48 protein-coding genes, 2 pseudogenes and 1 riboswitch are annotated in these 49,181 nt (G+C 35.5%); of the genes and pseudogenes, 31 read left to right on the forward strand and 19 right to left on the reverse strand.

Annotated features, from left to right (window positions below; genetic code table 11):
• Positions 1–401 precede the first annotated feature (401 nt).
• Positions 402–1,169, forward strand: a complete 768-nt coding sequence (locus ACQKMD_RS15895) for a GNAT family N-acetyltransferase (protein ID WP_427753123.1) — start codon at positions 402–404, stop codon at positions 1,167–1,169.
• 479 nt (positions 1,170–1,648) lie between these two features.
• Here the strand turns inward: ACQKMD_RS15895 and brnQ are convergent, their stop codons facing one another.
• The gene (gene brnQ / locus ACQKMD_RS15900; RefSeq protein WP_427753125.1) at positions 1,649–3,001 is read right to left on the reverse strand and encodes a branched-chain amino acid transport system II carrier protein; all 1,353 of its coding nucleotides are present in this window, start codon (positions 2,999–3,001) and stop codon (positions 1,649–1,651) included.
• A gap of 88 nt (positions 3,002–3,089) precedes the next feature.
• Here brnQ and ACQKMD_RS15905 point away from each other — a divergent pair.
• A pseudogene (locus ACQKMD_RS15905) lies at positions 3,090–3,251 on the forward strand (methylated-DNA--[protein]-cysteine S-methyltransferase); the annotation flags it as partial.
• Positions 3,252–3,418: 167 nt separating this feature from the next.
• Here ACQKMD_RS15905 and ACQKMD_RS15910 read toward each other — a convergent pair.
• From ACQKMD_RS15910 to ACQKMD_RS15920, 3 genes are all read right to left on the reverse strand, one after another.
• Complete coding sequence (locus ACQKMD_RS15910) at positions 3,419–4,051, reverse strand: hypothetical protein (RefSeq protein WP_427753127.1); 633 nt, start codon at positions 4,049–4,051, stop codon at positions 3,419–3,421.
• Positions 4,052–4,196: 145 nt separating this feature from the next.
• Positions 4,197–5,627, reverse strand: coding sequence for a sensor histidine kinase (locus ACQKMD_RS15915; protein ID WP_427753129.1), 1,431 nt, complete (start codon positions 5,625–5,627; stop codon positions 4,197–4,199).
• 7 nt (positions 5,628–5,634) lie between these two features.
• Positions 5,635–6,333: a response regulator transcription factor gene (locus ACQKMD_RS15920; protein WP_427753131.1), complete on the reverse strand. Its 699-nt coding sequence runs from the start codon at positions 6,331–6,333 to the stop codon at positions 5,635–5,637.
• A 149-nt stretch (positions 6,334–6,482) separates the two neighbouring features.
• On the opposite strand from ACQKMD_RS15920, the gene ACQKMD_RS15925 reads away from it, so the two are divergent.
• Together ACQKMD_RS15925 and ACQKMD_RS15930 are read left to right on the forward strand one after the other, a co-directional pair.
• Entirely contained in the window at positions 6,483–7,727 is a 1,245-nt protein-coding gene (locus ACQKMD_RS15925; RefSeq protein ID WP_427753133.1) for an RtcB family protein, read from the forward strand.
• Between the two features lie 232 nt (positions 7,728–7,959).
• Positions 7,960–8,481, forward strand: a complete 522-nt coding sequence (locus tag ACQKMD_RS15930; RefSeq protein WP_427753196.1) for an HPP family protein — start codon at positions 7,960–7,962, stop codon at positions 8,479–8,481.
• A gap of 348 nt (positions 8,482–8,829) precedes the next feature.
• On the opposite strand, the gene ACQKMD_RS15935 is transcribed toward ACQKMD_RS15930, so the two are convergent.
• Both ACQKMD_RS15935 and ACQKMD_RS15940 read right to left on the reverse strand, forming a co-directional pair.
• Positions 8,830–9,312 carry a hypothetical protein gene (locus ACQKMD_RS15935; protein WP_427753135.1) on the reverse strand — a complete coding sequence of 161 codons (483 nt, stop codon included), beginning with the start codon at positions 9,310–9,312 and terminating at the stop codon, positions 8,830–8,832.
• A gap of 887 nt (positions 9,313–10,199) precedes the next feature.
• Entirely contained in the window at positions 10,200–10,496 is a 297-nt protein-coding gene (locus ACQKMD_RS15940; protein ID WP_427753137.1) for a hypothetical protein, read from the reverse strand.
• Positions 10,497–10,705: 209 nt separating this feature from the next.
• Between ACQKMD_RS15940 and ACQKMD_RS15945 the strand changes: the two genes are divergently transcribed.
• Genes ACQKMD_RS15945 through ACQKMD_RS15960 form a run of 4 tightly spaced genes read left to right on the forward strand, consistent with a single transcriptional unit; the run spans position 10,706 to position 13,068 of the window.
• Positions 10,706–11,119 (forward strand): BlaI/MecI/CopY family transcriptional regulator, encoded by a 414-nt coding sequence (locus ACQKMD_RS15945; protein ID WP_427753139.1) that lies wholly within the window; start codon positions 10,706–10,708, stop codon positions 11,117–11,119.
• 3 nt (positions 11,120–11,122) lie between these two features.
• Positions 11,123–11,971 carry a M56 family metallopeptidase gene (locus ACQKMD_RS15950; protein WP_427753140.1) on the forward strand — a complete coding sequence of 283 codons (849 nt, stop codon included), beginning with the start codon at positions 11,123–11,125 and terminating at the stop codon, positions 11,969–11,971.
• 52 nt (positions 11,972–12,023) lie between these two features.
• A complete protein-coding gene (locus ACQKMD_RS15955) occupies positions 12,024–12,674 on the forward strand; it encodes a DsbA family protein (RefSeq protein ID WP_427753142.1) in 651 nt (216 codons plus the stop codon).
• Positions 12,664–13,068, forward strand: a complete 405-nt coding sequence (locus ACQKMD_RS15960) for a disulfide oxidoreductase (protein WP_427753144.1) — start codon at positions 12,664–12,666, stop codon at positions 13,066–13,068. Before ACQKMD_RS15955 ends, ACQKMD_RS15960 begins: the two co-directional genes overlap by 11 nt.
• A 69-nt stretch (positions 13,069–13,137) precedes the next feature.
• On the opposite strand, the pseudogene ACQKMD_RS15965 reads toward ACQKMD_RS15960, so the two are convergent.
• From ACQKMD_RS15965 to ACQKMD_RS15990, 6 genes and pseudogenes are all read right to left on the reverse strand, one after another.
• Positions 13,138–13,348 (reverse strand): annotated as a pseudogene (locus ACQKMD_RS15965) (IS5/IS1182 family transposase); the annotation flags it as partial.
• Positions 13,349–13,595: 247 nt separating this feature from the next.
• The gene (locus ACQKMD_RS15970; RefSeq protein ID WP_427753145.1) at positions 13,596–14,351 is read right to left on the reverse strand and encodes an amino acid ABC transporter ATP-binding protein; all 756 of its coding nucleotides are present in this window, start codon (positions 14,349–14,351) and stop codon (positions 13,596–13,598) included.
• Positions 14,352–14,368: 17 nt separating this feature from the next.
• Positions 14,369–15,082, reverse strand: a complete 714-nt coding sequence (locus ACQKMD_RS15975) for an amino acid ABC transporter permease (RefSeq protein WP_427753147.1) — start codon at positions 15,080–15,082, stop codon at positions 14,369–14,371.
• A gap of 12 nt (positions 15,083–15,094) precedes the next feature.
• Entirely contained in the window at positions 15,095–15,802 is a 708-nt protein-coding gene (locus ACQKMD_RS15980) for an amino acid ABC transporter permease (protein ID WP_427753148.1), read from the reverse strand.
• Between the two features lie 84 nt (positions 15,803–15,886).
• The gene (locus tag ACQKMD_RS15985) at positions 15,887–16,753 is read right to left on the reverse strand and encodes a transporter substrate-binding domain-containing protein (RefSeq protein ID WP_427753149.1); all 867 of its coding nucleotides are present in this window, start codon (positions 16,751–16,753) and stop codon (positions 15,887–15,889) included.
• Between the two features lie 45 nt (positions 16,754–16,798).
• Positions 16,799–17,962 (reverse strand): acyl-CoA dehydrogenase family protein, encoded by a 1,164-nt coding sequence (locus ACQKMD_RS15990; protein WP_427753151.1) that lies wholly within the window; start codon positions 17,960–17,962, stop codon positions 16,799–16,801.
• 112 nt (positions 17,963–18,074) lie between these two features.
• Positions 18,075–18,177: riboswitch (SAM riboswitch) on the reverse strand.
• Positions 18,178–18,430: 253 nt separating this feature from the next.
• Here ACQKMD_RS15990 and ACQKMD_RS15995 point away from each other — a divergent pair.
• The 4 genes from ACQKMD_RS15995 to ACQKMD_RS16010 are packed head-to-tail and all read left to right on the forward strand — an operon-like array spanning position 18,431 to position 21,910.
• A complete protein-coding gene (locus ACQKMD_RS15995; RefSeq protein WP_427753153.1) occupies positions 18,431–19,585 on the forward strand; it encodes a betaine/proline/choline family ABC transporter ATP-binding protein in 1,155 nt (384 codons plus the stop codon).
• A 53-nt stretch (positions 19,586–19,638) separates the two neighbouring features.
• Complete coding sequence (locus ACQKMD_RS16000; RefSeq protein WP_427753154.1) at positions 19,639–20,274, forward strand: ABC transporter permease; 636 nt, start codon at positions 19,639–19,641, stop codon at positions 20,272–20,274.
• Positions 20,275–20,289: 15 nt separating this feature from the next.
• Complete coding sequence (locus tag ACQKMD_RS16005) at positions 20,290–21,222, forward strand: osmoprotectant ABC transporter substrate-binding protein (RefSeq protein ID WP_427753156.1); 933 nt, start codon at positions 20,290–20,292, stop codon at positions 21,220–21,222.
• On the forward strand, positions 21,215–21,910 hold the full coding sequence (locus ACQKMD_RS16010; protein WP_427753157.1) for an ABC transporter permease: 696 nt from the start codon (positions 21,215–21,217) through the stop codon (positions 21,908–21,910). Before ACQKMD_RS16005 ends, ACQKMD_RS16010 begins: the two co-directional genes overlap by 8 nt.
• Positions 21,911–21,957: 47 nt before the next feature.
• Here ACQKMD_RS16010 and ACQKMD_RS16015 read toward each other — a convergent pair whose 3' ends face one another.
• The 4 genes from ACQKMD_RS16015 to ACQKMD_RS16030 all read right to left on the reverse strand — a co-directional run bounded on the left by ACQKMD_RS16015 (position 21,958) and on the right by ACQKMD_RS16030 (position 25,092).
• Positions 21,958–22,686: a hypothetical protein gene (locus tag ACQKMD_RS16015; protein WP_427753159.1), complete on the reverse strand. Its 729-nt coding sequence runs from the start codon at positions 22,684–22,686 to the stop codon at positions 21,958–21,960.
• On the reverse strand, positions 22,679–24,016 hold the full coding sequence (locus ACQKMD_RS16020) for an AAA family ATPase (protein ID WP_427753161.1): 1,338 nt from the start codon (positions 24,014–24,016) through the stop codon (positions 22,679–22,681). Before ACQKMD_RS16020 ends, ACQKMD_RS16015 begins: the two co-directional genes overlap by 8 nt.
• Positions 24,017–24,208: 192 nt before the next feature.
• A complete protein-coding gene (locus tag ACQKMD_RS16025; protein ID WP_427753163.1) occupies positions 24,209–24,724 on the reverse strand; it encodes a winged helix-turn-helix domain-containing protein in 516 nt (171 codons plus the stop codon).
• Between the two features lie 32 nt (positions 24,725–24,756).
• The gene (locus tag ACQKMD_RS16030) at positions 24,757–25,092 is read right to left on the reverse strand and encodes a winged helix-turn-helix domain-containing protein (RefSeq protein ID WP_427753164.1); all 336 of its coding nucleotides are present in this window, start codon (positions 25,090–25,092) and stop codon (positions 24,757–24,759) included.
• Positions 25,093–25,297: 205 nt separating this feature from the next.
• On the opposite strand from ACQKMD_RS16030, the gene ACQKMD_RS16035 reads away from it, so the two are divergent.
• Both ACQKMD_RS16035 and bioB read left to right on the forward strand, forming a co-directional pair.
• Entirely contained in the window at positions 25,298–25,894 is a 597-nt protein-coding gene (locus ACQKMD_RS16035) for a biotin transporter BioY (RefSeq protein ID WP_427753166.1), read from the forward strand.
• Positions 25,891–26,892, forward strand: coding sequence for a biotin synthase BioB (bioB, locus tag ACQKMD_RS16040; protein ID WP_427753168.1), 1,002 nt, complete (start codon positions 25,891–25,893; stop codon positions 26,890–26,892). Before ACQKMD_RS16035 ends, bioB begins: the two co-directional genes overlap by 4 nt.
• A 73-nt stretch (positions 26,893–26,965) precedes the next feature.
• Here the strand turns inward: bioB and ACQKMD_RS16045 are convergent, their stop codons facing one another.
• Positions 26,966–28,051 (reverse strand): metallophosphoesterase, encoded by a 1,086-nt coding sequence (locus ACQKMD_RS16045; RefSeq protein WP_427753170.1) that lies wholly within the window; start codon positions 28,049–28,051, stop codon positions 26,966–26,968.
• 370 nt (positions 28,052–28,421) lie between these two features.
• Between ACQKMD_RS16045 and ACQKMD_RS16050 the strand changes: the two genes are divergently transcribed.
• From ACQKMD_RS16050 to ACQKMD_RS16120, 15 genes are all read left to right on the forward strand, one after another.
• Entirely contained in the window at positions 28,422–29,381 is a 960-nt protein-coding gene (locus ACQKMD_RS16050; RefSeq protein WP_427753171.1) for an ABC transporter substrate-binding protein, read from the forward strand.
• Between the two features lie 23 nt (positions 29,382–29,404).
• Positions 29,405–30,412, forward strand: a complete 1,008-nt coding sequence (locus ACQKMD_RS16055; RefSeq protein WP_427753173.1) for a FecCD family ABC transporter permease — start codon at positions 29,405–29,407, stop codon at positions 30,410–30,412.
• Between the two features lie 19 nt (positions 30,413–30,431).
• Positions 30,432–31,436, forward strand: coding sequence for a FecCD family ABC transporter permease (locus ACQKMD_RS16060; protein WP_427753197.1), 1,005 nt, complete (start codon positions 30,432–30,434; stop codon positions 31,434–31,436).
• Positions 31,437–31,451: 15 nt separating this feature from the next.
• Positions 31,452–32,252 (forward strand): ABC transporter ATP-binding protein, encoded by an 801-nt coding sequence (locus ACQKMD_RS16065; RefSeq protein WP_427753175.1) that lies wholly within the window; start codon positions 31,452–31,454, stop codon positions 32,250–32,252.
• 11 nt (positions 32,253–32,263) lie between these two features.
• On the forward strand, positions 32,264–33,067 hold the full coding sequence (locus ACQKMD_RS16070) for an alpha/beta hydrolase (RefSeq protein WP_427753176.1): 804 nt from the start codon (positions 32,264–32,266) through the stop codon (positions 33,065–33,067).
• 484 nt (positions 33,068–33,551) lie between these two features.
• The gene (locus ACQKMD_RS16075; protein WP_427753177.1) at positions 33,552–33,773 is read left to right on the forward strand and encodes a YdbC family protein; all 222 of its coding nucleotides are present in this window, start codon (positions 33,552–33,554) and stop codon (positions 33,771–33,773) included.
• Positions 33,774–33,975: 202 nt separating this feature from the next.
• The gene (locus tag ACQKMD_RS16080) at positions 33,976–34,995 is read left to right on the forward strand and encodes a serine hydrolase domain-containing protein (RefSeq protein ID WP_427753179.1); all 1,020 of its coding nucleotides are present in this window, start codon (positions 33,976–33,978) and stop codon (positions 34,993–34,995) included.
• Positions 34,996–35,016: 21 nt separating this feature from the next.
• Positions 35,017–36,303 carry an ABC transporter substrate-binding protein gene (locus tag ACQKMD_RS16085; protein ID WP_427753180.1) on the forward strand — a complete coding sequence of 429 codons (1,287 nt, stop codon included), beginning with the start codon at positions 35,017–35,019 and terminating at the stop codon, positions 36,301–36,303.
• A gap of 70 nt (positions 36,304–36,373) precedes the next feature.
• The gene (locus ACQKMD_RS16090) at positions 36,374–37,318 is read left to right on the forward strand and encodes a carbohydrate ABC transporter permease (RefSeq protein ID WP_427753181.1); all 945 of its coding nucleotides are present in this window, start codon (positions 36,374–36,376) and stop codon (positions 37,316–37,318) included.
• Positions 37,319–37,329: 11 nt separating this feature from the next.
• Entirely contained in the window at positions 37,330–38,157 is an 828-nt protein-coding gene (locus ACQKMD_RS16095) for a carbohydrate ABC transporter permease (protein ID WP_427753183.1), read from the forward strand.
• Entirely contained in the window at positions 38,144–39,142 is a 999-nt protein-coding gene (locus ACQKMD_RS16100; protein ID WP_427753185.1) for an N-acetylglucosamine kinase, read from the forward strand. Before ACQKMD_RS16095 ends, ACQKMD_RS16100 begins: the two co-directional genes overlap by 14 nt.
• A 22-nt stretch (positions 39,143–39,164) precedes the next feature.
• Positions 39,165–40,070 carry an N-acetylmuramic acid 6-phosphate etherase gene (gene murQ, locus ACQKMD_RS16105; RefSeq protein WP_427753187.1) on the forward strand — a complete coding sequence of 302 codons (906 nt, stop codon included), beginning with the start codon at positions 39,165–39,167 and terminating at the stop codon, positions 40,068–40,070.
• Between the two features lie 58 nt (positions 40,071–40,128).
• Positions 40,129–41,010 (forward strand): MurR/RpiR family transcriptional regulator, encoded by an 882-nt coding sequence (locus tag ACQKMD_RS16110; RefSeq protein ID WP_427753198.1) that lies wholly within the window; start codon positions 40,129–40,131, stop codon positions 41,008–41,010.
• A 139-nt stretch (positions 41,011–41,149) separates the two neighbouring features.
• Positions 41,150–41,311, forward strand: coding sequence for a hypothetical protein (locus ACQKMD_RS16115; protein WP_427753188.1), 162 nt, complete (start codon positions 41,150–41,152; stop codon positions 41,309–41,311).
• A 222-nt stretch (positions 41,312–41,533) separates the two neighbouring features.
• Positions 41,534–43,282, forward strand: coding sequence for a methyl-accepting chemotaxis protein (locus ACQKMD_RS16120; protein WP_427753189.1), 1,749 nt, complete (start codon positions 41,534–41,536; stop codon positions 43,280–43,282).
• Positions 43,283–43,917: 635 nt separating this feature from the next.
• Here the strand turns inward: ACQKMD_RS16120 and ACQKMD_RS16125 are convergent.
• Positions 43,918–45,117 (reverse strand): class I SAM-dependent rRNA methyltransferase, encoded by a 1,200-nt coding sequence (locus tag ACQKMD_RS16125; protein ID WP_427753191.1) that lies wholly within the window; start codon positions 45,115–45,117, stop codon positions 43,918–43,920.
• Positions 45,118–45,302: 185 nt separating this feature from the next.
• On the opposite strand from ACQKMD_RS16125, the gene solA reads away from it, so the two are divergent.
• Entirely contained in the window at positions 45,303–46,448 is a 1,146-nt protein-coding gene (gene solA, locus ACQKMD_RS16130; protein WP_427753192.1) for an N-methyl-L-tryptophan oxidase, read from the forward strand.
• 1,027 nt (positions 46,449–47,475) lie between these two features.
• Positions 47,476–48,483 (forward strand): NlpC/P60 family protein, encoded by a 1,008-nt coding sequence (locus ACQKMD_RS16135; protein ID WP_427753194.1) that lies wholly within the window; start codon positions 47,476–47,478, stop codon positions 48,481–48,483.
• A gap of 73 nt (positions 48,484–48,556) precedes the next feature.
• On the opposite strand, the gene ACQKMD_RS16140 is transcribed toward ACQKMD_RS16135, so the two are convergent.
• On the reverse strand, positions 48,557–48,892 hold the full coding sequence (locus tag ACQKMD_RS16140; protein ID WP_427733801.1) for a heme oxygenase: 336 nt from the start codon (positions 48,890–48,892) through the stop codon (positions 48,557–48,559).
• Positions 48,893–49,181 lie beyond the last annotated feature (289 nt).

Here is a 49,181-nt window from a genome sequence, read left to right on the forward strand (position 1 = left end):
TACAGAGATAAGCATTTATTTAGAGGTAAGTATTATGACCACTACTCTTTTTCTTTGTTAAAAAGAGACTGGAATCAATTCTAAGGTTAATTCAATGATTCGACTAACGATCCCTTTAGTATGTGAATGATTGAACTTAAACTAATGGGGGCTTTAGTTCAATAAGAATTAAACAACTGTACAGTGACAAAAAAGGTGTTTAATTTACAATAGAGTTGTTGAAAGAATGACTCGCATTCTTTCAACAATCGGCCAGATTGTGGAGTAAATAAACAAGTGTGCTTTAAGTTTTCTGAAAATTATGGGAGGATATAAAAACTGTGAACATTGTTTTATTATATTTGAATTGCTCCTATAATAAAAAAGAGCGCGCGCTATATTTAATTGGGAGGAGCAAAGAAATGATTGCAAATCAACAATTAGTTATAAACAATCTTGAAGAAAAAATAAGAATATTCACTCATGCGGTTAATGGAAAGCTTATCAAAGAAGAAGATTTCGTTTTGGCGAATACAGAAATACCCACTGATACATTCAATGTACTTTTGCCGAAATCTTCACATATAAAAAATGCATTTAATATTAGAAGTAGCATCGAAAATATGTCTCTTAAAGAATATCCCTTTAGTACTTGGATTGACTCACGGTATTTGAACGCTGGTTGGCAAGACCTGATGCAAGAATACGACCTAAAAGAAGTAGAACGTAATGTAATGATGAAACTTGAAAATACACTTAATGTCGGTCAAAGAAAGTCCCATCAGCTTATGATTACTCATGTGAGAAATTTTGAAGAACTTAAGGAATATAAAGAGGTTTTTATAAGTCTATTTGAAGGTACACCAGAAAAAGATGCGTTAGTTAATTATTTTAATAAGTTTTCTGAAGTAAATTTAGGTTCAGAAATTCAAATGTTTATTGGACGCGTCGGTGAAATAACTGTATCTACTGGTTTACTAATAGATAGCAAAGAAAGTTATGGTATTTATGATGTTATGACAAAAGAAACATTTAGAGGTAAAGGATATGGCAGTGAAATGTTTCAATACCTTCTTACTCAAACAAAAGATAAACAAAAACCCGTTGTCTTACAAGCATCAGAGGATGGGGAAAATATCTATAAGCGCTTTGGATTTATAGATGTCGGAGAAATGGTTGTATTTGAATAAGGAGATTTCTTATTAAGCTAACGGGGCAGCATTCCTGTTTGAAAGATGTTCGGGGTCTTGAAAGAAAAAGAGCCCTCTAGTATGATGCATGAGTGTCAACGAGCATTGACCCATCATCAAACAAGGAGGACTCCCTTATGCATTCTAAATGGAATGACAAAATTAATCAAGTTACTGAAAATACACTCGTTGTCGGTATGGACATTGCTAAGCATGTTCATTACGCCTGCTTTGTCGATGAACGAGGGCGTGTGTAGGATCAACTTGGTCTTTATTTTTTTGAGCAACAATCTATACGCAAACATCCTTGTATCATTTATCAATAGAGATAGACGTACGAGGGAAAATAATCAATACAAGTTAACATTAATTTCGGTGAACCGTATCTAGTAAGTGAGGTTATTTTACAATAGGAATTATAATACGGAGAATAGAAGGAACCAGCATAGAAGCTATTCTAAGCTGGTTCCTAACTAGGGTTATTGAACAGCGGTTTTTTTAGCGCTCGTTGGCCATAAAAAACCGATAAACGCACCAACTAGAGCTGGTAAAATCCATCCAAGCCCAATATCGTAAAATGGTAAATAATCCATGTAGAATAATTTGATAGATTCGAATAAGGAGAAAGACGCGCCTGGTAAACTGTCGACTAACGCACTGTAACCGTCGAAGAAGCTTACACAAAAAGTAAAGAACATTGAGGTCGCGTAAACACTCTGCTTATGGCCGGATAACGATGAACAAAGGGCTAATACGATCAGAACGATGGCTAAAGGATACAGTAACATTAATACGGGGACCGCATATTGAATGATATTGTTTAGACCGAAGTTAGCAATGAAAAATGACATAAGACATAGTATTAGAACGTACAATTTATAGCTTATTTTCGGAAATGTTTGATTAAAAAACTCGCTGCAAGCCGTAATAAGTCCGATGCTCGTTTTTAAACAAGCTAGTACGATAATAATTGCTAATAAAATGGAACCGAATGATCCGAAATAATACTGAGCCACTGCTGCAAAGATTAAACCGCCATTATCATATGTCCCGATGGCCGACACGCTCGATGCCCCCATATAGGTAATGAGTCCGTAAATCAGCATCATCAGTACCATGGCGAAAATGCCTGATTTCCAAGTGGTTTTCGCGATCTCTTTCGGATTGGTAATGCCTTGTCCCTTAATCGCCTGGATGACAACAATCCCGAATGCGAGTGACGCAAGAGCATCCATCGTGTTATACCCTTCTTTAAAGCCTGTTATAAAGGCTAAGCCGCTATAGTTACCAGTTGGCTTACCGAAGTGACCCATCGGTTTGACGATGGCAATGACAATTAAGATGAATAAAAACACTAAAAACGCAGGAGTTAAATATTTGCCGATATAGTCGATAATTTTTGCTGGATTCAAAGAGAAAAAATAGACAATGGCAAAAAACACAAAGCTAAAGAGCCCGAGATATAAACTGCTATATGCTGGATTGATATACGGTTCAAAACCGACTACGAAAGGTACCGTTGCTGTCCGTGGAATCGCAAAAAACGGTCCAATGGTTAAGTAAAGTACCACTGCGAAGACGACTCCAAATAGTGGATGGACTCGACCTGCTAAATTACGCAATCCATTACTCCCAGATAAACCAAATGCTAAAATCCCCAAAAAAGGCAGTCCGATTGCAGTTATGAGGAAGCCAATTAATGCCGGCCAAAAATTCGTGCCAGCGAGTTGCCCCATTTGAATAGGAAAAATTAAATTTCCCGCACCAAAGAACATGCCGAATAGCATCGTACCAATGATGGCATAGGTAGAAAATGATATTTTTTGTTGCATACTTGTGCTCCTTTTAGAGAATTTCATCAATTTTAACACCTTTTTTAGGAGTTAGCCATAGCAATAAGAGAACGTACTATCCATTAGAGCAGTATGGAAAGCAAAAGCTGTAAGAACTGTAGGGAGTAAATGGTCAAAATAAGTTAAGTATCATCATCCCATGTCACAGAGTAATCAGTTCAAATGGGAAAATAAGAGTTATGTAGGAGGTTTGTGGATAATAGTTGCTTCAACATGTGAAATCCTCTAAAAAGGAACAAAAGAAATAATATGATTTTAAAAAAACTCATTTAAGTGGACAAGTTTTAAAAATAAAAAATAGCCTCATGAAACATGAGGCTATACCGATTCAAAAGATGTATAAAGTTAATGTTTCTTCAGAAGGCGAAAACTAACAGTGCTGGCCAAGCTAAAGGATCAATCACATCTATATTTAAATTTAGGTTCTGTCTGAATGTAAAAGGCATTTCTTACTTGCGCACACCAATTGGCAAAGGCGGATCTCCATTCGGGCGTTTTAAAGAATTGTTCAACAGTTTGTGTTTCAGAATGCCACACAATAAATAGATTGAGTGGGGCAATTCCTCCTGCCCAAATTCCATTATTTGCGTCGGTATCCTCTTCCCTAACTAATAATAAGGGTAGTCCAAATTGATATGCCATTGAGGGTTCTACTTGTGAATAAACGGATCCTTCCCAGACAGGAGTGGGTGGTGGGAGGGGGCCCGTATTGACCTCGACTGTTTCAACTTTAAACCGACGAAGGTTGACTGCCAACATTCCATAACTTGATGAAACTAACCGACGAATATCCGTTAAAATCGATTCGGGATAACTTTCGCTTAGAGGCAATGTACGCGGAAAAAGCAAAGCGTTCTCAATCTCCAAAATTAGACGGTTTAGAAACAGTTGTTGGTTGTCATTTAAATGCGTTGTTGTACTTAAAAATATGGGAATACGATAAGCGCGGTCAATGCACGCTTGATGTGCTGAATCTATATTTTCTTTATCTCTATCTCTGCGTGAAGCGTTATGTCCATCATGACTCATTTTCTCACCTGCTTTTTTTCTTAGCATATGAAAGAGGAATAAGGTGGATTGGACATAATAACCTAAATCTATTTAGACTCTTAACTCCATCTCCATCATTTCGTAGTCTGCGTAAGCAGGAAGCACAAACCAACATACACTGGTTCTAAAGTAATATTATAATTGTTGTGCCTTTATCTACTACACTAGATAAGTGAAGATCACCTTTATGAGCGAAAATAGTATCACGAGCAATTGCCATTCCGAGTCCAGTACCAAGTGTGTTTTTCGTATTTGATCCACGATAATAGCGTTCAAATACTTGTGCGATATCTTCAGGTGGAATGCCTCGACCATTATCAGAAATTGTTATGCGTGTTTTATAATATGAAGATTGTCCACTTTCAACTTGTTCACATTGTGGATAAGCGCTATCAATTTTTATTGTTACACACACTTTTTCATCGTTATGCACAAGTGCGTTGTAGATAAAGTTCAAAATTGCCCTTTTCAATAATTTTTGATCCACTTTATGCACGGTTTTATTCACATTATTAACAAACTCGACACGACGTTCACCAAATTGAGGATCATTCAATAATTCAATCGTTAGTTCACGAATAAAGCTCACGATATTAATATCTTCAAAATGCATAGGTAGTTGATGGTTACGTAAACGAGTAGTTAAGTTTAAGTCATCGAGTAAATCTTTCATATAGATAGATTTTTTCTCAATAATTGTTGTATATTCTTGTACTTCGTTAGTTGTGAGATTTTCAGCATCATCTTTCATCAATTCAGCATATCCTTGAATTGACGCAAGAGGAGTTTTCATATCATGGGATACATTACTAATCCATTCTTCACGCATTTGATCTAAGCGATTTTGTTCTTTTTCATGTTCACTTAATTTATTGGCAAGCTCATTTACATTAAGAAAAACGTCTTTATAAACACCTTTTGGTACGTTTATATTATTGAATTGTCGGTTACGTAGCTGCCCGATGAAATCGATCAAAGTGTAAAGTGGTTTTGTCAAATAGCGAGAAAATAATAACCCAATGATCAAAGCGATTAGTACATCTACAATTAAAAATGCTATTAAAAGTAGGTTAATAAATTTAAAAAATTGCGTATAATCATAGGTCAAAACATAACGTCCAACACCGTAATTTTTCATACCTATAAAATAATCCAAATCATCCATTGTACTAATATAAACAGTAGTATCTCCATCAACTTCTTTAAATTTATACATTTGCACTATTTCCATAGGGGAGTAGCTCGTAGCTAGATTATCTGGTGTTTCAAAAGCAGCAACTTGATGCCCATTAGAATCTAAAAATTGTACCCATGCATGCTTGTCCTTTAAAGCCTTTACACCTTCGTCATTCACAACAGGTAAGCCATTTTTTATCTCCACATATTGAGTGAAGGAACGTGTGAATTCTTCAGCAGATGTATCAGAAGGGCTTATAGCAGGATAGTTAGCTCGATTAAAGAGTAGTCCTACTAATAGCACAGTATTGATAATGCCAACAATAATGACAATCATTACAACTGACCATAAAAAACGCCCAGTTATTCTCCATTTCACTTTAGCATCACCCTTTACTATTTAATTTATAGCCAAGACCTTTAATGGTGATCAAGAATGTTGGATTCGAGGGGATATCCTCAATTTTTTCGCGTAATCGGCGTATATGCACCATAACTGTATTATCCGAACCGAAAAAATCTTCTCCCCAAACACGTTCAAATAACGTTTCCTTACTTAAAATTTGATTTGGATTATGGATAAAACAATTCATCAAGCCAATTTCCTTAGCCGTTAACTCAATTATTGTTCCATTTTTCTTTAATTCAGTACCATCAGTATTCATTTCAAAAGGTCCCACAATAATAGTTTTTGAAACTGGTTTCTCCTCAGAAAAACTTGCTCGTCTTAGTTGCGCCTTCACCCGATATGCTACTTCCTTAGGGCTAAATGGTTTTGTAATATAGTCATCCCCACCAATTGCAAGTCCTAAGAGCTTATCAATCTCTTCATCCTTCGCAGACATAAATAAAATGGGAACATTTGATACCTCACGAATTTGTTTGCACAAATCATAGCCTTCACCATCAGGGAGCATAATATCTAGTAGCACTAAATCAGGTTTTACTTCCTGGAATTTGACCCAACCATCGTGAATAGTTCCAGCTGTTATAACATTTGAGAAACCTTCTTTATGTAACACTGTTTGTAGCAAATTTGCCAAATCCTCTTCATCATCTATTAATAAAATACATTGTGTGTTCATTACAAAACCTCCTCGGCATAAAATTTTAATAATGTAAGTATAGTATACACATCCATTTTTCACTGCATATCATAATTCCAATCATTCACCTTCTATGTTAAAATAGCCCAAACTACACCGGCGGAAAAAATTACAAGGAGATGACCCAATTGATTGAAGTACAGGGACTGCATACAAATGCGAAAATATTCTCTCATATTAAGCAGGATAAAGCAGTAGAACAAGTTCAAGAATTATGTGACCAACCATTTTTACACGGTGCTAAAATCCGCATTATGCCGGATTATCATGCTGGAAAGGGTTGTGTTATTGGTACAACTATTGTGCTGAAAGATAAGGTTGTACCAAATTTAGTAGGAGTCGACGTGGGATGTGGTGTACACGTTACAAAAATCGCACCTATCGACATTGATTTCCAAAAGCTTGATGATACCATAAAACAATACGTTCCATCCGGTACTAATTTACATGACAACGGCAGTATTCGATACGTCACAAATAATTTTCCAAAGGCAAAGCAATTTGTAGCTTCTCATATTCTAAATGATGAAAGAAGTAAGCTTAGCCTCGGTACATTAGGCGGTGGCAATCATTTTATAGAAGTGTCTCAAGATGAGGACGGTTATCTTTATCTATGTATTCACACTGGGAGCCGCTCAGTAGGTGCTAAAATCGCAACATACTATCAAAAGTTAGCATATGAAAAAATACAGCTCCGTGACGTATCAGAAATAGTCGTTACTTTGAAAGAACAAGGGCGCTTTCAAGAAATTCAACAAGCCCTTAAGCAATATCAAAAAGAAACAACAATTATTCCGAAGGATCTTGCGTATGTACAAGGTGAGGATTTCCAAAATTACATCCATGATATGAAACTTGCACAGCAATTTGCGAAAGAGAATCGTCGTCAAATCGCGCTATCTATTATCGAGCATTTAGATTTTGAAAAACATATCGTTGAAGAATTTGATTCCATTCACAACTATATCGATACCGATAACATGATTTTACGAAAAGGAGCTATTTCTGCGCAAAAAGGGGAACAACTCATTATCCCGATTAATATGCGTGATGGTTCCATTATTGCCTATGGAAAAGGAAATGAAGATTGGAACAATTCCGCCCCACATGGAGCAGGGCGCATTATGAGTCGTACTCAAGCAAATAAAAACTTAAATCTTGAGGATTATCAAAAAACAATGACTGGTATTTGGACATCATCAGTTAATAGGGAAACACTGGATGAAGCACCAATGGCTTATAAACCGATGGAAGAAATTCTTGAAAATGTCCAACATACTGTAGATATTAAAACGATTATCAAACCGGTTTATAACTTTAAAGCAAGTGAAAGTGAGTGGCCATCATATCGTCGTAAGAAACGTTCTAAGTAAATTTCAATAAGAAATGGAACCTGTGCTAATGTTACTTCGTATAATATGTTAAAGAAGATTTCAGAGAAGTATTTGAATTATATATTAATCACTAATAAAGAAGAAGATATCCCTTGTGGATATCTTTTTTTAGATTAAACAGATGATAAGATTATTAATATGAGTAAAAATAAATTCTAATATACCATTCACGCTAGTAAAGAACGTTCTAGCAATATAAATAAAAATATTAATACTCCTTTATTATTCAGCTAGCTGTAGTAAAGTGATTAATGCGAGAGGGAAACAACTTGACACAAATTGGAAAGATATAATGATGGCATTAATTGGTTGCTATATCACAATCTTTGTACTCCTTGAACTAACTCAAATGACTAATACACTTTGGTTCATGGCACCATTTGGCTCGAGCTGCATACTAGCCTTTGCACTTTGGAATGGACCACTATCACAGCCACGTAATATTATTGGTAGTCATGTATTATCAAGTGCAGTTGGTATCATCATGCTGAATCTTTTTGGTAACGAACCATGGGCCATTGCTCTTGCAGTAGCTATCGCTATAGCACTTGTCATGATTACTAAAACAACACATCCACCAGCAGGAGCAGATCCCGGTATTATTATATTGGGAAACTACAGTTGGCATTATATTATTACTCCCGTATTAATAGGTTCACTAATAATTGTTATTTTTGCACTTATAATAAATAACATGCGAAGCACAAGAGAATATCCAACTTTTTGGTGGTGATAAATTCTACCTGAAGAGGGTTGATAATCTCCGGAGTAAAATTTTTAGTAGGAAGTAATTATAGAATAAATAATAATAGAAAATTCATAGCAAATCCGACATTGCTGATTGATTGGCAAAATGTCGGATTTTTTTTAAAAATAATCAAAAAAAGAGCAGCTAACCGAGTGTTAGAAGCTCAAAAACAAGTTTATACTCACATGAAGTTCGAAATCTACCGAACAAAAAAATCGATATAATTACCGAACGATTGAAATATTATCAAATTTTAGTGGTTGAGTCAACCCTTGGAAAGGTTGCTTTTTACAAAAAATAAAGGAGCTTCTATGAAAGAAGCTCCTACTACATTCAATCATTTTTATTAGATGGCTCTGATTTTTCATAACTAAAAACGGCCACAATAATATATAAAAGTACAAATAAAATAATAGAACCCGTCCATGTTACATCAATACGACTAAAGCTCATTACTAATAAACTTTTAAAGAGGATAGCACAAACAGCAGTTTGTACGATATAACTAATCATTGCCACCGGTTTAGACCAAAGTAGATTGAAGCTCGCAACGACAAATAAATTTATGAAGTCCACTAAGAACATCATTGCGGCAATCAGTAATAAAAACCAACCGAAATAGAAACCATTTCTATACCAATGCTCGAAGATTTGTATAGATGCTAAATCATACTTAGCAAACAAATTATACAAACCATAAAATCCAAATAGCGGCACAGTCGCTACTAAAAAAAGTGCAAGCAATAATATCATTATCAAAATTAGAAGTGCTGACCATCCAGATACACGGATTTTTATTTTCCTATTTTTAAACATAAAACCCTTTTTCACCTACTCATGACGCAAAATATGCGCCTCTCTTTAACCCGAAACTTATATTCTCTATTCATTTCTTATCTTTTATTATAAATCAGGAATGCTCACATTGCACCTGAATGCTTTATAAGAAGTATTAGAGGATAATAGAGTGCCCATGAATGATGGTAGAACAATGAGGTAATGTACTATTAAAAAGATTCTTGTGTGGTGGCGGAAATAGTTGTCTTTGCAGTTGCTTATAATTACAAGCTACAGCTTCTTTTTTTTAAGTTAAATCCTTAAAATATCTAGGCTCTCTCAGCTTTCCAAAAGCATAATCAATAAACGTTATTTCAGGTTTTCCGAAGCTTACCGCTCGCTTTCCGCGGGCGAGCGCCGAGCCGCTTCGTCACTACGCTCCTGCAGGGTCTCGTCTGTCTCGCTAATCCCGCAGGAGTCGAGCGGACGCTTCTTCAAACCAATAAAATGCTACCTTCTATATTTTTATCAACTCATTCATTGAAAGTAAGAATAACCTTGGGGTGAGGGAAAATGATGACTAGAAACCAAAATCATGAGCGCGACCAATTAGAGCTAATTACAAATGAGCAACTTGTTCCATAAGACCATTTAGTTCGCACATTGGGTGCTGCATATAATACACCTTCAATCACAATGAAAGAAGGATATCGCTAATATAAATCTAATCCTTTAAAGTGTAAAAGTTGGTACTTGTAGTGTACTACTCTAAATAATAATAAAGATCTATTTAGGAAAAATAAGGGGGATTTTAAAAGCAGTTGGAATGAGCTCACTCACTGTCTTTTGTCTTCAATCTAGAGCAAAAGGCTGCTCCTCCGTATTTAATTATGGAAGCAGCCAGTATCTATAATAGAAAAGAATTTTCAGCTACGTATTTTTTTATACGTTTGAATAAAATGAGTAGGGTCCACTTCGATTTCAAACATAAATACACCTTGGTTCGTATGCAAATAAAATAAACCAGAGCCACTAGAGAAAGGTTTATATGACATGTCATGAATATGTTCTAATTTAAATATGTTTTTAGCAGTTGAAACTGAATCGGCGTATAAATGTATGTGATGAGTAGTTCGTTTTGTTGTTTGTTCAAACCAACCTGTAATACGTTCTACTATATGATATGTGATTGCGCAGATAGATGAGTTATTTGGTTCAATCATGACGATACCTCCAATCTTATGCTGCCCATGATAGAAAATCCATACGCATATCTTAACAGTTTTTTTCTAAAAAATACTCTCTGAACTCGGAAATGTAATAAATTTTCAATATGTTTTTATAACTTTAAGATGATATATGATTTTCGGAGGACAATTCTTGACTGGATATGAACGTAACACTACAATGGGTAATGTGAGGTGATTACATCGTGAGGATTCGAAAATTTAAAATGAACGAAAGTGGGTTGAATCGCTTTTTTGGCCCGTTAGAAGCAAAGATTATGGATATCCTATGGAACGATGTAGAAATGACTATCAAAGATGTACAACAAATACTCGATCAAGAAAAATTGACGAATTTCAACACAGTCATGACAGTGATGAATCGATTAGTTGACAAGGGAATTCTCCAAAAAAAAACAAAAGGTAGATCTTCTTTGTATAAGCCAGTTCTCTCAAGAAAAGACTTTTTGAATACACAATCAAAGGAAATGACCAATGAGTTAATGGACGAGTTTGGTAATGTAGTAGTTAGCCATATGTTGAATGCATTAGAAGATGTCGATGATGATCTTGTAGCTATGCTCGAGGAAAAAATCAAAGAACTGAAAAAGGATATGTAAAGTATGCATAAACGTCATTCGTCTACCATGCTCATAGCTTCACTGGTTATTTCGGGAACAATTTTTTTACAAATGGTTTTGTATTTCGTCGCAAAGCTTGCTGGTTGGAACGTTCAATATAATATCGTTGTAACTTGTCATAGCTGGTTGAAAATAATTGGATTATCCTCACTCGACTATATACTTGATATGCTCGTCATCTATACGTTAATTTTGATATTGTGGAAAATAGGATCTCAATTCTATCATGCTATTCGTATGAAGAGGAGATTTAAGCAATATAAAGACTACATGCTTACAATTGATATGAATCGTACTTATTGCAAAGGAAAAGATGTATTTATCGTCATATCGCATCCCACACCAATAGCAATTACGATGGGATTCATACATCCTAAGATCATTCTTTCAACAGGATTGATGAAGCTATTAACTGAAGATGAATTAACTGCTGTCATTTCACATGAGATGTATCATAAAGAACACCGTGATCCTCTTAAAATTTTTTTAATGGCACTTTGTTCGTCCACGATGTGGTATATTCCGATATTAGACTGGTGTAATCAGAACTATAAAATCGTGAAGGAATTACTAGCGGATGAATATGCGATTGAAGAACAACAGACTTCTGTAAACCTAGGGAGCGCCTTGTTGAAGATGCTAAAAGTTAGCAAACCTGACAAAATGCCGTTTACTTATGCATCATTTGCAGATACTTCTGTCAATTATAGGATTGGCCATATAATAGACCCGTTAAGGGAAATCCATTGGAACCTTCCAGTGAAGATGTTACTCATATCTTTAACAATATTTAGTTGCATCTGTGCATTATTTATTTACGCCTTGGCGTAAATTTTTTACCCCATTACACTACGTTACGTAGTATGAATTAGGAGTGTTTTAATTGTCTAAGAAAATATTTTGGTTTGTAGGTGTCATAGCAGTTTGTATCGTAGGTATCGTTTTTTTAACGAAATCATCAGAAAAGTCGGCGGAAATCGATTATAAAGGGCAGCCGTTTTTAGGTAAAGAATCAGCACCAGTTAGTATTGTTGAATTCGGTGATTATAAATGTCCGAACTGTAAAGATTTTAATGATCAAATGGTCCCTGTTATTTATAAAGACTTTGTTGAAACAGGGAAAGCTAAGTTTTACTTTATGAATTATTCTTTTATTAATATCGATTCAAATCGATCTGCTCAATTTGCAGAAACGGTCTATAAAGAACTAGGAAATGAGAAGTTTTGGTCTTTCCATGATCTACTTTTCAGTAAACAACCAGAGGATTTAAAGTATGAAAAAGTAGACTTATATACAGAGGATTTCTTAAAAAAAGCGTTAGCTGAAGTGGCTACTGAAAAAGAAACGAAAAAAGTAGTGAAAGCTTTTGAAGAAAATAAGGGACAAGAAGCATGGGATAAGGATATGAGTATAGCAAAGAAACTTGGTGTTCAATCAACTCCGAGCATCTATGTTAATGGCAAGCAATTCACTGGTAAAACATATGATGATTTTGCGAAAATGGTGGAAAAGGAGGCCGCTAATGGTAAATAAATCACTTCTCTTTGCTTGGGTAACCTCAATTATAGCTATGATGGGAAGTTTGTTTTTTAGCGAAAAAATGGGCTTTATACCGTGTACGCTTTGTTGGTATCAGCGTATATTAATGTATCCACTTGTCTTTTTCTTAGGGATGGCATTTTACCGAAATGATAAAGAGATTTATAAGTATGTACTTCCGATGTCAATCATTGGGATGTTGCTTTCTGGATATCATTATACGTTACAAAAAATACCTGCAATGCAGGAATTCAGTACATGCACAAATGGCGTACCTTGCTCAGGGCAATATATTAACTGGCTAGGATTTATAACGATTCCGTTTTTAGCATTTATAGGTTTTACATTTATCACAATTTCGATGTTAGTATTATGGAAACGTAAATAAATGAAATAAATTACGCCCGCCTCCAAATAGAGATGGGCGCAGACTGTAGTCAAAGAAATTCGAGTTTATCTACGGTCTTTTTATTTTAAATAGCTTCAAAATAGGTTTCAAATTCACCGCAAATATTGTTGTAGCTCCTTGGACTTCCAGGTCAAATGTATCCATGCGTATTTTTCAACTCTCTATTTTTCGCTAAGTCTTTGAATCTTTTCGTTTCTTGAAAAGCTCCTTCCTCTTTATGTTGGGATGATTTTTTGGAAATTGAATCCCGTTTTGCTTTTGGCATATAGTTGATTGGAGTGCAGGCGGGGACTCCTTGGGGAACTAGCGAACATCTTGAGACCCCGCAGGAGTGTTAGCGACGAGGAGGCTCAAGGTTCGTCCCCAGTAAAGCGTCCACCGGAACGGAAATTAATGGCATTAAAGAAAAAATGGCAGAAACAATTAATCGTTTCCGCCATGGCTAAAATTCATTTTAGGGACTTTTTCAGTGCTCTCCAAGTAGAGGTGGGCGTTTTTTTGATGTATTAAATATAGAAAGTATAATCCTCAGGCAGAACACGTTTTAAAAACTTCTTCGTGCGCTCTTCTTTTGGTTTGACGAAAATTTCGTGAGGGTTACCTTCCTCAACGACAACACCCCCATCCATGAAGATGACGCGATTAGCTACATCCTTAGCAAAGGACATTTCGTGGGTTACTACAAGCATAGTTGTGCCTTCATTGGCGATATTCTTCATAACAGTTAGTACTTCACCAACAAGCTCTGGATCTAGGGCGGATGTAGGCTCATCAAAAAGAATGATATCAGGATTCAAAGCAACTGCACGTGCAATACCAACACGTTGTTGCTGACCACCCGACAGTTCGCTTGGGTACGCATCATATTTGTCGGTAAGGCCCACTTTACTTAAAGCTTTTTTACCGATTTCAATGGCTTCGTTTTTTGGCACTTTACGTCCAATAATAAGACCCTCTATGACATTTTCAAGCGCCGTTTTATTGTTAAATAGATTGTAGTTTTGGAAGACGAAAGCAATTTTTTTGCGAATAGCATGAATATCTTTTTTCTTTGCATCATGTAAATCGACATCAATTTCTCCAAAAGTGGCATGACCTTGATCCGCTTTTTCTAAAAAGTTAAGGCAACGTAGCAATGTTGTTTTACCAGATCCACTAGGGCCCAAAATAACTACAACATCGCCTTTATCAATGGATAAATCGACACCTTTTAATATTGCATTTTCACCAAACGATTTATGTACATTTTTAATACTTAACATATCATTACACCCCAGTTTTAAGCATTTGCTATTTTATATTTGCGTAAATGTTTTTCATATAATTTGAAGCCGTATTCAACAGCACTACATAAGATTAAGTACACGATGAATATATCTAAGTAGGCTTCAACATAGTTATAGCCTACGTTTGCAGCGACCTTAGCTTTCAATGTGATTTCTTGTAAAGACATTGCATAGCCAAGGGAAGTAGCCTTGATGAGGTTGACGGTTGCTGTACAAATATTTGGTAGTGCTACCACAAGTGCTTGTGGAATGATGATGCGTCGATATGCTTGAAAAGTCGTTAAACCTACCGAGTGTGCAGCTTCTAATTGACCTTTGTTGACCGTACTAAGTGCAGAACGGAAAACTTCAATTAAAATTGCGGTAGTACTAAATGAAAAAACGATAAAAGCGTACCAAATCGGATGGATTTTATAAACATCAATAGCAATATCATATTTTTTAAATAGTGCTGTTAAAATCAATGGAACACTACTATAAACTATGAATATTTGAATGATAATAGGTGTTCCTCGCACAAAAGATACATAGACCTGAGCTAGACGTTGTATAAAAGGTATTCGATAAATTCGTGTTAAAGCGAGTGAAAATGCTAGTGGTATAGCAACCAGTAAAGAAACAATAGTCACAAGTAGCGCAACAGGTACACCAGACAATGCGACGAAAAATGTATCTATCAAAAATTTATAATTTAATCCTTCAGACATGTGCGTACCTCCTTATGTTGTTTCTAATGTTTTTTTACCTTTACTAAAGAATTTTTCAAGTATCGAGAAGATTTTCTCAATGATTAATGACAATACCCAATAAATGATTGCTAAAGCGATAAAAATTTCTAGAGCATGTGCATTTATATTGCTGGCGATAATGAGATTGGCTTTTCCAACGACATCGATTAGCCCAATTGTATACGCAAGTGCACCTTCTTGTAGTAAGGCGATTATTCCGTTACCGAGATTTGGTAGTGCTACAACCAAAGCTTGTGGAAAAATAATACGACGATACGCTTGAAAAGGCGTTAGACCAACACTCACAGCAGCTTCGTATTGTCCCTTATCAATTGATCCATAAGATGAACGAATTACTTCAGATATAATTGCTGCAAATTGTAGTGTGAAAGTTACAATAACGAATATTGCTGTATCAATATCATGCAGATTAATGCCGAAATTTTCAGCTAGGGCAGGTACACCATAGTAAACGAGAAATAGTAACACAATTGAAGGTGTACAACGCATGATAGTTGTATAAACGTTTGCGAGTTTCTGAGCAATTTTACTATTACTCAGCTTGGCTATCGTAAGCAATAAACCAAAAAAAGAACCTAGTAAAATGGACAGACCTGCTATCATAAATGTCACCTTTAGAAAAGGGAGTAAAATAGGGAGTGACTCCCAAATATAAGATGCATCAAAATATTTTTCCATATGCTCACCATCTTCATTTTGTATTGGAAAGGCTGTTGAGTTTAATGACTCAACAGCCTAAGGAAGTTACGTATGCATAAACAATTAACGTTCCACTTGCTCAAGTACTTCAAATAAATCACGATCGTAGAATTTTTTGCTCAGTTCATTTGTTTTTTGTTTTTCTTTAATTTGTTTTATAGCTTTGTCATATGCGTCTGCAAATTTCTGTTCTTTTTTATTGTACAGTGGCCATGTTTTAATAACAGCAAATTCGTTATACACAATGTCATCTGCTAATTTGTGATAAGCACCTTCTTTTGCAGAAACTTGTTGATCGAACATACCTTCAATCATTACACCGCCATCTACTCGGCCTTCATTGACCCATTGAACAATATCGATAGTGAAAGCATCTCCAGCTTTTAGTTTCACTTTGTTATCTGGATTTTTTTGATTGTATTCATCAATGACTGTATATTGAGCATTATTTGCAGCAATTGGTGCTAGAGAGAATCCTGCTGATGCAAAGTCTTTTAGAGATTTAATATTTTCATCCTCTTTACGTAATACCAAGCCCGCACTACTTAAGCCAAGGAACTCTTTAGGATAGATGAATTTTTCTGTACGCTCTTCAGTGAAAAAGGCATTTTTGACACCGACTTGGTATTTACCTTGTTCGACACCAATTAATAAGTCGTCACTAGTTGTGCCTACATATTCAAATTTATAATCTGGTAATAATTCATCCACTAGTTTCATTACTTCTACATCGTATCCAGTTGGATTACCCTGGTCATCAATATATGAGATGGGCTTACTAGCTTGATCAAAGGCAACTTTCACCGTACGTACTTTTGATGAATCTTCCTTGCCTTTGGAATCAGATGCCTCACTTGTTGAGCAACCAGCTAAAATTGCTATTGAAGTAATACCGACTGCTGCAAATTTTAATAATTTTTTACTGAACATATCTTAAATCTCCTTTTTAATTTTTTTTAATTATTAATAGACAATCTAATTCTGTTGTTTCTGTTCTTCAATAGCTGTTAATGCCAATTTTGTAATGGTCATATCATCCATTGGAGGATTGTGTAGCCCAGCACGTACATTGCGATAATATCGTTGCAATGGATTAGAGTTTTGTAAACTTTTTGCACCTACTACGCGCATTGCTTTGTCAACGATATCAATGGCTGCATTAGTCACTGTATGTTTGGCAACAGCAATTTCATGTGTCAATGAATCTCTTCGCTGTGGATCATCGTAAGCTTCAGCTGTACCATATAGGACAAATCTAGATTGCTGTAGCTTTAACTCAATTTCACCTAATAGATGCTGTACATTCGGTAATGAACATATAGGTGAATTTAAGCTATTTGGTTGATGGTGATTTGCGAAGTGAACTGCATAATCACGGGCTGCTTGTGCTATGCCTAAATATGTTGCAGGAATATGCAATAACCAGCCATTGATTTTACCACCGCTCGGATGGTTTGGTAATTCGACTAAATCCGAGTCACTTACTTTAACATTTTGTAAGATTAAGTCATGACTAGAAGTGCCACGCATCGACATTACATCCCATGTTTCTTCAATAGATAGTCCAGTGGTATCTTTGTGAATTAAGAAGAACCCAACTTGTTGTTTATCTTCAATCCAAGCAGAGGTTAAAAAATAATCTAAAACAGGGGAAGCCGTTGTGAAGGTTTTGCGTCCGTTTATAAGCCATCCATTGTCAGATCGAACTGCATTTGTTCCAGGACGTCCGCCACGAGTGGGGCTCCCGGTGCGCGCTTCACTTACAGAACGATTCACAATAGCACCATTTTGTACTTCATTTGCAAAGAAATTAAGCTGGTCAGCTGTCCATAATTTCTGCTCATACAATTCACCTATAACACCTAGAGTCCAGCCCATTGAAAGTGAAGTGTTTTCATCGTAGCTAGCAAGTGTTTCTTGCAAAAGAACCATATCGTAAACTGAAAACCCTTCGCCACCAAATTCTTTTGGTAAAGTAATTGCGGAATAGCCAATTTCACGAAGTTGGCTAAAACTCTCTTTTGGGAATATAGATAATTCATCTACAGTCGCAGCACTTTTTGCGATTTGAACTTTTAGTAACGCCAATTTATTTAACCATTGACGTTGTAGCTCTGTTCTTATAAATATCTCTTTCATAATAAATCAACCTCATATCCTCTAAGTTTATAATTCTTATAGAATTACTATGTATTGAAGCTATAAAAAATCTCCCATTTATAAAAGAGGGAGCTTTAACGTTGTATATGCACCCTTATCGGCCAAGATTTCTCTTGCTGGAAGTAGCACCATTCTGTTAGACAGTGGTTGCTGAAGCTTCATCGGACCAGTCCCTTAGCTTCTCGTGATAAGTAATATTTTATTGTTTCAATTATTTTACTTTTTATAAAAGTGAAAGTCAATATGAAAAACAAAGTATTTTTGTAGGGATTAAGAATCGTAGTATGTGCCTAATATTACAATTAAAAATCATATAGAACTTCTAGTTAGATTTTTAATGATTATACATTTTAGTGAATATTTTTTAACTTATTATACTTTTTAGGTTTATCACTTATCAAAAGAGGGTAAACTAATCTTAGGTTATAAATTTGAGGGGGAATACTTATGCTAAAGATAGAGAATTTATCGAAAGTGTATAGGGGGGGAAAGAAAGCCGTTGACGATATGAATATTGAAATTGAACGCGGTGAATTTGTCGCCTTTATCGGTACGAGTGGCAGTGGGAAAACGACTGCCATGCGTATGATTAATAGAATGATAGAACCGACCAAAGGTACCATCTATTTGGAAGGGGAAGATTTATCGAAGAAGAATCCAGTAGCATTACGTAGGAGTATAGGATATGTTATTCAACAAATTGGTCTCATGCCACATATGACCATTCGTGAAAATATCACACTTGTACCTAAATTGTTAAAATGGTCAAAGGAAAAGAAAGATCAAACAGCAGAACGCCTCATAGAACTCGTTAATTTACCCCAAAGCTATCTTAATCTATATCCCGCGCAATTATCTGGTGGTCAACAACAGCGTATCGGCGTGCTCCGAGCATTAGCCGCAGACCAAGACATCATCTTAATGGACGAACCATTCGGTGCATTAGATCCTATTACGCGTGACACGTTACAAGACTTGATGAAAGATTTACAGCAACGTCTTGGCAAAACTGTTATTTTCGTCACGCACGATATGGATGAAGCAATTAAGTTGGCAGACCGTATTTGTATTATGCATAGTGGCCAAGTTATCCAATTTGATACTCCTGACAATATCCTATCTAACCCAGCTAATGAATTTGTTCGTGAATTTATCGGCTCTCACCGTTTAATACAAGAAAAACCAAGTGCGAAAATTGTTGATGATGTAATGATTAAACCAATCTCTATTACATTAGAGAAAAGTATTAATGATGCTTTTCGTTTAATGGTGACAAAACGTGTCGACACATTGTTTGTCGTTGATGGACAAAATCATCTAAAAGGCTATATCGATGTTGAAGGTTTAACCACAGCACGACATACTACTTCTAGCATTTCTGAAGCAGTAGAAAAAGACGTTTTTTATGTACGGAATGGTACAAAATTACAAGATTCAGTACGTCGCATTTTAAAACGAAATTTAAAACATATTCCCGTTGTAGATGAAGAGCACCGTTTAATCGGCCTTGTTACACGTGCCAATATTGTGGACATGGTCTATGACACTATTTGGGGTGATGAAGAAATAGAAGGGGATACAAATGTTATTAATCTAGAATAACAAAGAGAAACTCATACTCAACAAAACTAACTAATTAGAAAGGACGTGAGTAAATGATTGATTTTATAACACAAAACGGCGGGGATATTTTGAAAAAAACATGGGAACATTTTTATATATCTGCTATAGCATTATTTTTAGGTATTGTCGTGGCAGTTCCCTTAGGCATTTTATTATCAAAACTGAAAAGAACCGCTAAAATCGTTTTAGGTATTACGAGTGTTTTACAAACGCTACCTTCATTAGCTATTTTAGCAATTATGATTCCATTTTTGGGAGTTGGGAAAGTACCTGCAATTATTGCTCTATTTATCTACACGCTATTACCTATTTTAAATAATACGTATATTGGTATGAAATCTGTTAATCAAGGACTTAAAGCAGCAGGAATGAGTATGGGAATGACAAAAATACAATCCATCGGGATGGTTGAACTTCCATTGGCAATACCTGTTATTATGTCAGGTATTCGATTATCTGCAGTCTATGCTATTTCATGGGCAACTTTAGCATCTTACATAGGAGCAGGTGGTTTAGGTGATTTTATTTTTAATGGACTGAACCTTTACCAACCCGAATTTATTATTGGCGGCGCCGCATTAGTAACTATTTTGGCTTTAATTACTGACTTTATATTATTTAAAGTAGAAAAGTGGGCTACACCAAGAGGTTTAAAAATTGAGCGTTAGGAGGGGAACATGCTTATGAAATATAAACAAATAATTACCATAGGCTTGATTATGACAGTGTTAATTTTATCTGCTTGTTCGCTAACTGGTTCAAGTGATGATAATGACGTGAAAATTGCTTCAATGACAACAACAGAAAGTAAGATCATGGCTAATATGCTGAAATTAATGATTGAACATGAAACGGATGAAAAAGTAGAACTGATTAATAATCTAGGATCAAGTGTCGTACTGCATCAAGCAATGATTAACGGCGATGCAAATATTTCTTCAACGCGTTATACAGGAACAGACCTTACCGGGGCTTTAAAAGAAGGTCCTGTTAAAGATCCTAAAAAAGCGATGGATACTGTACAAAAAATATTCCAAGAGCGCTATGATCAAACATTTTTCGACACATATGGTTTTGCAAATACTTATGCATTCATGGTCACACGTGAAATGGCTGAAAAGCATCATTTGAAAAAAGTGAGTGACCTTAAAAACATCGCAAAAGACTTACAAGCAGGTGTCGATAACTCATGGATCAATCGGGTAGGAGACGGCTATAAAGACTTTGTGAAAATGTATGGATTTGATTTTAAAGACGTTTATCCAATGCAGATTGGGCTTGTCTATGATGCGGTAGAAGCTGGTAAAATGGACGTAATTCTTGGTTATACAACAGATGGCCGTATTGCAAGTTATGATCTCATTGTATTAGAGGATGATCGACAATTCTTCCCACCATATGATGCTAGTCCTCTTGCAAAAAATGAATTACTAGAAGCAAAACCAAAAGTAAAAGCGGCAATTGAAAAATTAATCGGTAAAATTTCAACAGAGCAGATACAAAAGCTCAATTACGAAGCTGACAATAATCTGGTTGAACCAGCTATCGTAGCCGAAAAATTTCTAGAAGAGCATTATTATTTTAAAGTTGAAGAAGGAGGGGAAAAGAGTGACTGATTTAAATACGTTTCAACAATTCTTTTACTACTTCTCTCAAAATGGTTCGTATGTATTTGAGCAGTTTATCACACATTTTCTTATCTCTATTTACGGTGTGATTTTAGCTGCCATCGTCGGGATTCCTCTGGGTATACTTATTTCAAAATACGCTAAATTATCAGGATTTATCATTACGATAGCTAATATTATACAAACTATACCGGCGCTAGCATTACTAGCGATTCTTATGTTAGGAATGGGACTTGGAAAAACAACGGTCATTATTACGGTGTTCTTGTATTCACTACTACCGATTATTAAAAACACATATACGGGTATTAATAATATTAATAAGGATCTTACCGATTCTGGTAGAGGTATGGGCATGACGCGAATTCAAGTGTTGTATATGATTGAGTTACCACTATCACTATCCGTTATTATAGCGGGTATTCGTATTGCACTTGTTGTTGCAATTGGTATTACAGCAATCGGAGCTTTCGTCGGAGCCGGAGGACTGGGTGATATTATCATCCGCGGTACAAATGCTACCGATGGTACAGCGATTATTCTAGCAGGTGCTATTCCTACAGCACTTATGGCTATCATTACAGATGTGATACTTGGTTTTGTTGAGCGCAGATTGGACCCTGTAAAACGTCATAAAAATTTAACGACACCGACAGTGCAAAGCTTGAATGAATAAAGTAAAAGCCTTGAAATCGAAAAGACTTGGTTTCGAGGCTTCTATTATTAATCGTTAATCATCTTCAAATAATCGAACATTAGAGAAACATTTGTATATCTCTCCAAAGAGGCAAGTTCAGCAGAAATGTTCTGCCAACTTTCCGTATACTTTTCATCTAAAGTAATACCAGTAGAAATGGGTAAGAAATTAGAAAGAAACTCTTCTATAGGTTTTTGCTCATTATCTAGAAAGTCCTCAACCTCACGTACTTTATAACGTGTTTCTGGATTGGCTTCGTTAAACAGAACATGTTCAAGTGCTCTTGAAAAATAATAAATTTGATAATGTACTTTGCCAGATATAATGGTATTAAGCGTTCGCATAGTATGAATGTTTTTGCTTTTTAATTTGTTTCTTTCAATAATTTTACTTTGTTGATTACTACTGGGAACACTTATATTTAGGGAATTATAGAGTGTTAGTCTATCCTGCTTTTCATTAATAATAACCGCAGATTCGTCGACGAAGCAGCCATCTGTATCGGCAATTTGAATAATGGCTAATAAATCAGAAGTACCTAATTTCATTTTGTTAATATAATTTTTTACTCGACCACCAACTAAATTTTTTATATTAGTATTTTTCTGATTTAAATCGCCTAAAATATCCCCTTTAATAATATCGAATCTGATTTCATTATTAGTAAATAATGTTCGTATTCGATCGTATAATAATGCTTCTTCACAGGCACCTTCTACAAGCAACAGGACAACTTTTTTTGCTTGTTTACTCATTTATAATACCCGCTTTTCTAAATGCTCTTTTCATGTCATAGGCATTCGTTTCTTTATAAATTGCTTCATCTTGACCGCCTAACTGAATCGCTCGCAAATAGACATCTCGTGGATTATTAAGCTTTTTAACACCCTTCAACTGCATGTAACGATTCTCTTCATTTGCAGTAGTGAACCATAAATCATGAATAGGGAGCACCTCTAGAATGCGTAAGTTATGAGAAGTGAAAATCAATTGGCCAGCTCCATTGCCATGGATAATTTCGAGTAGTTCACCTAATAAGTACTCAAATACTCCAGCGTCTAATTCATCAATAACAACGCATGCATTTGGATTGTTATAAACAGCAATGAGTGTACTTAAGATAGAAATTATCTTCAATGTACCCTCGGATTCACATTTCAAAGGTAGCTCAATGTCGCCTTTTCGCGATAGAAACTCAACAAGCACACCATCTGATCCATTGGTCATTTTCTGGGTATGAAGAACGTGAATTTTAATTTGTAAACCAGGAATAAGCATTTTGAGGACAATATTCGTTTGTTCTATTAATTCCTTCATTGCATCGAACATGTCTTTTGGTAGCAAGGTGGTATCTTCTAATTTAGAAGGAATAACGCCACGTTTATTTTCGAGATGAACATTAAAAGGCATTGTAATATTGGAGATTAAGTTACCAAATTGCGTATTATCAATAATATGCAAATCTCTCTTGAAGTCATAAATAATATTCTGAATGAGTGCCATTTCTACCTCATTTAAATAATTAGGAAGAATATTTCTAACTTCTTTTCTAAAAATGAAAGAAGAATGATTTTCTTTAGAAAGGTGATTTGCTACTAATACTTTAACTCGGCCATTTTCGTTTAAGGAGGTGAGGTTAGTAGTCCGGATAGTAACTTCCTCTTCGTTTTTTGAGAGTATATTTTTAAAGCGTTTACCACGTTTATTTTCTCGATAACTTAAACTTTCCGCCAGTACATTTAATCTTTGATCACCATTTATGAGAGAAACATCATATTTTAAGAAAAACTCACCAAACTCATTTTTGATGATAAATTGGAAATTTAGTTGTAAAGACGATTCTCCGTAGTAAATATGCAGATGATGAACATGAGGAAGTTTTTTATATTTTCCTCCATCTAAAAGTGCCGATAAAATTTGAAATGCCTGTACAACGGCAGTTTTACCTGAACCATTTTGACCATAGAATCCAATAACATTAGCCTCTTCTAATTTGTTGAAATTGGTATCGATATGAAATTTTCCGTTTTTGACGTTTTTTAGGTTGTTTAATGTGACATCTAGAACTTTTATAATCGGTTTCATGTATTTCCTCCTAAAAACGGACTGTCTATATTATTTAGATAAAAGATAAAAAATATACTAATTTTAATTATAAATTAGAAAATATACGATGTCATTTTTGCGTGTGAAAGAATATACAGTTATTGACTTACTGCAAGTACTTGAATCTGCTGAAATTAATATTTTTATAAAAAAAGAGGTGCTCATAGCCAACTATATTGGCTTATGAGCAACCTCTTTTTGCATGGTGATGTTGTATTTAGCTTTTTCGTAATATACTTTTCCATCTTCAGAGATTTCCCAATAACCATACTGAGAATCTTTGCGGATAAAGTTTTTAATATTCAGCTGTTGACTAGCCCAATGAACATTGTTTTTCCATTGAGGTTCTTGACCATCACGTACAGTAATACGTGCTTCATCCTCAGTAATTTCGAACAACTCACGCATTTCCTCATAAGCATCGCTAATTGCTACAGGTTCGTTGCAATTGTATAAATAAGCTAGTAAATTTGGCTCTATGTCTGTAGAGGTAGGAAGGATAGGACGTTTGTTTTTAATCTCCAAAGACAAATCCTTATACCCGTTTCTCTGTATCTCTTGCTCGATCAAGAACCGTATAGAATCTCCGATTTCAGATTGAGCACCGGCCCATCTCATAATGCCCTCATCACTTTTTCTTAATCTTAAAGTTAATGAGTTTCCGGCATGATATTGCTCCTTTGACATATGTTATCCCCCTGGAAGCCGATTATATCGATTTATTGATTGAATTTTTTTAGACGAGAATGGAGATAAACTTTTTTACCTTTTTCGCTAATGCTCCAAAATCCTCGTTTTGCATTACTAGCAGTATATTCTTTTTTCTTTAAATCCGTATGTGCACTTCTTACTTCATTTTCGAAAAGGCTTGCCCCGCTTTTTAGGGTTAATTTTTGTTGTTCAATAGTCAGTTGAAAAACATTGGCCATGGCTTTATAAACATCTTGAATAGGTACCTGTCTTTCTTTTAAATAAAGAAATTCAAAAAGGCGATTTGTAATAATTTTGCGCTCCGGTAAGCCGACCTCTGGAGTTACAACGTTGACATTTGACATAATGTAAAGCCCCCTTAGTTAGTAGAAGCAATTGTAAGTAGCTGCTAATATATCCATTGTAACACAACGGAATACATTAGTCGACAATGCAATGCATTGTAATATGTTTCTACACGAACTGTGTTAACCTTAACTAAAAATAAGGTTGACACAACTTGCATATTTTTTTACTATATTTATAAATACATAAATACAGGGGTGTAATATGACAACGAGTACAGTGAACTCTAAAAGTAGATTGAGAACAGTCGATTTAGTATATTGTGCATTATTTGCAACACTAATGATGATTGGAACGAATATTACTTCTTTCGCACCGTTTATGGTAGTTGGTGGCGTACCAATTACATTGCAAGCATTCTTTGCTATATTGGCTGGTCTTGTATTAGGAAGTAGATTAGGTGCAATATCGATCACAGTGTATATGTTAATTGGTTTAGCAGGGGCACCTGTTTTTGCAGGTTTTAGGGGAGGTTTTGCACAAATTCTAACTCCGACATTTGGCTTTATCGTGACGTTCATTTTAAGCGCTTATATTGTAGGAAAGATAGTTGAAAAAAACCATTCGAAAAAAATGTATATTGTAGCGGCAATAGTCGGGACATTAATAATATATTTAATCGGTACAAATTGGATGTATGCGGCGTATGTGCTATGGGCAGAAGTACCTGAAGTATTTTCATATAAAGTTGCATGGCTTTGGATGATGGTACCGTTACCAAAAGATTTAATTTTAGCTGTTTTTGCAGGTATATTTGGACATCGATTAAAAAAAGTGTTGAAAGTGGGGCAATCACGATGAATTATCAAGCACTAGCACAGCAAGTTCTAGAAGGGTATCAACTGACAGATACTGAAGCATTAGCAATATTGAAAAGCCCAGATGAAGATTTATTGCCTTTATTACATGCAGCTTATAAAATTCGAAATCATTATTATGGTAATAAAGTGAAATTAAATATGATTATTAATACAAAGTCAGGTCTATGCCCAGAAAATTGCGGATACTGCTCACAATCAATTATTTCAAAAGCACCAATAGAAAAATATGCGATGATGAAGCAAGACGAAATCGTCGCAGGAGCAGAGCGTGCAGCATCACTAAATGTAGGAACATATTGTATCGTTGCGAGCGGACGTGGTCCCATAAATCGAGAAATTGATATTGTCGTAGATTCTGTAAAGGCAATAAAAGAAAAACATAGTGATATGACTATTTGTGCATGCTTAGGTATTTTGAAGCCAGAGCAAGCCCAAAAATTAAAAGAAGCTGGTGTGGATCGCTATAATCATAATATCAATACTTCTGCCAACCACCATGAGAACATTACGACATCACATACGTATGGTGATCGTGTTAGAACAGTTGAATTAGCAAAAGAAGCGGGGATTTCACCTTGCTCAGGCGTTATTGTCGGTATGCGAGAGACAAAACAAGATGTGATTGCCATGGCGCGCAGCCTACACGCGTTGGATGCAGATTCTATTCCAGTAAACTTTCTAAATGCAGTAGATGGTACACCTCTAGAGGGGACGCATGAACTAAACCCTCGTTATTGCCTGAAAGTATTATGCCTATTCCGTTTTATCAACCCATCTAAAGAAATTCGAGTATCTGGTGGCCGTGAAGTGAATCTTGGTACACTTCAACCACTGAGCTTATATCCAGCAAACTCTATTTTCTTAGGTGACTACTTAACAACGGAAGGACAAGCAGGTGAAAAAGACCGTCAAATGTTAGAAGATTTAGGATTTGAGATAGATTTAGAGCCTTTTCAAAGTGAATTACTACTTAAATAGCAAAATACCCTCTACGTAGGTTACTACGAGAGGGTATTTTTTGTTTAATGTATTTCTAACGCTTTAGTTCAGCTTAGAATACACAATCTCTAGGGATCCAACCAATCTCACCAATTGAATTTTTAATAAGGATATAGCCATCCGTAGAATGATCTAAGAGCCATACTTTTTCTGATTTTTGTACTGAAAGAAATGTTGTACTGATTCCGTGTATGCATATTGATTTTCCATCAACGTTTTGTAAATATTCGTTTTTAATCCATTGTTGTTGCTGGAGGTTAATGTTATCACAAAGTGTAAAATACTGTTCTTGTTGAATGGTTTCCATTTCATAGTATGGATAAGTAACAGTACCTACTCGGCCAGTTGTATCGAAATGATCTTTTCGGATAATGACCTCATCTGTTAAATCGTCAACATAATATGAAGTGTATGTATTACCTTGAATAATTAAAGCATTTAATTGTCCATCTTCTTTTATTCGATTTCCACCATCTATTGCAGTTATTTTCTTGTCCCAATCGAATAATGGTAAATGTGAAGTTCTTTGTTTAGCTTTATAATTTACTACTGGCCAATGACCGACAATCACCATTTTGTCAGCTTGATGATTTTTTTCAAAAAAGGCTTTAGCTTGCAAAGCAAATGTTTCATCAGTTTGCTGCCAATCTTCTTTATTTTCAATTCCTGCGTGAACAACTATAAATTGATCTGTTTCAATTGCATGAGGTAATTGTTCAAGCCATGTTAACGTTTCTTTAAAGTGTTGACGGTAATATTGGGCTAGTAGTTCTAAATTCCCGAAATCATTTAGTGATTTATGATGGACAGCTAACATGTCGTTTAAAATGGATTTCTTCCTTTTTTCTATGTAAGGAAGAATACTTTGGTCACCATTTTCTACATAACGGAACAATACATCGCAGTTGCCTTTTGTGACATGTACATTAGTTGAGTAATTACATAGCGTTCGTACATACTCTACGACTTCTAAACTATCTTCACCTTTCTCACACATATCACCATTGATAATTAAATAGTCATTTGGTGTGTAATTAACTTTATTAAGTAATCTTTTAAATAAATCTAAACTTGCGTGAATATCTGAAATAATAATAACTCTTTTTTCTTTTTCTATATGAATCTTTTCTATTTTCATCGTGGTTAATCCCTCTTTTATGTAAAAGTAATAGTAGTGTCTAGTAATTCAATGACATAAGTCGAAAATCCTGCGTAAATTAAAATAGATTCTCTGCTCACTAAACAAAAATAACATCAAAAATATAGTGATTATTAAGATTAAATAAGTGAAGAAGGCTTGTAAATAGAGCAAATCCACTTAGGAATATAGCAATTTTCTGTTATTTAAGAGTGTAATATGAAATTTAATAGAACTTACAATTGCTGTTGACACTTTTTTTATTAAGGTTTATATTGGTAAAAGTAACTGATACTGATAATCATTATCAATGGTACACTAAATAAGTAGGCCTACTTATATAAACTAATACATAAAGGAGATTTAACAGATGAAAATGAATAAGTTTTGGATATTTGGTTTAGCGGTATTTCTAGTAGCCTGTGGAGGAAAAGAGACAACACCGAAAAAAGAGGAAAATAAAGCGGTAGAAACAGAAGAAACAGCTTCAAAAGAGCAAACAATCCAATATCTAGATAAATCATATACTTTACCATCTAAAGTAACTAATATTATCGCTGCAAGTTTAGAATCTATGGAAGATGCGGCAATACTTGGTGTAAAACCACTTGGAGCGGTAACAACTGCTGGTAAATTGCCAGAATATCTTGCTAATGATTTAAAAGGTGCAACTTCAATTGGTGAAAAAATGCAACCGAATTATGAAACTATTTTAAAATTAAAGCCAGATGTTATTTTAGGTTCTTCAAAGTATCCAGATGAAGTAGTAGAGCAATTAAATAAAATTGGAACGATGATCCCCGTATCACATATTTCTACAGATTGGGAAGCTAATCTACTATTAATGGGTAAGTTGACAGGTAAAGAATCTGAAGCAGAAAAAATTATTAACGATTACAAAACAGAGGCAGAAGCTGCAAAAACTAAAGTAGCTGAAAAAGTTAAAGACCAGAATGTGTTTGTAATACGTATCCGTGCTAATAGCATGTTTGTTTATCCCGCTGGTGTGTATTTGAATCCAGTTATTTATGAGGATTTAGGATTAAAAGTTCCTGAATTAATTACTAAAACTGCTGCTCAAGAAGAGATCTCAATTGAAACTTTGGCTGATATAAATCCTGATATTATTTTCTTGCAATTCGAGAAAAGCGAAAATGATGGGAAAACTGCTGCATTAGATGATGTATTAAAAAATCCTATCTTCAAGAGTACTAAAGCTGCTAAAAACGACAAAGTATTTGTGAATGTAGTAGAACCTATGGCACAAGGTGGTACAGCTTGGAGTAAAGAAAAATTCTTAAATGCAGCTGTTGAAAATCTATCGAAATAATGTGCAAATCTATGATTAATAAAATGAAGAAACCTAAATCTGTACCAATCCTAATCATGGGTACCGCACCTTTCTTCATTGTATTTACAATTGCATTATCGATCTTATATGGCACAAAGAATATTGATGTTACTACAATTTGGTTGGCGATTACACAATTTGATTCGGGAAATGTGGACCATAATATTATAATGCAATCCCGTTTGCCACGTGTCTTAGCTGCGCTATTGGTAGGAGCATTTCTCGCAATTTCAGGTGCTATTATGCAGGGGATGACAAGAAACTATCTTGCTTCCCCTTCTATTATGGGTGTAACGGATGGTTCAGCATTTGTAATCACAATTTGTATGATTTTTTATCCTGGCATGTCTAATTTTAATCTAATCATATTCTCTATGGTTGGGTCAGCTGTTGGAGCGGGGATTGTATTTGGTTTTGGTTCACTAATGAGAAATGGGCTATCTCCTGTAAGGTTGGCAATTATCGGTACAGTTATTGGAACCTTTTTAAGCAGTATATCAGCAGCACTTTCTACATACTTTCAAGTTTCACAAGATATGAGTTTTTGGTATAACGCCAAAATTCATAAGGTTGACCCCGATATACTTTTACTTGCTTTACCATTTGGTTTAGTTGGTCTTTTACTTGCTTTATACATTGCTAAATCAATTACTATTTTATCAATTGGCGAGGATATTTCGATTAGTCTTGGTCAGCGTACAAAATGGGTTAAGGCTATTAGTATATTAATAGTCGTTTGTTTAACCGGGACTGCAGTGGCCCTTGTAGGGAAAATCGGTTTTGTAGGACTAATTATTCCCCATATAGCGAGATTTCTTGTAGGTGTTGATTATCGCTTTATCATCCCTTGTTCCGCAATTATCGGTGGTGTCTTTTTAGCGCTGTGCGACGTTGGTAGTCGATTTATTAATTATCCATTTGAAACGCCAGTTGGTGTCGTTACATCGTTAATTGGTGTACCTTTCTTTCTCTATTTAATTCGTACGAGAGGGGGAGAACATCGTGCATAAACAATATCGTACAAGCTTTATGATGAGGATTATTGTCGCCATCTCGTTTATTTTTATTGCTATGTACATCCATATTACAAATGGCACTTTCGATATGTCGATTAAAGATGTTGTCACAACATTGTTGCGAATTAATCCAAACAATGATTTTGATCTAGTTATTTTTCATTTCCGGCTCCCTCGAATTGTTATTGCCGCCCTTGTAGGTCTAGGGTTAGGCATTGCGGGTACAGTTATTCAAGGAATCACTAGAAATGGCTTAGCTGATCCAGGAATATTAGGTATCAATGCTGGTGCAGGTACTTCTATTGTAGTATTCATGTTTCTTTTTCAGATGCAGTTAGTTGCATCTGGTAGCTCTAATTGGTTATCAATCTTATTGATGCCTTTGTTTGGATTTGTTGGCGGGATAATTGCAGCAATTATTATATATAGTTTTTCGTGGAAAAGTGGAAAGTTAGATACACAGCGTCTGATTTTGACGGGTATTGCCATCAGTTCAGGATTTGGAGCTCTTTCAATTTTTATCTCACTAAAAATGCGTGAAAGTGATTTTGAAATGGCGACGGTTTGGATGACTGGAAGTATCTATAATGCAAACTGGATTTTCATCGTTGCAATGCTACCTTGGCTTCTGATTTTGGTACCTATAATCTACAGAAAAGCTTATTTATTGGACTATTTACAGCTTGAAGAAGCAACCGTTAAAAGCCTAGGTATTAAAATTGAAAAAGAAAAATCGATTTTGCTTTTATGTAGCATAGGTGTGATTAGCGCATGTGTTGCGGTTTCAGGTAGTATATCTTTCATTGGATTAATGGCACCTCATATCGCAAGACAATTAGTAGGTATACAACATCGTTATGTCATTCCCATGAGCGGTGCAGTAGGAATGCTTTTAGTCATCTTTTCTGATTACATTGCAAAAACAGTATTTGCCCCAGCAGAAATTCCGGTAGGTATTATTGTAGCAATACTTGGTGTGCCTTATTTTCTATATTTATTAGTTAAATCAAAAGCTTAAAAGGAGAACCAATAGATGGTGGTAAGTATTATTAGAGCACAACAATTATCGTCAGGTTATGAAAAGTTTACGGTTTTTTCAGATTTGAATACGACGATTAAGGAAGGACAAATTACGACAATTATAGGCCCAAATGGATGTGGTAAATCAACCTTATTAAAAACTATAGGACGTATTTTAAAGCAACAAAGTGGTCAAGTTTTTTTACAAGATCAAGATATGAAGGCAATTTCGACAAAGGAGATTGCTAAGCAGCTGGCACTTTTATCTCAAAATCCAGAAGCACCTTTACAATTAAAGGTAGAGGAACTTATTTCTTACGGTCGCTTTCCTCATCGAAAAAATGTAGGTACTTTATCAAATAAAGATATTGAAGTGATTGAATGGGCTATGGATATAACGAAAACGACTGCTTTTCGTGATCGAGAAATTGCTCAACTTTCAGGTGGTCAACGCCAAAAGGTGTGGCTAGCGATGGCTCTTGCACAAGAAACAAGTATTTTGCTGTTGGATGAGCCAACAACTTATTTAGATCTTGCGCACCAACTTGAAGTACTGCAGATTGTAGAGCGTCTAAATAAAGAGCATCATTGCACCGTAATAATGGTATTACATGATATCAATCATGCTGCACGTTTTTCTCATGAAATCATCGCAATGAAAGATGGAGAAATTATTACTGTTGGTACGCCAAAGGAAATTTTAGAAAAGGGCATTCTAAAGCAAGTGTTCAATATCGATGCACGCATAATGATCGATCCTGATAATGGGGCACCAGTGTGTTTTGGATATGATACTTTCCTAGAACAGGAATAGGGGGAAACGCAATGAAAGCAATAAATAAAGTTACGCAAGACAATACAGAACAATGGCTATACTATTCTGCTGAAATGGATTATTCATATGATATAAAAGTATCATTACCTAGTTCACCCCCACCTGTCGATGGCTACCCTGTTATTTATCTATTAGATGGAAATTCATACTTCCAATTTGCTCAAGGTATTGTAAGTTTACAGTCTAGGAATGCCCCGAAAACTTTAGTAAATGAGGCCATTATAGTAGGTATTGGACATTTAGATGAAGGTAAAGATACTTCCAAACGAAGATTTTATGACTTTACTGCACCAGCAGAAAAGTATGTTTATCCAAATCGCCTAAAGGATTTTGATGTTGGTATCCACGGAGGAGCACTTAAATTTCTTGATTTTGTCGAGTTAGAGTTAAAACCTAAAATAGAAAGACGCTATTCTATTAATAAGGAAAAGCAAGCTCTGTTTGGACATTCACTCAGTGGTCTTTTTACATTATGGACGCTTTTTACAAAACCAAAAGCATTTCAAACTTATCTAGCTCTAAGTCCATCAATCTGGTGGAATGATCATGAAATTTTAACATACATGGAACGATTTCTGAAACAATCGGAAGAGTATGAGAAGAAGAACCTTTACATTGCAGTAGGTGAGTGTGAAGGCTTTATGGTCGACGATGCAAAACAAGTGTTCAGCCAATTAAGCGCCAATCAACAAAATTATGTGGAATGTGAATTCTACTGTGCTCCACAAGAAAATCATGCATCTGTCGTGCCTACAGTCATGAGTAGAGCAATTCGTTTTGCAAATAAATACTAGTAAAGTCAAGCGGTAATATGAGATACAATGGATTATACGCGACTAATAATGACTTGTTCTCTGTATATATAAAATAATTTCAATACTATGCGTATAATAAATATAAATATATAAATGGAGTTGTCTTATAAGTTGTTTGTGGACTTAAAGATGCTCTTTTTATTTTTGTAAACGCCAAAAGCTCTGTCTTTCTATTATTTTCTTATACATTAAAAATGCTGAAATTGCTAACACGCTATTTTATTAAATGAAAATTCTAGAGTATTTCTAATTAGTACGGAAGGGGATACGGATGTGGATAGTTATAGGGAGATTGTTTGGGGATCTAAACATTTTTAGTTAAATAGTAAATTAAAGATTTCGCTAATATTCAATGTATATATTTTCTTTATTAGGCCAATAGCCTACTATTATAATAATAAGTTGTTTTTATGCTTGATTAGTCCAAATAATCAAGTTCTTAAGAATAAAGGAGGTAAAATTTATGGCAGAATTAAAATACGAAATCGTTGAAAACATCGCCGTACTATCGGAAGGTGCTAAAGGTTGGAAGAAAGAATTGAATTTAATCAGTTGGAATGGTCGCGCGCCAAAGTATGATCTAAGGGATTGGTCTGAGGATCATACGAAGATGGGTAAAGGCGTTACGTTAAGTTCGGAAGAGGTCCAGGTTTTGAAGAAGGCGTTGCAAGAACTGACGTTATAGTCAAGGCAATTTTGAGTGATGAAAGAATGAATGAGGTACTCAATAGATTGAATACAAAAGGGTTATCCGCTAGTATGACGGATAGCTCTTTTTAATTTTATGTGGTCTTTTGTAAAAAAAATTCAAACATCTGCTTATTTTTTGTCATTTAATTTCATATCGTAATAACACGGGAAATCTAAAAAATTACAAGGGTGTTGTCATGATAGATGAGTATTTCAATCAAATAATTCAAAAAAAACTACTTCCAGGAGCAGTTATAAGTGTACATCAGGATTCGAAGCAATTAATGACTAAGAGCTACGGTCATTACATAGGGAAGGATTCACAATTGTATGCAGTCACAGAGGATACCCTTTTTGATTTAGCATCTTTAACAAAGGTTGTTGCTATACTTCCAGCTGCCTTATATTTACTTAGCAGAAATGAACTTCAACTAGATAGAAGAGTGTCGGAAATTATACCGGCATTTCGTTTTCAAGAGGTGACAATTCGGTATTTATTACAACATAGCTCAGGATTACCTGCAGGGTTAGTGCCAAAAGTAGAGAGGAATCATAACAGGAATATAATGAGCGAAATAATGGCATCCGATTTGATCTATAATCCAGGCCAAACTGTCGCTTATAGCGATTTAGGAATGATTTTATTAGGCAAAATAATAGAAATCGTGACTGGAGAATCGTTAAATCAATTTGTACAACGCCACCTATTTAATCCGTGGAATATGCCTAATACGCAATTTTTATTACCAAAAAATCATACGCATAAAGTGGCATCAACTGAACTGGTAAGAGGGCAATATGTTCAAGGAGAGGTACATGATGAGAAGGCGCTTTTGCTAGGCGGTGTATCTGGTAGTGCGGGCTTATTTTCAAGTGCAAATGATTTAGTTTTGTATTCAGAGTATTGGTTAGGTATTCGACAACAGTCGGTTATTCCATTCAATTGGATGGAGTCAGCATATAAGAATACGTTTTTAGGAAGGGGTCTTGGGTTTGAAGTACGGACTGGTGATGAGCCATCAGTATCCTTTGGAAAGAGGGTGAGCGTAGGGTCTTTTGGACATACAGGATTTACAGGTACTAGTATCTGCATGGATCTTGAAAAAAAAGCTTCTATCGTTTTATTAACAAATGCCGTGCATTATGGAAGAAATAATTCGATAAGAGAAATCAGAAGACAGATTCACGACCTGATCTATGAGGAATTACTTAACTAATTTTGGGGTGGAGGGACAGACGTGAAGGTATTGAATAAGTGGTTCTTTTGGTTTGTACTTTTGTTGACAATCATATTGGCTGGATGTAGCTCAAAAGATAATTCTGCTGACACTAGTAAGGGAGATAATGGTTCAGACTCATCAAAAGAAGTGTCACTAACAATCGGTAGCTGGCGTACAGAAGATGTAGCAAAATACGAAAAAGTAATCGCCTTATTCAACAAAGAACATGCAGATATTAAAGTAACATTCAGTCCTACAAAAAACACCGAATATAATACGGTATTAAATACAGCATTACAAGCAGGAGAAGGCCCGGATATTATTCATTTACGTCCATATGCTGCGGGATTAAAATTAGCGGAATCAGGCTTTATAGAAAAAATTAACGATTTGAATGGATTAAATGTATTTTCCGATGAAGCACTACAAGCTTCTCGAGATGCGGAAGGTAATCAGTATGGGGTACCAGTTAATTTTAGTTCTACCCAATTCTTCTATAATAAGAAGATTTTCCAAGAACAAGGCTTAGAAGTACCGAATACATGGGATGAATTCATTATATTAAATGACAAACTTCTAGCAAAAGGAATCACACCTATCGCGATGGGTACAAAGGAGAGTTGGTTATTATCTCTACTCCATGGCATTATCGGTCCAGGTGTATATGAAGGCGATGATTTCTATAAATCAGTTTTAGCTGGAGAAAGGGATTTCACAGATGCAAAGTTTAAAGAATCCATTCAAATCATGAATGATCTAAAGAAATACTTCCCTAAAAACTCGGAGGGTCTAGGGATGGATGATATCCGTACAGAATTCGCATTAGAAAAAGCTGCCATGTTCCCATTAGGTAGCTGGGAAATCCCAGTTGTTTCTGAAATGAATCCAGATTTAGATTTCGGATTTTTCCCAATGCCATCTAAAGAAGGCAATAAGACTGTGACAACTTGGGTTGATGGTTCATTTGCAATAAATGCTAATTCAAAAAATAAAGAGGCAGCAAAGGTGTTTTTAGAATTTTTAACTACAAAAGAATTTGGAGAACTATTTGTAAAAGAATTCTCAATGATTAGTGCAATGCCTGGAATTTCTTCAGATCAAGCTCTATTGGGTGAACTTAGTAAAGCAGTGGAGTCCAATGCAACACCTTATTTGTGGGTGACTAATTTTACAGGTGGAGAACCAACAACAAAAACAGTACTTGAAACTGAACTTCAAGGAATGTATTTAGGTGATGTAAAAGTAGATGATGTGGCGAAAAAAGTGCAAGAAAATGCAAGGACGTGGTTTAAACCGTTTCAATAAAAAATAATAGCCCTCGCTGAAAAGAGGTGAGGGTATATTGTTTCAATTTACATAAAGGAGGCTTTGGTATATGACAAATGCCACAGTTCCATCGCTAAAAAAGAAACGGAATTGGGCAAAGTGGACAATTCACTTATTCCCTATACCGGCATTAATCATGTATGGACTGTTTGTGTTATATCCAATAATGGCTGCCCTATCCTATAGTTTCTTTGAATTTAAAGGAATGAATAGAGGGACTTTTGTTGGCCTTCAAAACTTCGTTACACTTTTTACAAAAGAGCCTTACGGATCTATGTTTTGGAATGCGTTTAAGCATAATGGACTTTATTTTATTATACAGATGATTGTGATGAATGGACTCGCATTCTTTTTAGCTTTTATCATCTATAAAAGAATTCGAGGTTCAGTGTTTTTCAAAGCTGCCTTCTTTTTACCAAGGGTACTCTCGGTTATTGTAGTCGGTTTTTTATGGAAACTTATTTTAAATCCGAACTATGGCACAGTTAATGTTTTGCTTGAAAAGCTTGGGCTAGAAAGTTTACAAAGAGCCTGGTTAGGCGATCCGGATACAGCCCTAATTGTTATTATTTTAGTGAATTGTTGGTTTGGTATTGGATTTGGTGTCCTGATTTTCTTGGCTGGCTTTCAAGGGATTTCAAGTGAACTTATTGAAGCAGCCAGATTAGATGGAGCAAAGGGCTTTAAGATGATGTCTAAAATCTATTTGCCATTAATGATTCCTTCCATTATGATTATGGGCGTTTTGACGTTCATCCAATCATTTGAAGCCTTTGAACTTATATACGCTATGCAGGGGTCGATGGGTGAACCCTATTATTCTACAGATACATTAGCTGTGTTCTTTTACAGACTAGCATTTGGTAGTTCAACTGCATCCGGTTCAACGTCTATTGGCTTAGGCTCAGCTTTAGCGACATGTTTATTCTGTTTCATTTTAATATGTACTACAGTTTTCTTACGCTTGATGAATAAAAAAGATGTTGAGATGTGAGAGGTGAGAAAGTGAAGCAAGGCATTATTTGGACTAAACCCTTCTATTATATTGTCATTTTTATTGCAGCGACAATTAGCTTGTATCCAATTTTGTTAATGATTCTTTCTTCATTCAAAACGAGTGCAGAAATTTTTAAAAATCCTTTAGGATTACCAACAGGTCTTAGTTTAGATACTTATCGAACGTTATTATCAAAAGTTCCTTTTACTACTTATTTTATGAATAGTGTCATAGTAAGTTTTGCATCCGTAGCGCTGATTGTCATTGTATGTTCTTTAGCAGCTTATTATGTTGCGCGTTTTAAATTTTCATGGACTAGTGCCATTTTCTTTATTTTCTTATTAGGGATGATGATTCCGATTAAGCTAGGAATTGTACCATTATTTATTTTGATGAGAGATTTAGAATTGATTAATTCGCTTTGGTCATTAATTTTTATGAATGTTGCAACAGGTATTCCGTTAACGATGCTTATTTTGACAGGTTTTTTCCGCACTATGCCAAAAGAATTAGAGGAAGCTGCTCGAATGGATGGAGCAGGAAATATAAGAATACTCTGGTATGTGTTATTACCAATTATGCGACCAGCTTTAGGTACTGTAATTATCATTAATTTTATATCTGCATGGAATGATTTTTTCTTCCCTCTAATTTTTATTACTGAAAAAGCGAAAATGACTATTCCAGTAGGCATGATGTCATTATTTGGAGAACATTCAGCTGATTGGGGATCGCTTTTTGCAGGTTTAACTCTAGCATCATTACCAATGATTTTACTTTTTTTCATAGCTTCAAAGCAGTTTATGGAAGGACTGACGGCAGGTGCAATTAAATAATCGTTATATTATTGGAATAGATGGTGGCGGTACTAAAACTCAAGCAGTGATTGGCACTAGTGATGGCGAGATTCTGGCTGTTGTAACGGGTGGCGGCTCGAATATAAAATCCATCCCAAAAGAAAAAGTAAAAGTTCAAATAGGTGTTTTATTAGAGCAATTGTTAAAAAAGGCAGCTATTCATAAAGCAGAGGTCAATTCAGTTTTTGTATGTACAGCAGGTGGTGATCGTGAGGAAGACATAGTCTGCTGGAATAAATGGATACAAGATTTTTTCCAATCGTACCCTTGTAAAATTCAAGTTAAGAATGATGCAGTAGCTGCATTAGTGAGTGGCACATTTCAAGTTGACGGACTAGTATTAGTAGCTGGCACTGGCTCTATTGCTTATTTAATGCAAGATAATGGTCGTAAAATTCATCGAGCAGGGGGATGGGGTTATCTCTTTGGTGATGAAGGAAGTGGTTATTATATGGGGATTCAAGCGTTACGTTATATTTCACAGCTCTATGACTTACAGGAAGGGCTAGACGAATTTGCAGTGGAGGTTCTCAATTATCTTCAACTGAAGAATCCTGTAGAAATTATTACGAAAATATATGAACAAGATCAACCACGTTTGATTGTGGCATCTATTGCAATGCCTATTTTGGAACTAGCAGAGCGTGGTAATGATGTTGCTTGTCGAATTGTATTTAATGCTATTAATCAATTGATACGCCTATTAAGCGTTTTATACTCGAGAGAAGAAAGTGCTAAAACATTACCAATTGTTGTTTGTGGTGGATTATTTGAAAATGAGTATTTCTTTCAACAATTTGAGCAGACTCTAAGCCTGGCCTCTAGTGATAATGTATTAATTAAACCGTCTGTGTCCCCAGTAGTTGGTGCATTTATTTTAGCCCTTCTTGATATGTCCATCCCCATTACTAAGAAATTGAAAGTCGATTTGTTACAGACATGGATGAAAGTTGATCTTAAATAAGATTAGGAAGGAGTGAACTTCTTTGGGGCGAAATCCAAAACTTAAGACAGAAGCGTATCATAGGGAGACGACAAACTTAGATTTAATGTCTGTAGCTGAAATTATAAAATTAATGAACCAGGATGACCTTAAAATTCCACAAGCTATTGAAAGGGTACTACCTGAGATAGAAAAGACGATAAGGGTTGTCCATCATTCGTTAGAAAAAGGTGGTCGATTATTCTATGTTGGAGCTGGAACAAGCGGCCGAATTGGTTTGTTAGACGCGGTGGAATGTCCTCCTACATTTAGTACATCACCAGAAGTAGTACAGGCAATATTAGCAGGTGGGATTGATGCAGTTGTCCTAGCCATAGAAGGCGCAGAAGATGATGAACAATGGGGTCAATTAAGTCTAAAAGAACATGGTTTAACAGAACATGATGTGGTAATTGGTATTGCGGCAAGCGGTAGTACCCCCTTTGTAAAAGGTGCTTTAGTATATGCACGTTCTGTTGGTGCAAAAACAATGAGTTTAACGAGTAATCCAAATTCAATCATTAGTGAATATACTGATATCGCCATCGAGGTAGATACAGGTCCAGAAATCTTAACTGGATCCACAAGATTGAAGGCTGCATCCGCTCATAAAATGGTATTAAACATGATTTCTACAGCTACTATGGTTCAATTAGGTAAAGTATATAAAAATTTAATGGTTGACTTGCATGCCAGTAATAACAAATTAAAAGAACGTGCAAAAAGAATTGTTTGTGAGGCAACTGAAGTCACATACGAACAAGCGGAGCAGGTTTTAGTTAAAACAGGTTACGAAGTGAAACCTGCGATAGTTATGCTATTAACACAGTCAACTTTGAATGAGGCGAAACAATATTTAGAAAATTCAAAAGGGCATGTTCGTGCAGCAATTCAACAGAAGGATCTCTAGTTAAAGAAAATAGAATAATGGATCTTCTTAAATATTGAATAGAGAAGCAGGGGGAATAATAAAGAAGGTGAATTCAGGATTGCTAATACTTGCTGAAATGGAAGCTAGCTTGCCTCCTTCTGAGAGGAAAATTGCACAATATATTTTAAAGTACCCTGCTAAAGCAATTAAAATGACAGCTGTAGATATTGGCAAACAGAGTCATACTAGCAGTGCTGCAGTCATTCGCTTATGTAAATCATTAAATTTAAGTGGTATACAAGAATTGAAACTAAGAATTGCAGGTGATTTACAACGTGAAAAAATAGACATTCGTGATATTGAACCGAATGAACCGCTAGAGTTAACAATCGATAAAATTACAAAGCATAGTATGCAAATCTTGCATGAGACTGCAGATTTAATCGACCAAAAAGAGCTAATGCATGCTGTAGAAGCAATGTTAAATGCTAAGAGAATTTTCTTTTTTGGTGTCGGAGCATCAGCAATTGCCGCAATGGATGCGTATCAAAAGTTTTTACGTATCAATAAATACTGTATGTTTTTAACGGATTTACATTTGGGAGTTACAGCGGTTGTTAATGCTGATGAGGGGGATGTTGTTGTAGGTATTTCCTTTTCAGGAGAAACGCATGAGGTAGCTAAAGTATTAGAGATTGCAAATAATGTAAATGCTACAACGATTAGTCTAACAAGATACGGAAATTCACTCGTCTCTAGTTTAGCAAATATTTGTTTATACACTTCACCTAAAGTGGAAGCCACTTTAAGAAGCGGTGCTACTTCCTCACGTTTAGCTCAGCTGCATGTCTTAGATATATTATTTATGTGCGTGGCAACGAGTACATATAATGATACGATAGAGTATTTAGATCATACTAGAACAGCCATTAACAACTTGCATGAAAAAGTAGGTAAACGTAAAGATAGCTATTTGTAAAAAAGAAGTACTAGCTCATTCAACTATAGCTGGTACTTTTTTTAATTCGTTCCTCAGAATTCTTTATCATGAATATGAAGATTGTAATGCTTAGATTTAAAATTAAATTATGAATTAGAAATAGAAAGGAATTTAAATCATGTCAGAATTAAAATGCGAAATCGTAGAAAGTATTATTCTTTCTGAAGGTAGCAAGGGCTGGAAAAAGGAATTAAATTTGATTAGCTGGAAAGGTGACGTGAGTGAGCATGAGATGCAAGCTTTGAAAACGTTGCAAACGTTCTTAATTTATAGGAAATAACGAGGTGTTTAAAGAGCTGCAGTTGCGGCTTTTTTCATTTTTAGATAAATTTAAAATTTCTCTTAATTTCTTCGACATCTAGCCGATAGGACTAAAGATCCCTATGGAGATTCCGTGTATATAGTTCAAAAATAACTTTTTATAGTATATTATAAATAATGCAAAGGGTATATTTTGAGTTTTTAAAATATTCCATTATAAGAACGGAGGAGGATGTTCGGAATGAAAGGAATGTCTAAGTTAAGCAATAAAGTTTTTGTGTTTGTTGTTATTGCTGTCGTATTAATAATTGCAGCTTTTTCAATAACTCTATATTCAAATACAAATAGCTCTGTTGAAAAGACGATAGGGAATCAGACCGTGCGCATCGGTGAAAATGTTGCGTCCCAATTAGATGCTGAGAAATTTAAGGAGATACTAGATCGTCCAGAAGAATCAGAATTGTATTGGAAACTACGTGATGAATTAAATGATATTCGTGTAAAGAATGGTGTTCAGTATTTATATACAATGACTGTGGTAGAAAAAGGTGGAACTGCGAAAATGTTAGTTGACGGTTCGCCTAGAGAGGAAGATGATTCGCCTATTGGTTCAGAAGAGTCAACAATTAATGATGACATTATGAAGGCTGTTAATAAGGATGGTTACTATCATTCGGGAATAGAAAATTTTGAGGGCTATGGTGATTTACTATCTGCAGTTGTCCCTATGAAGAGTGCCGATGGTAAAATAATTGGACTTATTGGTGTTGATATTGCAGCCGGTGATGTAAAAGAAGTAAAGTCGGAAATATTACAATCGATTTTGCCAATTGTAATGGGTATTACTTTAATCATCGGAGTAGTTTCAACATTCTTTATTCGCCGTTATACAAATCTTACGCTTCAACCATTGACTGTTTTACAGGAGGCAGCTGTACAATTTGCTGATGGTAATATAGTTGGCGCTGAGCAGAAACTAGAATCTGTGAAATTTAAAGGAAATAATGAAATTACTCATTTTGAAGTAGCGTTTTCAGAATCATTGACAAAGTTAAAGGGTACTTTTACAAAGGTGCTGCATACATCTGAGGAATTGAAAAGTGTTATTGATCAAATTGGTGCATCCACACAAACGGTACATACGTCAAATAACGAAATTGCTGATAGCATTCTACATATTGCATCTGGAAGTGAACAACAAAAGGTTAATAATGGTGAAGTGATGAATGCAATGGAAGAAATGGTTGTCGGGATTCAAAGAATGGCTGATTCCACATCAAATATTTCACAAGCATCCATTGATATGACTACTCTAGTTGAATTAGGAGTAAAGGAATCAGAAATGGTTGTCGAACAAATCCAAAATGTAGAGCAGTCGGTATTAGGAACAGCAGACCATGTCACAGAAATGGCCGAAAAATTCCGCTCAATTGAAGAAATGGTTGAAGTGATTACAAGTATCGCGGATCAAACAAATTTACTAGCTTTAAATGCAGCAATTGAAGCGGCAAGAGCAGGCGAGTCAGGTAAAGGCTTTGCAGTTGTAGCAGATGAAGTGCGTAAACTTGCTGAAATGTCTCGCAATTCTGCTGAGGATATTCGTGAACATCTCCAAAACTTTAGTAGCACTGCAGAAAGTGTAGTAAAAGAAATGAATGAAAGCTCACATGAAGTGAAAGAAGGTAGCGTAGCAGTCAGCTCAATAGGCAAAAAATTAAATGCTATTTTACAATCCGTACAGCATGTGAATGAAGAAATTCAAGAAGATTCCGCTGTCGTAGAACAAATGTCTGCAAGTTCAGAGGAGGTTCTTGCTTCTACTGAGCAAATGAATGACATCGTAGTAAACAATGCAAAACGTGCTACAAGAGTCGCAAGTGCATCAGATCAGCAAGTCCAAATCATTGATGAGTTAAGCAATATTAGTAAATATTTAGCTAGCAATGCTGATGAAATGATGACATTGATCAAACAGTTTAAAGTGAAGTAAAAAATAAGAGAAAGGGTCGCTATTATTTAGAGCACTGAAAAAGTCCATAAAATGAATTTTAGCCCTGGCGGAACCTATTAATCGTTTCTGCCAGGGCTTTTTCTTCGATGCCGTTAATTTCCGTTCCGGCGGACGCTTTCCTGGGGACGAACCTTGAGCCTCCTCGTCGCTAACGCTCCTGCGGGGTCTCAAGATGTTCGCTAGTTCCCCAAGGAGTCGCCGCCTGCACTCCAATCAACTAGTTTTATCGTTTTTCTGAGTTTTTCATTCTTTCCGATTCACACCTAACCCTTTAAAGTACTAATTCAAGGTGGTACTATCCATGATCTCTAAACAAGAAAGATTCACTCTAAGCCCTTATATCGTTACTATTCAGGAAAAGATAATTTACAGTATGCACAAACAAAGAGATTCAACTGCTATCAAAATTAAATCCGGTGATAACAAATGGAAGCGATTCGAAAAGCGCGAACGAATAAAAAAGAAGTAGGTAAAAATCAAACACAAACGTATTACTTTGACATAGAAAAATGTAAGGTTTGTCCATAGAAGGCTTAAAATCATTTTTTAATTAAATCTATGGGAAGTTCTTAGTGAAAAATATAACCGCAGTCTGATGACTGCGGTTATAAATATTATTTATTTAGTTTTTTAATAAACACAACTTTTAAATAGTTGAACTCAGGGAAGTCGCGGTTTGCGCGGAAATCCTTTGGTAATGAAGATTGTTCAACGATTTTGTAGCGAGTGTTTGAATCTTTAAATGCTTTATCGATAAATGTCTTGAACTTTTTCATACCGAAGCTTGCGTTGTTTGTTGAAGCGACAATAATACCATTTTTCTCCGTAATAGCAATTGCGTCCATTAGCAATTTCGGATAGTCTTTAGCTGTACTAAATGTCATTTTTTTCGAACGTGCAAAGCTAGGAGGATCAAGTACTACTAAATCATATTTCATGTTGTGACGAACGGCATATTTGAAATAATCAAATACATCCATTACTTTAATATTTTGTGCTTCATAATCGATACCATTGACGCTCAATTGTTCAATTGTTTTCGCTAAGCTACGTTTTGCAAGGTCAACACTTGTTGTTTCTTTAGCGCCACCAAGAGCAGCTGCAACTGAGAATGCACCAGTGTAAGAGAAAGTGTTCAACATATTTGTATCTTCTGCATAATAGTCACGGATTGTACGACGTACATCGCGTTGATCAAGGAAAATCCCAGTCATAGCACCATCATTTAGATTTACTGCGAAATTCATACCATTTTCTTTAATAATGATAGGGAAATCCCCAGGTTTACCCATTACAAAATCATCTTGTTCAATATATTGACCTTTCGTATCAAAACGTTTTTTCTCATAAATAGCTTTGAATTCAACTAATTCGGCAAGTGAGTCATAAATATATTGTTTGAAGCTATATATTCCATCACTATACCAACTAACCATATAATAGCCATCAAAATAATCGATTGTTAGACCGCCAATGCCGTCCCCCTCACCGTTAAATACACGGAATGCCGTTGTTTGGTTATCCTCGAAAAAGTCAGCACGGTGATCTAATGCATTTTTCAATTTAGTTTTGAAGAACGCCTCATCAATCTCTTCATGTTCTTTTGTCGTAAGGACCCAACCAATTCCTTTATTTTGATTACCATAATATCCGGTTGCTAAGTAGCGATTAGCGCGGTCTACAAGGCGGATTAGTTCGCCTTCTTCACGTAGCATATCTGTATTAACTACAGCCTCTTTTAAAATTAATGGATAGCCTCTTTTTAAATCTGCAAGAAAGCTTTGATCCACTCTAAGTGTTTTCATTTTTGTCATCATGTCATCCTTAATATTCGTTTTCATCATTATCGCATTTTTCGCCAAAAATTGCGAAACTAATGGGGAAATTTAAGTCTGGTTCAATAATAAATAGGTCATTTTAACAATAAACGTAATCGTATCCCAATACTCTAAAAATTCATAGTAAAATAATAATAATGAGTACCAAGGAGGCAATGAAAATGCATTATGATGTGATTGTTGTTGGAGCAGGTTCAATGGGAATGGCTGCGGGCTATTTTCTTTCAAAGAGTGGGAAAAAGACTTTACTATTAGATGCATTTAATCCACCGCATGATAAAGGAAGTCACCATGGTGAAACACGTATTATTCGTTATGCATATGGTGAAGGAGCGGAGTATGTACCACTCGCATTACGTGCACGTGATCTATGGCAAGATCTTGCACAGCAAACAGGTAAGGAAATTTTCCTTCAAACCGGCGTTATCAATGTTGGGGATAAAAATATTCCTTTCATAAAAAACGTGATTGAGAGTGCTAAAAAATTTAATCTGCCACTCGAAGTCATGACGGCAACTGAGGTGAACGAAAAGTGGGAGGGTCTGCAACTACCATTAAATTTCCTGGGTTGTTTCGAACCTACTTCAGGGGTATTGAGAGTAGAATCATGTGTAGAAGCTTATAAAGAATTAGCGATAAATGCAGGGGCAACTATTCGTACAGATAGCCGTGTTGTTAAGGTTGATCCTCAATCTGACAAAGTTACAATTTATACAGAAGATGGCGTAATGTTCACTGCAAACTCGGTAATAATTTCTGCTGGTGCTTGGGCTGGAGAATTATTAACTCAGCTAGATTTAGAACTTCCGTTAAACCCAATCCGCAAAACATTTGCTTGGTACGACGTAGACGAGAAATTATACAATCAAAACGATTTTCCGGCTTTTACTTTCGAGCTTGCGGATAGTATTTACTATGGCTTTCCGAGTATCGATGGTGCAGGATTAAAAGTTGGAAGGCATGATGGGGGAGAGACTATTAATCCAGATGAGGACAAACTTGCATTCGGTGAGGTAACGGGGGATGCAAAAGATTTAACGGAGTTCCTAGATGAATTTATGCCGAGAGAACATGATTTGAAATTCGGCAAAACGTGTATGTACACAATGACGCCAGATGAAGATTTTATCATAGATGTCCATCCAAAACATGAAAATATCGCCATCGCGGCTGGTTTCTCTGGACATGGCTTCAAATTTGCTAGCGCTGTTGGGGAAGTGCTATGTAACCTTATTACAAAAGGATCTACAGATTTAGATATCACGCCGTTTTCTATGCAACGGTTTAAAAAAGTAGGGGAAATGTGATTACTATAAAAAACGCAGAAAATTATCTAAGAGATATAATTGCTGAAAATTTGAAGTGATCCTGCAACGGTTTGGAAAATATTCAAGGCATTTGACAGAAAATAGGTAGGTCGTGTGGAACAAGTTGTTCATTTGTAATTATCTCTAATTGGTCGCGTTCGTGATTTTAGTTTCACGTCATCATTTTCCATCACCTCAAGATTATTCTTACTTTCAATTATATAATGAATGAGTCAATAGAAAAATAGAAGGTAGTATTTTATTGGTTTGTAGAAGCGTCCGCTCGACTCCTGCGGGAAAAGCGAGACAGACGAGACCCTACAGGAGCGTAGCGACGAAGCGGCTCGGCTCTCGCCCGCGGAAAGCGAGCGGTAAGCTTCGGAAAATCTGATCTATCCTGTATATAAAAAAAGAATGTGGATAAACCCGAATTTCTTCGCAGTTTTTCTACAGTCTAACATCTATTAAAATGAATGAGTCAATAGAAAAATAGAAGGTAGTATTTTATTGGTTTGAAGAAGGTCCACTCGACTCCTGCGGGAAAAGCGAGACAGACGAGACCCTACAGGAGCGTAGCGACGAAGCGGCTCGGCTCTCGCCCGCGGAAAGCGAGTGGTAAGCTTCGGAAAACTTGGTCTATCCTATATACAAATAAAAACAGAAACTCCCTTAGTTTTTAAAGCATAAGGGAGTTTTTTTCATTTAAATTAATTTTTCATCAATTAGTTGTTATTTTAATGAAAATCAAAATGAAACCTCCCCTTTAAATAAAGTAACAATGAATCATATTATTAACTGGGAAATTAATCCTCTTATATTTCCTTTGTATTAAAGAGTGGATATAGTATAAGAATTTTGAGTTATTTGTAATAAAGCGTAATGACATTGTAAATGAAATGCTGTTGTTTCTCCATCTGACTTTCTCTAGAATTGATAGTGGAATTAATAAAAAAACGTTATATACATCCATAAATATCGAAAAAATACTATCCATTATAAAAGAGAAAATAGGAGGCACATTATTCACATGAACAAGCAAACAGTATTTAAAGCTATCACAGCAACTACATTGACGTTAACACTTGGACTTGGAGCATTAGTAAATAATCAACCTCAACAACCAACACAGACAAATACAACAAATGTTTTACAAGATTCTGCTAATAAAATTACTATGGTATCAAGTTCAAAAGCAACTAAAATCTCAGGTAAATATAATACAACAGCAGCATTGAATATGCGTCAAGGTGCATCTACAAGCAACAAAAAAATTATAACGATTAAAAAAGGTGCCATCGTAACAGCTACATATAAAAAGAAAGTAAGTGGAACAACATGGTACAAAGTAAAATACAGTGGAAAAACTGGTTGGGTATCTGGTTCATACTTAAAAAAATATAAAAAATCAACAACTTCTACTGCAAAAGCAACTAAAATTAGCGGTAAATATAAAACAATATCAGTACTAAATATGCGTAAGAGTGCATCAATAAAAAGTGGGAAAATAACAACGCTAAAAAAGGGAGCTGTAGTAACAGCTTCATATAAAAAGAAAGTCAGCGGAACAACGTGGTATAAAGTTAAACATAGTAGTAAGACAGGTTGGGTATCGAGTTCATACTTAACAAAATACAAAAAAACAACAACAGTCTCTAGCTCAAACTCAGCACTTCGCAACAAAGTTATTAGTGCAGGTAGTCAATATCTAGGGGTGCCTTATGTATGGGGAGGCATGTCGCCATCAGGGTTTGATTGCTCAGGTTTTACAGCTTATTCGTACAAAAAAGCCGGATACGGTACACTTCCACATAATAGTCGTTCTCAACGTGCTGTTACTAAAAACGTAAGTAGTCCAGAAGTGGGCGATTTAATTTTCTTCACTGCTTCGCCAGGAGGTAGCACGATTACACATGTTGGCCTATATGCAGGAAACAACAAAGTATTACATGCAGCAGGTGATAAAGTTCAATACCAAAGTGTTGCAAAAGGGAGTTATTGGGAACCTCGTATCGTAGGCTACGGTTCATTAGACTAATACTATAAACTTTTAAAAGGCTCTAACTGGAGATTTTTATCTTCAGCTAGAGCCTTTCTTATTGAATAAAAGTTTAAGCTTGTGATGCTTCGATACGTGAAACGATTTCAGCAATTACAATTTGGCTACCAAGCATTGGAGATTCTTTTGGAGCTTCACCTGGTTTTGCTTCTGGACGTTTGTGAGATGCTTTGAATGCATCACTTTCTCGCCATGCTTTAAAGCCATCAAGTGTTTCCCAGTACATATTAACGCTCATTTCATCGTATTCTTCAAAATCTTTACATACAGCTACCTCAACTTTGACAAAACCTTCAAATGATTGAAGTGCACCTGGACGAGTGAAGTTAGGAGCCATTTTTTCGGCAAAGCCTTTTTTCGTTTTAATACGGTTTGTTACTACGAACATAAACAATCTCTCCTTTTTTTAGAACATTGGCATACCAGAAACCAATGCCTTTTAAGAAATCGTATACCATGTTGAAACCTCAATGCAAATGAGAACCGATCTTTCTTTTGAAAACTATTAAAATAAGTGTTTCTCAGTCAGGAAGGTTAAATCATATGTGGTTAAAACATGCTTTTTTTAATAAGTGTTTATTAACTTTAAATGAGTAAATTTCATTCAAGTAATTTCCATTTAACAAAATAAAAAGACAGAATCCACCCTTTTGGTTAAAATGAAAGCTCTGACCCAA

It is taken from the genome of Viridibacillus sp. NPDC096237, from assembly GCF_050278625.1.
In the GTDB taxonomy this organism is placed as follows: Bacteria; Bacillota; Bacilli; order Bacillales_A; family Planococcaceae; genus Viridibacillus.

Bases quoted from the DNA above. Each gene is read 5' to 3' on its own strand.
- ACQKMD_RS16015 (WP_427753159.1), bottom strand. From the start codon at position 22,686: ATGAGTAAACAAGCAAAAAAAGTTGTCCTGTTGCTTGTAGAAGGTGCC.
- ACQKMD_RS16115 (WP_427753188.1), top strand. From the start codon at position 41,150: ATGTCAGAATTAAAATGCGAAATCGTAGAAAGTATTATTCTTTCTGAA.
- ACQKMD_RS16030 (WP_427753164.1), bottom strand. From the start codon at position 25,092: ATGTCAAATGTCAACGTTGTAACTCCAGAGGTCGGCTTACCGGAGCGC.
- ACQKMD_RS16065 (WP_427753175.1), top strand. From the start codon at position 31,452: ATGGTGGTAAGTATTATTAGAGCACAACAATTATCGTCAGGTTATGAA.
- ACQKMD_RS16025 (WP_427753163.1), bottom strand. From the start codon at position 24,724: ATGTCAAAGGAGCAATATCATGCCGGAAACTCATTAACTTTAAGATTA.
- ACQKMD_RS16070 (WP_427753176.1), top strand. From the start codon at position 32,264: ATGAAAGCAATAAATAAAGTTACGCAAGACAATACAGAACAATGGCTA.
- ACQKMD_RS16075 (WP_427753177.1), top strand. From the start codon at position 33,552: ATGGCAGAATTAAAATACGAAATCGTTGAAAACATCGCCGTACTATCG.
- ACQKMD_RS16140 (WP_427733801.1), bottom strand. From the start codon at position 48,892: ATGTTCGTAGTAACAAACCGTATTAAAACGAAAAAAGGCTTTGCCGAA.
- bioB (WP_427753168.1), top strand. From the start codon at position 25,891: ATGAATTATCAAGCACTAGCACAGCAAGTTCTAGAAGGGTATCAACTG.
- ACQKMD_RS15985 (WP_427753149.1), bottom strand. From the start codon at position 16,753: ATGTTCAGTAAAAAATTATTAAAATTTGCAGCAGTCGGTATTACTTCA.
- brnQ (WP_427753125.1), bottom strand. From the start codon at position 3,001: ATGCAACAAAAAATATCATTTTCTACCTATGCCATCATTGGTACGATG.
- ACQKMD_RS15895 (WP_427753123.1), top strand. From the start codon at position 402: ATGATTGCAAATCAACAATTAGTTATAAACAATCTTGAAGAAAAAATA.
- ACQKMD_RS16080 (WP_427753179.1), top strand. From the start codon at position 33,976: ATGATAGATGAGTATTTCAATCAAATAATTCAAAAAAAACTACTTCCA.
- ACQKMD_RS16060 (WP_427753197.1), top strand. From the start codon at position 30,432: ATGATGAGGATTATTGTCGCCATCTCGTTTATTTTTATTGCTATGTAC.
- ACQKMD_RS15950 (WP_427753140.1), top strand. From the start codon at position 11,123: ATGCATAAACGTCATTCGTCTACCATGCTCATAGCTTCACTGGTTATT.
- ACQKMD_RS15980 (WP_427753148.1), bottom strand. From the start codon at position 15,802: ATGGAAAAATATTTTGATGCATCTTATATTTGGGAGTCACTCCCTATT.
- ACQKMD_RS15920 (WP_427753131.1), bottom strand. From the start codon at position 6,333: ATGAACACACAATGTATTTTATTAATAGATGATGAAGAGGATTTGGCA.
- ACQKMD_RS16005 (WP_427753156.1), top strand. From the start codon at position 20,290: ATGAAATATAAACAAATAATTACCATAGGCTTGATTATGACAGTGTTA.
- ACQKMD_RS15990 (WP_427753151.1), bottom strand. From the start codon at position 17,962: ATGAAAGAGATATTTATAAGAACAGAGCTACAACGTCAATGGTTAAAT.
- ACQKMD_RS16125 (WP_427753191.1), bottom strand. From the start codon at position 45,117: ATGACAAAAATGAAAACACTTAGAGTGGATCAAAGCTTTCTTGCAGAT.
- ACQKMD_RS15935 (WP_427753135.1), bottom strand. From the start codon at position 9,312: ATGTTTAAAAATAGGAAAATAAAAATCCGTGTATCTGGATGGTCAGCA.
- ACQKMD_RS15910 (WP_427753127.1), bottom strand. From the start codon at position 4,051: ATGAGTCATGATGGACATAACGCTTCACGCAGAGATAGAGATAAAGAA.
- ACQKMD_RS16120 (WP_427753189.1), top strand. From the start codon at position 41,534: ATGAAAGGAATGTCTAAGTTAAGCAATAAAGTTTTTGTGTTTGTTGTT.
- ACQKMD_RS15975 (WP_427753147.1), bottom strand. From the start codon at position 15,082: ATGTCTGAAGGATTAAATTATAAATTTTTGATAGATACATTTTTCGTC.
- ACQKMD_RS15970 (WP_427753145.1), bottom strand. From the start codon at position 14,351: ATGTTAAGTATTAAAAATGTACATAAATCGTTTGGTGAAAATGCAATA.
- ACQKMD_RS16055 (WP_427753173.1), top strand. From the start codon at position 29,405: ATGAAGAAACCTAAATCTGTACCAATCCTAATCATGGGTACCGCACCT.
- ACQKMD_RS15995 (WP_427753153.1), top strand. From the start codon at position 18,431: ATGCTAAAGATAGAGAATTTATCGAAAGTGTATAGGGGGGGAAAGAAA.
- ACQKMD_RS16135 (WP_427753194.1), top strand. From the start codon at position 47,476: ATGAACAAGCAAACAGTATTTAAAGCTATCACAGCAACTACATTGACG.
- ACQKMD_RS16050 (WP_427753171.1), top strand. From the start codon at position 28,422: ATGAAAATGAATAAGTTTTGGATATTTGGTTTAGCGGTATTTCTAGTA.
- ACQKMD_RS15940 (WP_427753137.1), bottom strand. From the start codon at position 10,496: ATGATTGAACCAAATAACTCATCTATCTGCGCAATCACATATCATATA.
- ACQKMD_RS16000 (WP_427753154.1), top strand. From the start codon at position 19,639: ATGATTGATTTTATAACACAAAACGGCGGGGATATTTTGAAAAAAACA.
- ACQKMD_RS16020 (WP_427753161.1), bottom strand. From the start codon at position 24,016: ATGAAACCGATTATAAAAGTTCTAGATGTCACATTAAACAACCTAAAA.
- ACQKMD_RS15960 (WP_427753144.1), top strand. From the start codon at position 12,664: ATGGTAAATAAATCACTTCTCTTTGCTTGGGTAACCTCAATTATAGCT.
- solA (WP_427753192.1), top strand. From the start codon at position 45,303: ATGCATTATGATGTGATTGTTGTTGGAGCAGGTTCAATGGGAATGGCT.
- ACQKMD_RS16045 (WP_427753170.1), bottom strand. From the start codon at position 28,051: ATGAAAATAGAAAAGATTCATATAGAAAAAGAAAAAAGAGTTATTATT.
- ACQKMD_RS16090 (WP_427753181.1), top strand. From the start codon at position 36,374: ATGACAAATGCCACAGTTCCATCGCTAAAAAAGAAACGGAATTGGGCA.
- ACQKMD_RS16035 (WP_427753166.1), top strand. From the start codon at position 25,298: ATGACAACGAGTACAGTGAACTCTAAAAGTAGATTGAGAACAGTCGAT.